Here is a 57671-nt window from a genome sequence, read left to right as displayed (position 1 = left end):
CGGCACGGCGAGTAGGTCAGGGGCGAGCCGTCTGCTTTGACTGCCAGGAACTCATACGAATCGCTGATCCAAGACTCCAGGGCGGGGCGGCCCAGCGGGGCGTCGGCCTCTTCCTGTCCGGGTGGCGGTTCATGCCGCTGACCGAATGGCAGCAGGCCAGGTCGTGGCACAGGCGTATAGCTGCTGGATCCCTGCGGAAAGACGTCAAGTTCCCGGCTGAAGTAGGCCCCGGCCAACACCAGCGTGATGATGAAGAGAAGGAATGCGATCGCCGCCAGGCTGCTATGCTTCAGGCCCGTGCGCCGGGGTGCAGTGTAAGGGCGGGGTGCACTGTAAGGGCGCGGCCATTGCGGAGTCTCATCAGGTTCCATTGAACCCCCTGCCACCGCGACTGCGCCCCGGGCGGTAAGTGCCGCCGTCGGCATTTAGAAGCAAGCTTAGGACCAGCCGGTCCGGCCGTCCACAGCAGTCGCACGTGTCCTAGGCGATGACCGAGCCGAAGGCGAGTCCGAGCAGGTAAGTGGCAGCCGCCGCACCAAGGCCAATAGCCAGCTGCCGGAGGCCGCGGCTCAGCGGGGACGTTCCGGAGAGCAGGCCGACGACGGCGCCAGTCGCCAGCAGCGCCAGGCCCACCAAGACACCTGCCACAACGAGCGCGGCAACGCCGGTCAGGCCGAAAATGAAGGGCAGGATCGGAATTACCGCACCGGAGGCGAAGAAGCAGAAACTTGAAAGCGCCGCGCCCATGGCCGTGCCGACGGTCTCGTGCTCGTCCCCGGCCTGCTCTTTCTCCGGATGGAGCGAGAGGCTGGGATCGCAGTCGCAGCTGTAGAGGCCCATGCGTTCGGCTGCCCGGTGCTCGGCGACGTCGCGCGTCATTCCCCGAGCCAGGTACACGAGCACCAGTTCGTTGTGATCGATGTCCAGTGAGGGCGCCGCGGACAACGTAGCCTGCGTGGGGCGGGTGGCGCTCAGGAGCTCCCGCTGGGACCGGACCGAGACGTACTCGCCGGCGCCCATGGAGAGCGCGCCGGCCAGCAGGCCCGCGATGCCACTGAGCAGGACCACAGGACTCGGGACACCTGTGGCGGCCATGCCCATGACGAGGGAAAGATTGCTGACTAGGCCGTCGTTTGCCCCGAAGACGGCGGCACGGAACGTGCCGGACAGACGGTTGCGGCCCCTCGTAGCCAATCCACGGACGACTTCCTCGTGGATCTGCTCATCCGCGGCCATAGCCGGCGTCGCGGCCGGGTCATTGGCGTAGGGAGAACGGCCTTCGGCACGCTGCGCCAAGGCGAGAACAAAGACCGAACCGAAATGCCGGGCCAGGAACCCCAGGAACTGGCTGCGGAGTGAAGCGGGGCGGGCCTTGCCGGCCTCATCCCCGAGGAGCCGAAGCCAATGTGCCTCGTGGCGCCCCTCGGCTTCGGCCAGTGCCAGCAGGATGTCCCGCTCTTCGCCGTCGCGACGCTGGGCCAGTTCCCGATAGACAGCCGCTTCGGCTCGTTCATCCGCTAGGTATTGGCGCCAACGCTTGATGTCAGTTGCAGAGGGGGACGGCCGGCCTGCACCCTGTGTGTTGTGGCCGGCAGGATGCGGGTCGGGGGAATCTGCGTGCGGAAATTCTGCGTGCTTTTGCACCGGTGCTCCTGGGCTGGTTTGGGCTGCTTGGCCCCATTGCAACGCCCACTGTACCGCGTATTTCCGCGGATTTTCGGCCGGTATTCCTCACTCAGGAGTTTCGGTAAACCTCAATCCAGTCCAGGATCTGGTCCTCGCTCAGGTCCAGGGCGTGGCGGGATCCGGGGGCGGCAGAGGGTCAGGTCCGGGACGCGGTGGCTCACCGGGATCTGGCACCGGGTGCGGCTCCGTCGGGTCCGGTGGCATGGGACCGGGCTCGGTTGGATCCGGGTGCGGCGGGAAGGGTTCCCCGGGGCCGGGCCGATCAGGACCCGGATGACTTGGGTCCGGATGAGTGGGATCGGGGAAAGGCCCGGGCTGGGGACCCGGCGGTTGCGGAGTCGGCTGCGGAGGGAAGGGCGGCCACGGTTCCGGCGGGACGGCCGGCTCCTTTGACGCGGGTTCTTGTTGGTGATTCATGGTCAGACCCCTTCCTTGCGTTTCCCATGCTCGTCCGGCCGAGGAAGCCAGTCAACCCCGGAGGCCAGACAAACCGGGGAGCTTTCAAACACGGAGAGCCAGCCAAGCGAACAGGTTCCGGTTTGCCTCTGGGAGACCTTGACCGGTATTGGGCACGGTGTTCAGATGGTGATAGGGGAGGGCGGCTCAGCGCCCACCACTTATGCGGATTGCACTGCAATCCGCCGGACGGAGGTTGCAGCATGGACGCCACCGATTCACCCAAAAAGCGCCCGGGACGATCCACCATCGAGGGGGATCCTGCCTACGACTATGCTGAGGACCAGGCAGTAGAGCAGGACTGGGACGAGGAGGACGACGTCCTGGATACCGAGGAGCGCGTTGTCCCGATTGACGACGAAGTCAACCGCGCGGCTGACGAATCCAGGGAGTCGTAAGCTTCCCACCCCCCAACTACGTCGCAGTTGTTGTCGCAAAAACCCGTATTAACGGCAACAACTGCCAGCTACTTGGGCGCCAACAGCGCGACGGCGGCGCTTCCCACGTGGGGAGGCACCGCCGTCGTACGTTAAGTCCTGCCGGTTCTGAGAAGTTGAACTCTCAGAGCGTTGCGGCGGGAACCTTCTCCTCGTCCTGCTGCGTCCCGGCAACGCGAGCAGTCCAGGCCTTCATGACGGCGGGATCCGTCCGTGGGCTGAGCAGTGAAACCGCGATGTACACCAACGCCGAGGCGATGAGGCCGTAGTAGATCGGCTCGTTGGCGTAGATTCCGTCCAGCGGTGCCTTGGCGTTGATCTCCAGGATGATCATGGTTCCGAGGGTGACCACGGAGCCCACTCCCATGGAGGCAGCTGCGGCAATTCCTGTTCCGCGCTTCCAGACGAGTCCTCCAATGATGGCAACGAGCAGGCCGCCCACCAGGATGTCGTAAGCGATGGTCAGGGCGGCGACGACGTCCTTCGTAGTGATCGCGATGATGATCGCCACTATCCCGAGGCCCAGAACCCAGTAGCGGTTCGCCTTCACATCGTGCTCAGGGTTGTCCGAGTCTGAGGTGTCCACCTTCTTGCCGAACCAGCTCGCGACAAACGGAGCGACGTCGGCCCGTGCCACAGTGGCGGCGGCGATGAGCGCGCCCGAAGCGGTGGACATCATCGCTGCGACGGCGGCCGCAAGAACGAGGCCGCCAATGCCGATGGGGAGCAGGTTCGTGGCGACCTCGGCATAGACGTCGTCCTTTGCCTTGATCTCGATATTGGCCAGGGCAACCTTCGCGGCCATGCCGATCAGGGCGCCCGCCAGGCCGTAGAGGATGCAGTAAACACCGGCGGTTGCTCCACCCCAGCGCGCAACCTTTGGAGTCTTTGCCGTGAAAACACGCTGCCAGATGTCCTGGCCGATGAGCAGGCCCAGGGTGTAAACGACGAAGTAGGTGATGATGGTCTGCGTGCCGATTCCATCGATCTGGAAGAAGCTGGCTTCAACGCGGCTGCGGATACCCTCCATGCCGCCTGCGGCGTTCAGCGCGAAGGGCAGCATGAGGAAGAAGATGCCCACGGTCTTGATGACGAACTGGACCTGGTCCGCCAGGGTGATGGACCACATGCCCCCGATGGTCGAATAGACCAGCACGATTGCGCCGCCAATAGCGATCGCAAGTGCCCTGTCCCAGCCAAAGAGGACCACGAAGATGGTGGCGTAGGCGCCGGTGGATGTGGCGCAAAGCATGAGGGTGTAGGCCAGCATGACGATGCCCGAAGTCTGCGTGGCATGGCTGCCATAGCGAAGGGTAAGCATCTGGGAGACCGTGTAGATCTTCAGTTTCTGGATGGTCCCGGCGAACAGCAGGCTCAGCAGGAGGACGCCGGCACCGATGGCCACCACGAGCCACATGCCGGAGATGCCGAACTTGTAGCCCAGGCCGACGCCGCCCACTGTCGAGGCGCCGCCGAGAACCACAGCAGCCATGGTTCCCGTGTAGAGGAACGGGCCGAGACGGCGGCCGGCCACGAGGTAATCGCTGTTGTTCTTCGTACGCGACTTACCCCACCAGCCAAAGGCGAGCATGGCCAGGAGGTAGACCACGACTATCGCAATGTTGAGGAAATTGGAATCCATGATTGGGGGCTCCTTGGAGCTGATGCGTGCAGGCCGGCCGGTCCGGCTGGAAGCGGGACATGGGGGATGCCGAAGCTGCACGGATGTTCTGGAGTGTTACTAGGGTTCGGGGCCAATGCTTGACGATCCGCGGTGGGGATCTGGACAAATTGCCTTGTAGACAACCTTTGTTGCACATAAGGTTATGTTGTGACTGGCGTAACAGTCAAGGTGCGTATAGGCTGCTTCGCCTTTTGAGGGCCGTGGCAGGCACCGATCCGGCTACTATGGCTCCAGTGAAGGGCCGGTGTTGGCCATGAAAGGTTCGTGAATGAAGGCTCTACCGGTTGAACCAAGCAATGTTCCAGTTGCCATTGGTTCCAGGATCCGCGCCGCGCGGCAGTCGCAGCGACTGACGATTGAACAGGTTGCGGAAGCCACGGGCCTGACCAAGGGCTTCCTGAGCCGGGTGGAGCGCGACCTGACATCGCCGTCGGTGGCCTCTTTGGTGACCCTGTGCCAGGTGCTTTCGGTGTCGGTGGGCGATCTGTTTGCTGCGCCTGAGACCCACCTGACGCGACGGGCAAGCGGTCCGCGTATCTCCCTGGGAGGCGAGGGCATAGTAGAGCGGCTCCTGACAGCCCGTTCCGAACGCCGCCTCCAAATCATCCAGGCCACCATTGAGCCGCGCGGTCGTGGCGAAAAAGAGCTTTACGCCGTGGATTGCGACGTCGATGTCCTCCACATCGTCAAGGGCAGGCTCACTTTGGTGCTCACCAATGAGGAGTATGAACTCGAAGAGGGGGACACCCTGTCCTTCCCCGGCAGGGAACCGCACACTTGGGTCAACCCGACGGACGAGTCCGCGGAAGTCCTCTGGATCCTGGTGCCAGCAGCCTCACGCTGACTTAGGGAGTGCCTGCGCAGCCGGAAATCAGCCCACGTGCACCCATGGCCGGCGGGTGACGTCCGGTTCGGCTTCCCGAAGGACTTCCCTGGTCACGGGCGCGATTTCGCCTTCCCCGAAGAACAGGAACTTGCTGAGGTTGGCGATCGGGTTTCCCTCCGTCCAGCGGAAGTAGATGTGGGGCATGAGGCCCGTTACGTCCCGGATGTGCAGCAGCACCGCCGCCAGTGTGTTGGGCACGTTGCTGCTGTGGACCTGCAGGATCTTGAAGCCGTGCCGCTCCTTGCCTTCTACCAACAACTCCTCTTCGAAGTCCGAGCTGTCTCCAACGATGATCTCGATGAACAGTGCGTCGCTGTCCGGCGGGAGGTGGTTGGCCTGCTCGGCGTGGGCGAGCTTCCCGCGGTAGCGGCTGGCGCTTAGGCGCTTGGGTTCGTGGGCAATGATGCGGATGGGGCCGTCTTCCCTTGCGGCCGTGAATTCCAGCGCCTTCTCGTCCATCTTGATGTGGGTGGCCCTCAGCTCAAAGGAGCGGCGTACGCGCGACGCGAAGCTGACAACCAGGATGCCGAGGATGAACATGGCCGCGATCCTGATGCCATCGGGACGCTCCACCACATTAGCCACGGTTGTGTAGACAAAAACGACGGCGACAGCACCGAAGGCGGCAGTCCGGATGCCCTGCTTCTTCCGGCGGGCCGAAAGCGTCACCGCAATGGACGCTGACGTCATGAGGACCAGCACGCCAGTGGCGTAGGCGCCGCCCTGGGCCTCGACGTCGGCTTCGAAGACAACAGTGACGAGGAACGCCACTGCCGTGAACAGGAGGACCAACGGACGAACCGCCCTGGTCCACGCAGGGGCCATTCCGAAGCGGGGGAGGTAGCGGGGGACGAGGTTCAGCAACCCGGCCATGGCTGAGGCGCCGGCGAACCACAGGATTGCAATGGTGCTGATGTCGTAGACGGTGCCGAAGCCGTCGCCCAAGTACTGATGGGCCAAAAAGGCCAGGGCGCGGCCGTTCGCCTTTCCCCCTGGCTGGAATTCGGCGGCAGGGATGAGGAAGGTTGTGATGAAGCTGGACGTGATGAGGAAGGCACTCATGATGAGGGCCGCCGTCGTCAGGAGTTTGTGGGCGCCGCGAATGCGGCCAGCGGGGGCGGCATCTGTATCCTCGGGGTCGCCCTTGATTTGCGGCATGACAGCAACGCCGGTTTCGAAGCCGGAGAGCCCCAGAGCCAGCTTGGGGAAAACCAGCAGGGCTATGCCGATCATGACCAGGGGGTTGCCGTGCTGCTGGTTCAGGGCGGACCACCAGTCGGTCACTACATGGGCTTCGGCGAAGACGTGCGCCAGGCCGACCAGGACCACGATGGCATTCAGGGCCAGGTACGCCGCCACGAGCATCACCGCTACGTTGATGGCTTCCTTGAAGCCGCGCAGAAACACAATCCCAAGTCCGGCTATCAGGGCCAGCGTAATGGCCACTTCCTGGCCGTGCATCCACTCGGGCGCAAAGGGGTTTTCGATGGCGTGGGCGCTGGCATCGGCTGCCGACAATGTGATGGTGATCATGAAGTCGGTGGCTGCAAAGCCCAGGAGCGCCAGCACAAAGAGCTTTCCACCCCAACGGGGGAGCAGTCGCTGGAGCATCGCGATGGACCCTTCGCCGCGCGGGCTTTCGGCGGCAACGCGCCGATATACGGGGAGCGCTCCGAGGAGGGTAACGGCCACGAGGACCACCGTCGCCAGCGGGGAGACCATGCCGGCGGCCAGCGCCGCGATCGCTGGTTGGTACCCAAGGGTAGAGAAATAGTCGACGCCGGTGAGGCACATGACCTTCCACCAAGGCTGAGGCGCGTGGCCGGCTTCCGGGGTTCCGCGGGGCCCCTGGCGTTTGCCCGAAGCCTGGGGCATGCCCTGCAACAGCCAGGAGTTGAGATTGCCTTTGGGCCTTCGACGGTCTGAGGGGTCGGCGGGCGGCCTGGTCAGCGTTGTCACGTGGTCCCTTTCGCGCAGCACGGTACTTGCCTCGAAGGAGCCTAAGTCCGGCACAGACGCCCTGATCCTGCTCTTAACGGAATCCTTACGCCGATTGTGAGCGGCGTCACTCGCCAGTGATGAGCGGTTGGTCATATTCCTGAATTGCTCCCGACTCGTATCCGACTTCCGCCGCCCGGCTTCTTCACGATGGCCTAACCCTGACGGAGCAGGAAAGAAACATGGCGTGGATAGCCTCGGCGTTGGGGGAACTCACAGGTCTCGCCTGTTCAACGCAGTCTCGCCGATCGCATCACTAGCCGTTCGCATCAATGGTGCACCAGCCGAGGAAGGCTCCCACATGAACTACCTATCAATCCCCGTACCAATGGACGTCGATCCGCTGGCCCTGGATCCCGGGGCTACCGCATGGATGCTGGCCGCGTCCGCCCTTGTCCTTCTGATGACTCCCGGCCTCGCCTTTTTCTATGGCGGGCTGGTCAGGATGAAGTCAGTACTCAACATCATGATGATGAGTTTTGGAGCGATGGGAACCGTCGCTGTTGTTTGGGCCCTTTGGGGCTATGGCCTGGCATTCGGGCCGGACACCCTGGGCGGCCTTGCTGGAGATCCCTTCGCAAACTTTGGACTCAGCGGCCTCAGCAGCGCCATCGGAGGGAAAGCCGCAGGCCTTCCCGACATGGTCTTCATCGGGTTCCAGGCCACGTTTGCCATCATTACCGTCGCCCTCATCTCCGGGGCTGTGGCAGAGCGCGTCCGTTTCGGACCGTGGCTGCTGTTTTCCGCCCTGTGGGTCACCCTGGTCTACTCGCCGGTGGCCCACTGGGTGTGGGGCGGGGGTCTTTTTGGTCCCGACGGCGTCATCGGCAGCCAGGTTTCGGCCCTTGACTTTGCCGGGGGCACAGTAGTCCACATGAATGCCGGCATGGCAGGCCTGGTCCTGGCCGTGATCCTCGGCAAGCGCCTTGGCTTCATGAAGGACCCCAACATCCGGCCGCACAACCTGCCCTTCGTTATGCTCGGTGCAGGGCTGCTCTGGTTTGGCTGGTTTGGCTTCAATGCCGGATCTGAACTGGCAGCCGACGCCACAGCCGGACTTGCCTGGACCAACACACTTTTGGCCACGAGTGCGGCGCTGCTGGGCTGGCTGCTCGTTGAGCGAATCAGGGACGGCAATGCCACCTCGCTGGGGGCGGCTTCCGGCGCTGTGGCCGGCCTTGTAGCCGTCACGCCTGCCTGCGGATTCGTGGACCCCATCGGTGCTATTGCCATTGGTGCCGTGGCTGGCTTCGTCTGTGCGCTCGCAGTGGCTTTGAAGTACAAAGTGGGCCTGGATGACTCCCTCGACGTTGTACCCGTGCACTTCGTCGGCGGCCTCTGGGGCACCCTGTCCCTCGGATTCTTTGCCGTCCCCTCGGCCAAGACCGCCGGCGGGCTCTTCTATGGAGGAGGCCTCACCCAGTTCTGGCCGCAGTTCCTGACCGCACTGATCGTCACAGCCTGGACTGCCGCAATGACTGCCCTCATCGGGTTCGCCATCCACAAAACCATGGGCATGCGCGTTTCTGAAGCCGATGAGACGGCCGGCATTGACGCGGCAGAACATGCCGAAACCGCCTACGAACTAGCCATGGTGGGAGGAACTTTCCGTCCCGGGGAGCCCCATGCCAAGGAGGCCGCGCAGCAGCAGGCAGGCGGCTCCGCCGTCGAGGACCCTGCCGTGGAGGTCTCTCAGCGGTAGTCTCCTCACCGCCTCGAACGAGGCACCAGCCGTTTGCAGAGGCCTGTCCCGCCGAATGGCGGGGCAGGCCTTACGCATTCCCGCCCCTTGGAGTGTCCTTCCCTGATAAGCGAGATTCGTAAACACTTGATTCATATAAGACAACTTTTGGTGTATGATGGGTGTCACACGAACTGATTAGATCTCGAAGGAGAGGCGTATTTTGGAAGAGCTGCGCATCGAGGCCAACGGCAACCTTGGCCCCATTGATTCATCCCGCATCCCGCGCTACGCCGGCGCCGCCACTTACGCCCGCCTGCCTCGCCTGGACCAGGTCACCAAAGCCGACGTGACCGTCGTCGGAGTTCCCTTTGACTCGGGCGTCTCCTATCGGCCCGGTGCCCGCTTCGGTGCCAACCACATCCGTGAGGCCAGCCGCTTGCTGCGCCCCTACAACCCCGCCTGGGATGTCAGCCCGTTTGAGAACATCCAGGTTGCCGACGCCGGAGACATGGCCGTCAACCCCTTCAACATCAACGAGGCAATCGAAACCGTCCAGCAGAATGCCCTCGACTTGACGGCCAGCGGCAGCAAGCTGGTCACCCTCGGCGGAGACCACACCATCGCGCTGCCCCTGCTCCGCGCCGCTGCACAGCGTGCCGGCGAGCCGGTCGCCATGCTCCACTTCGACGCGCACCTGGACACGTGGGACACCTACTTCGGTGCCGAATACACGCACGGCACCCCGTTCCGCCGCGCTGTTGAGGAGGGCATCCTGGACACCGAGGCCATCAGCCACGTGGGAACCCGCGGACCGCTTTACGGCAAGAAGGACCTCGACGACGACCATCGCTTCGGCTTTGGCATCGTCAGCTCGTCGGACGTCTATTATCAGGGCGTTGCCGAGGTAGTGGCTAAGATCCGGGATCGCATCGGCAACCGCCCGCTCTACATTTCTGTCGACATCGACGTACTCGACCCTGCCCATGCACCCGGAACAGGTACGCCCGAAGCCGGCGGCATCACCAGCCGCGAGCTGCTCGAAGTCATTCGTGGCTTCCGCGGCATGAACCTCGTCGGCGCCGACATCGTGGAAGTTGCCCCGGCCTATGACCACGCTGAAATCACTGGAGTTGCCGGCAGCCATGTGGCCTATGAACTGGTGACCCTGATGGCGGACAATGCGGTTGAGGGCAACCGTGTCGGCACTCCGAACGGCTATGCAGCCCAGGCCCTCGGCAATCGTGTGGTTGAGCTGGCGGAGACCATGGGGGGCGAGCGATGATCGATTTCGACCCGGGGACGGCGGCTGCTGCCGCAGGGGAAAGCGCAGGAACTGGCCAGCGAAACGGCGGGGACCTCGTCGTCGAGACCCTCGAAGCGCTGGGCGCGAAGACGGTCTTTGGCATTCCCGGCCAGCATGCCTTGGGGCTTTTCGACGCCATGGGCCGCGGCAATCTGCAGTTCGTTTCCTCGAGGGTGGAAAACAACTCCGCCTTTGCAGCCGACGGATACTCACGTGCCACTGGTGAAGTTGGCGTACTGTTCCTGTCCACTGGCCCGGGCGCGCTGACGTCCCTGGCCGGACTGCAAGAGGCCTATGCCACCGGTGTTCCCATGGTGGTAGTGGCCAGCCAGATACCGCTTGAGGGTCTCGGCGCGCGGCGCAAGGGTATGCTGCACCAGCTGGATGACCAGAAGGCCTCCGCGGCGAACGTCACCAAGAGCCAGCGGCTGATCCAGCACGCTTCCGGCATCCCGTCCGCGATCCAGGACGCGTGGACTGAGGCGATCTCCTCGCCGCAGGGCCCTGTGTGGATCGAAATTCCCCAAAACGTGCTGCTCGATCCCATCGTGGTGCCGCCTGTGGAGGACGCACTGGCCGAGGCAGCGGATAACCCGCCGCGCGTCGAGCTGGTTCGCGAGGCCGTGAAATGGCTTTCGGCGGCGGAACGTCCGGCAATCATTGCGGGCGGCGGAACGCGCCGTGGCCGGGCTGAGAAGTCGCTTTTGTCGATTGCGGAGCAGTTGCACGCCCCGGTGATTTGCACTCCTGGCGGCAACGGTGCATTTCCCTGGAGCCATGAGCTGAGCCTGCAGTCATGGATCGAGGACCGGTACATGACGGACCTGCTCGAAGACGCCGACGTCCTGGTGGTCATCGGTTCCTCGCTGGGCGAGGTCACCTCCAACTACTTCACCTTCGAGCCCCGGGGCAGGATCATCCAGATCGACGCCGAACCGCGCGTCCTGGAATCCAACCGGCCGGGCCTGGGTATCCGCGCCGATGCCGGGCAGGCGCTGGCCGCCCTCGACGAGGCGCTGCGACCGGCCATGGAGCAAGCCGAAACCAGGCCGAACTGGCACGGCAAGAACCCCGAAGAGCTGCTTCGCGAAACGTTGGCTAAGGTCCGGGCGCGGCTGGAATCCCAGGACCTGGCCAAGGAACTGAAATTCATGGCCGATATCCGTGAGGCCGTTCCGGCGGATATGCAGACCTTCTGGGACATGACCATTTCCGCCTATTGGGCCTGGAGCTGCTGGGACGCCCGCGACGGACAGTTCCATTCCGCACAGGGAGCCGGCGGTCTGGGCTTCGGCTTCCCGGCTGCCATTGGCGGCGCCGTCGGGCTCGAAACCATCGGCAAAGCCGGGGCGTCTGTGCGCGTGCTCGCCGTCTCCGGCGACGGTTCGGCAATGTACTCGATCTCGGAGCTTGCCACCGCCAAGCAGCACAACGTTCCCGTAACCTGGCTGATCGTGGACGACGGCGGTTATGGCATCCTGCGCGAGTACATGGTTGGCGCCTTTGGCAAGGCCACAGCAACCGAGCTCGCCCGCCCGGATTTCGTGAAGCTTGCAGAAGCCTTCGCTGTACCAGCCGTCAGGGTAGCCCCGGAAAACGTCGGGGACGCCCTCAGGGAGGGCTTCGCCGCTGACGGACCCAACGTCGTCGTCGTCGAAACCCTGCTCAAGATGTTCGGTCCAACTCACCTCGACCACTAAAGCAACGCGGGGTCAATTAGCGCCCATTCTTCGCCCAATCATGGACCGGAAGTAACCCCGTGTCGCTGTTCGGCTAAGCGCGAACCGGTTCCGGCCGGTTCGCGCTTTCGTGTTTAAGGGGCGCAGGCGGGAGGGAGTTCCTCCTCCCTAAGGATGATCTTCGCGGTCTCCACCGCAGAATGTTTCGCCGGGGCAACAGATTTCGTACAGTTGGGTGTCTAATCTTGTCAGCCCCGGCTGGTAGAACTCTTCCTAGTTACTTTCCCGCACCACTTCGCGCTCTCTTCCAAAGGATCCGTGGGCATGCTTGTCACCCTTATACGGCGCTATTCCAAACCATATCTGCCGCATATTCTGGCCGTACTCCTCTTCCAATTGGCGTCCACCATCGCCACGCTCTACCTGCCCAGCCTCAACGCAAAAATCATTGACGAAGGCGTATCCCACGGCGATACCGACTACATCTGGCGGACCGGTGCCCTCATGCTGGTCGTCGCAATCGGGCAGATTGCCACCGCCATCGCAGCCGTCTACTTCGGCGCCCGCACAGCCATGGCCATGGGCCGGGACCTTCGCCGCGACGTTTTCCGCAAGGTCAGCAGCTTCTCCGCCAAGGACGTCAACAGCTTCGGGGCTCCGACGCTGATAACGCGAGGCACCAACGACGTCCAACAGGTCCAGATGCTCATGCTCATGGGCCTGAACTTCATGGTGTCCACACCCATCATGTGCTTCGGTGGCATCGTCATGGCGCTTCAGGAGGACCTCAGCCTCTCGTGGCTTGTGTGGGTCTCCGTGCCGGTCCTGGTGGCGGTGGTCGGTTACCTCGTGGTCAGGCTCATGCCGCTCTTCCGCTCCATGCAGAAGAAGATCGACGCCATTAACGGGGTCCTGCGCGAGCAGATCATCGGCATCCGCGTGGTGCGCGCCTTTGTCCGTGAACCATACGAGGCCAGCCGCTTCGGGGACGCCAACCGCGACCTCACACAGGTGTCGGTGAAGATCGGCAACCTCTTCGTCCTCATGTTCCCGGCCATCGGCATGATCCTGCACCTGTCCACGGCCGCCGTGCTGTGGTTCGGCGGGCAGCGGGTGGACAGCGGTGAGATGCAGGTAGGCGCCCTGACGGCCTTCCTGCAATACCTGCTGCAGATCCTCATTGCCGTCATGATGGGAACGTTCATGGCTATGATGATTCCCCGCGCCTCGGTCTGCGCGGACCGCATCGGCGAGGTCCTCGACGTCGAACCTTCCATCCACGATCCTGAATCCCCGGTGAAGCCGGCGGAACGGAAAGGCCGCGTGGAGTTCCGCGACGTCACCTTCAAGTACCCGGGTGCCGAGGCACCAGTGCTGAGCAACGTTTCCTTCACCGCCGAACCCGGGCAGACGCTGGCCATCATTGGCTCCACGGGCGCGGGCAAGACCACGCTGGTGTCCCTGCTTCCGCGCCTTTATGACGTCGCCTCTGGCGAAGTGCTGCTCGACGGCGTCCCGGTCACCCAGTTGGATCGGGACGAGATTTCCAGCAGGGTGGCCACCGTCCCGCAAAAGCCCTACCTGTTCTCCGGCACCATCGAGCACAATCTCCGATTCGGCAAGACGGACGCCACGGAGGAGGAGCTCTGGGACGCCCTGGAAACGGCGCAGGCCAAGGACTTCGTGCAGGAAAAGGCATCCGGCCTGAATCGCCGGGTCGCGCAGGGCGGAACCAACGTCTCGGGTGGGCAGCGCCAGCGGCTCTGCATTGCGCGCGCACTGGTGACGCGGCCCAAGGTCTACCTGTTCGATGACTCCTTCTCGGCCCTGGACGTAGCCACCGATGCGCGGCTCCGCAAGGCCCTGAAAGACAAGACCCGCGACGCCACGGTGATCATCGTGGCACAGCGCGTTTCCACAATCGCGGATGCGGACCAGATCCTGGTCCTGGACAACGGCAGGATCGTGGATCGCGGCACCCATGATGAGCTGCTGGAAACCTCGCCCACCTACCAGGAGATCGTCGAGTCCCAGTTGAGCGTGGAGGAAGTGGCATGAGCGGGCAGAACAAGGCAGCGAAGAACCAGGCCGGGAAGAGCAAGAACGACGCTCAGGCAGTCCTTACTGAAGACGAGGCGGCTCTTGATGCCGACGCCGTCTTTGACGACGACGATTTCGTCGAGGAAGAGTACAAGCCCACCGAGGCCGATGGAGGCATGTTCGGCGACATGCCCGCAAAGAAGGCCAAAGCCTTCTTTCCCTCGGCCAAGCGACTCATGGGGCTCCTGAAACCCGAATCCGCCGGGGTGTTCCTGGTGATCGGACTTGTAGTGGTTTCAGTGGTCCTCAATGTCATCGCGCCTAAGATCCTCGGCGGAGCCATGGATGTGATCTTCGGCGGCGTCATGGGCAAGCAACTGCCTCCCGGCGTCTCCAAGGAGCAGTTCGCGGAGGGGCTGAGGCAGCAGGGCCAGGACAATTTCGCGGACATGGTCTCCAAGATGGAGCTCACCAACGGGATCAACTTCCCCAGGCTGACGTTCCTGATCTCGATCGTGCTCCTGATGTACTTCGTCGCCAACATCTTCCTGTGGGCCCAGGGCTACATCCTGAACCGGATCGTCATGAAGGTCATCAACAGGCTCCGCAACGACGTCCAGGCAAAGCTGAACAGGCTGCCGCTGAACTACTTCGACACCCGCCAGCGCGGCGACATCCTGTCACGGGTAACGAACGACGTCGACAACGTCCAGCAGGGCCTGCAGCAGGCGTTCGCGCAGCTGGTCAGCTCGGTACTGACGGTCCTGGGCATCATTGTGATGATGTTCATCGTTTCCTGGGAACTCGCGCTGATTGCCCTGATCGCCCTCCCGCTCTCCGGCATCCTGGCAGGCGTCATCGGCGCGCGCAGCCAGAAGCTCTTCGCAGCCCAATGGAAGAACACTGGTGCGCTCAACGGCCAGATCGAGGAGTCCTTCTCGGGCCATGACCTCGTCAAGGTCTTTGGCCGGGACGCCGACATGCTGATTCGCTTCGACGAACGCAACGAGGCCCTCTACAAGGCTTCCTTCGGTGCACAGTTCGTTTCCGGAGTGATCTTCCCGGCCATGAACTTCGTGTCCTACCTCAGTTACGTGGGCATCGCCGTCGTCGGTGGCCTCCGCGTGGCCTCCGGCTCGATGAGCCTGGGAGACGCCACCGCGTTCATCCAGTACTCGCGCGAATTCACCCAGCCGCTCGGCCAGATCGCCGGCATGGCCAACATGCTGCAGTCCGGAGTTGCCTCCGCTGAGCGCGTCTTCGAGTTCCTCGATGCCGACGAGGAAGTCAAGGAGACCGCCTCCAGCCATCTCCCGGCCAAGACTGACGGGCACGTGGAATTCGAGAAGGTGTACTTCAGCTACGTCCAGGACAAGCCCCTCATCGAGGATCTGTCCTTCAGCGCCGAACCGGGCCACACCGTTGCCATTGTCGGACCCACCGGTGCAGGCAAGACCACCCTGGTGAACCTCGTCATGCGCTTCTACGAGCTCAACTCCGGACGCATCACCCTGGACGGAGTGGACATCAAGGACCTCAGCCGCTCAGAGCTGCGGTCCAAGGTGGGCATGGTCCTTCAGGACGCCTGGCTGTTCGGCGGGACCATCTACGACAACATCAGGTACGGGAACCTGGATGCCACCGAGGAACAAATCATTGAGGCCGCCAAGGCAACCTATGTCGACCGCTTCGTCCGGGCCCTGCCGGATGGCTACCAGACCATCATCGACGAGGAAGGAAACAACGTCAGCGCCGGTGAAAAGCAGCTCATCACCATTGCCCGCGCCTTCGTATCGGATCCGTCCCTCCTCATCCTCGACGAGGCCACGAGCTCCGTGGACACCCGCACCGAGCTTCTCCTGCAGAAGGCCATGGCCGCGCTGCGGACGGATCGCACCAGCTTCGTGATCGCCCACCGCCTTTCCACCATCCGCGACGCCGATACCATCCTCGTGATGGAAAATGGCAGGATCGTGGAGCAAGGCAACCACAGCGAGCTGCTGGGTATCGAAGGCGCCTACTATCGCCTTTACAGGTCCCAGTTCGCCGGTGAAGATGCCGAAGAGGCCACGGTGGACGACTCGACGGTGGTGCACAGCTGAACAATCAAATGGAGCTCAACAATCAAACAGAGCTGAACAATCAGACACAGGGCAGCAACCAGTCACTGGCTCCCCGACGCATCGAAGTGCTCGTGCCCATGCGCTGGGGAGACATGGACGCCTACGGGCACATCAACAACGTGCAGATTGTTCGCATGCTTGAAGAGGCGCGCATCGCAGCTTTCGGCCCTCCCGGCGGTGCAGGGCTGCCGGGCCAGGAGCCCCCGGTGTCGCTTTTCAACGACGTCGCGCCCGGCACCATGGCGCTCGTTGTGGAACACAAGATCCGCTACGTCCGGACCCTGGATTACCGCAACATCCCGGCCATCGTGGAGATCTGGGTTGGCGCGGTAAAGGGAGCAAGTTTCGACCTTCACTACCTCATTAAGGACCCCGTGACCCGTGAGGACTGCGTCAAGGCCACCACCCACCTGGCCTTCGTGGACGAGGGCACGGGACGCGTCCTGAGACTGACTCCCGAGCAGCGGCAGCGGCTGGAGCCTTACACGGCCTGACAGCCACGACTAGAGTTGCCCCATGGACCTGGAAATCGCCGTCGTGGGCGCCCAAGGTGCTGGCGTCGCGGCTGATGAAGGGGCGGACCGCATCGAGCTATGCAATGCGCTGGAGTTGGGCGGCATCACCCCAAGCCAGGGACTCCTGGAAGCTGCCCTCGAAACAGTTGCCGGGCGGTTGGGAATCCACCCTTTGATCCGCTGCAGGCCTGGCGACTTTCTCTACTCCCCAACAGAATTGGACACCATGGCGCGGGAGATCCGCTACGTCCTTGGCAAAGGCGCCCGTGGCGTTGTCTTCGGGGCGCTCACCGGCGACGGCCGCATCGATATGGCGTCGACGCGGCAGCTTGCCGAGGCGGCCAGGGGAGCAGACGCCACGGTTGAACTCACGTTCCACCGGGCCATCGACCAGACCGCCGATCCTGTGGCCGCCGTCGAACGCCTCCTGGAACTCGGCTTCACGCGGGTGCTGAGCTCCGGAGGAGCCGCGACGGCGGGTGCTGGCCTGGCTACCCTGCAGCGGATGCATAAGCTGGCCTCCGGCGAGCTGCAGATTATGGCCGGTGGCGGCGTGACGCTCGACGACATCCCGGCCATGCGTGATTGCGGACTGGACGCGGTCCACTTGTCGGCGAAGAAGACAGTCTCCACCCTGTCCACTGGAGCGATCTCGCTTGGCACCTCCGACGACTCCGACCCCACCGCCTACATCGTCACCGACCGGAGGCTCGTGAGGGCCGCCCGGGCTGCAGCAGGACCATCCATCAACTGATTCGCGGAGGTCACCATGACCGACAGCTCAAGGATTGACACCACAGGGACCGACAGCACAAGCACACTGACCGTCACCACCGTGACCCTGGACATGGCTGACCTTGGCCCCGAAAGCCCCCTGCCGGTGGTCTCCGAGGAACTGGACCAGCCCTACAAGATCGGCGACGGCGTGCCGGAGGAACTTCGCGCGGCAGCCGATTACGGGCGGGTGCCCAACATATTTCCCTACCGGATGCAGGACGGCTACAGCAGGGAGCGGACGCCGCACGAGCTGACCGCCGTCGTCCTTGAAAACAGCAGCCTTCGGGCAGTGGTCCTGCCGGGGCTGGGCGGCAGGGTGTGGGAACTGGAAGACAAGCGGACCCACAAGCAGCTCCTGCACACCCACGGCACAGTGCAGTTCGCCAACATCGCCCTGCGGAAGGCCTGGTTCGCAGGTGGTCTTGAATGGAACATTGGCACCCGGGGGCATTCACCCACTACTTGCAGCCCACTCCACAGCGCCATCGTCCGAACGCCGGATGGCCGGCAGATCCTGCGCATGTGGGAGTTCGAACGGCTCAGGGAGGTCGTGTTCCAAGTGGACGTATGGCTCCCTGCCGGTTCGGACGTTCTCTTCGCGGCCGTACGGATCCGCAACCCCAACCCCGATGACGTGCCGATGTACTGGTGGAGCAATGCTGCCGTTCCGGAGAGGGAGGGCACGCGTGTGATTGCGCCTGCACTCGAGGCTTACGGCAGCGACTATTCCAACGACATCGCCAGGATCCGGCCTACAGAGCTCGACGGCGTGGACGCCACCTGGCTGGTCAATAACTCCCATGCCGCGGACTACTTCTTTGACATCGCCCCCGGCCAGCGGCATTGGATCGTGGCCGCGGATCACGACGGCGACGGTCTGGCCATGCTTTCCACGGACCGGCTGCGCGGGAAGAAGCTGTTCGTCTGGGGGCAGGGGCAAGGCGGGCAGCGCTGGCAGGAGTGGCTCAGCCCGGGCGCGGGGCCCTATGCGGAAATCCAGGCAGGGCTGGCCCAAACGCAGTTCGAGCATGTTCCCATGCCTGCAGGCGCCGACTGGAGCTGGGTGGAAGCCTACGGTAATGCCCAATTGGACCCGAACGCATCGCACTCGCCGGATTGGGACAAGGCAGTAGCGCATGCCAGCGCCCGGTTGCACGAACTGCTGCCTGAGGAAGCGCTGGAGGAGGCGCTCGCGGCCCACATGCAGGACACGGAGCTGCCCCCAAACGAACCGGTCCTGGAGGGCAGCGGCTGGGGCAGCCTGGAGGCCGTGCGACGCCATCATTCCCGTAGCGACTGGATTGACGAAACCGGGACGCCGTTTCCCGACGCCTTGGAGAATCCCGAAGTCCTGGAGAATCCGGGCGAGGAAGTGCCGTGGCTGCGGCTGCTTGGGGGCGAAGGCTTCGACGGTGCGGACAGCTTTGTGGCAGGCAGCGATTGGGAGGAGTTGCTGGCCGCAGACGGCGGCCCGGAGGCGCTGTTCCATCTAGCCACCATGCAGCATGCCCGCCAGGACTTTGATGCCGCCATTGTCGGGTACCGGGAGGTGCTGGACCCTGAGGGGCTCGCGGGCTCTTCGGTGCGTACCCAGGCGCTGGCCCATCGGGGGCTGGCGCTCGCCCTGCTCGCGGTCGCCGAGAAGCCAGCCGAGAAGCTCGCGCAGAACCCAAATCAGAAGCCAAACACCCGAGGGGAAACCGCCGCAGCCACGAACGCCCTGCAGGAGCTTGAAGCGGCCTGCCGGCTTGAGCCGGAAAGCCTTCCCCTCCTGGCCGAGGCCATGACGGTATGCATCCGCTGGAACGATCCTCACAGCGCCCTTGAGCTCGCTTCCAAAGCTCCGGAAGGTATCACGCAGGCCGGGCGTATCCGGTTCCTGTCGGCGCTGGCCCTGGCGGACACCGGACAGGCCGAAGCAGCAGCGGAAATCCTTCGCGAAGGAGTGGAAATTCCGGACCTCCGGGAAGGGGAGGACTCCATCGCGGAGCTCTGGCAGCGGGTATGTCCGGACGAGCCCGTGCCGGCCCGGTACCGGTTCAGCATGTGGTAGCCGGAGCGACACGATGCGGCAGTGGCAGCAACACGCGGTTGGGTGTGCGCTCTCAGATAAAGCAGGTAAGTTTGATTGGTGATTCCCTCCGTGAAACCCGCCATGATCCGCGCCCTTGGCATCTCCAAGGAGATCGAGGACGCCGCCTGGTTTGTCCTCGCCCCCGCGCTGCAGGGCAAGGCTTCGGCATTGGACGGACGCACTTCCACATGGACTGCCGACGCCGCGCGTGAATTCCTGGAACGGCTGGAGCGCGGTGTCGAGGACGCCAAGGCGCCCATGATGACCAACCTCCGGCAGAACCTGGAGGGCGCCTCCCGGGAAGCCAAGCTGCTCGCCGTCGAACTGCTGTTCCTGCAGTCCCTGCCGCTGGCCCACGAGGTCAAGTCGCTCAAGGTCAAGCGGGCTCGCGTGGCGGAGGCCGCTTCGTGGCTCGAACCGCCCCTGGAGCTTCCGGAGGAGCTCTACGAGGGCATGACGGATCACGGCATCATCAGGGACAGGACGGCCGAATTCAACTGGACCATCTGGGACCACCTCAAATGGCTCTGCCGTTTTGTCATCCACGTAGACGAGCAGCCGACGTCGGCCATCAACGATGCCCTCAGGGACCCGCTCGCGTTCCACGAACTGGCCGCCGGGACCCCGGAGGACCAGCCCGCCATTCGCCGGAGCATCGAATACCTCGCGTGGCCGAACTACTTCGAGCCCGTTGTGGCAGACGTGGAGCGGCGGGAAATCCGGGATGCGTTCGCGTCCCTGGTGGGCGGCGCCAATGGGGACTCGGAAGAGGAAGTCACCGCGGACATCCACCGGATCCGACTGCACCTGGATGAACAGGCCGGACAGCGGATCGACTGGTACTCCAGGCAGCTGGTCAGCCAATGGCGGAAAGTGGGAGACCCCGGCCGCCGCGCCTGGCTCCTGCGCACCCACCACGACAACACCGACCTGCTCGGCGCCTGGCAGGGCCAGGAGAAGGTGACGCTCGACGTCGAACATCTCCGCTCGCTCGACGCCGGCGTCACTGCCGGTGTGGTCCAGCACGCCGTGGATGAGGACTACAAGCACCTCGGCTATGTGGAGCGCGAAGACAACAAGACGGCTGTTTTTGCCTTCCTCTCGGTCATGAAACCGGGGGACCTTGTCCTGTTCCAGCACTCGGGCAGGGTGCGGGTCGGGGTGGTGCTGGGCGAACCCGAGCACAATGAAGACAACCGCCGGATGCGCCGCAAGGTCCGCTGGATCGACGAGAACCATGCCATCACTGACCTTCCCCGCCACGTCCAGCGGCAACTGTCCACTCCCGGCATCATCGTTGACGTGACCCGGGTGATCCAGGCCCTGCAGTCGCTGCTCCCGGCCGAAGCCGAAACCGACGGCGAGGAAGAGGCCGAGCCGACTGCCGTCGTCGAAGCCGTCCAGGAAGGCTTCCGCCCCCTGACTGAGGAATTCGCGGCGTCACTTCACATGGAGCTTGAGCCGCTGAAGGAGATCGCGGAGCTGCTGGAAGACAACCGGCAACTGGTCCTGTACGGGCCTCCCGGCACGGGGAAGACGTACCTCGCCAAGCATCTGGCCGCGGAGCTTGCCGGCGACAGCACGGATGAGCGGGTCAAGCTGGTGCAGTTCCACCCGTCCTACGCCTATGAGGACTTCTTTGAGGGCTACCGGCCGGACAAGACTGACGACGGACAGGTCTCCTTCAAACTGGTCGCGGGTCCGCTGCGGCGCCTGGCCGAGGAAGCCGCCAAACCGGAGAACGTGGCCAAGCCGTACTTCCTCATCATCGACGAGATGAACCGCGCCAACCTGGCCAAGGTGTTCGGCGAGCTGTACTTCCTGCTCGAGTACCGGGACGACCGGATCTACCTGCAGTACAGCCCGAATGAGCCGTTCAGCCTTCCGGACAACCTCTACATCATCGGCACCATGAACACGGCGGACCGCTCCATTGCCATGATGGACGCCGCCATCCGGCGCCGCTTCGCGTTCATAGAACTGCACCCGAAGACCGAACCCGTCCGCGGCTCGCTGCGCCGGTTCCTGGAAGCCCGCGGCCTGGACACGCTGAACGCCGACCTCCTGGATGCCCTCAACGACGCCATTGATGACTGGGACCGGGACCTGATGATCGGGCCGTCGTACTTCATGAAGAGCGCCGCCCAGACTCCAGCGGGGCTCCGCCGGATCTGGAAATACGAGCTCATGCCGCTGCTCGAAGAGCACTACCACGGGCAGCTGAACCGCGCCCAACTGGAAGAGCGCTTCGGCCTGGACCAACTGCTTGGGCGACTTGCCGCGCGTTGAGCAGGGGCGGCGCGGGATTGGCGGGCGCCCCGGCAGCGGTAAGCCTGGCGGTGTACCCGGCACCGGGCGCCCCATCAGCGGCGAGCCCCGTGCCGGCCAGCCTGGCGCCGGGGCCCACATCGTCCTGGATGAGCTGTCCGGGGGAGTAGTGGACAGGCTCGACGCCGACAGCGCCGCGTCAATCAACGCCAGCGGCCTGGCCAAGGCCTCGCCCATGGGCATGGGCCTCTACCGCATCGAACCCGTCGGAATGGTGGGCTCGATTCGAACGCCTACCGTCCAGCTTGAGATTCAGCCCAAGGGCCGCCTGGGGCTGAGCCGGCTCCTGTTCCTGCTCAGCTATGCCGGCGACCAGGGCTTCCGCGACGAAACCGTGGCCGCCGTCGAGCACCAGGACCTGTGGAGCGCCCTGGCGGATTCCCTGGCCCGCCTCGCCGAACGGGCGCTCAACCGTGGAGTCCTGCAGGGCTACCTCACGGTGGACGAGTCCCTGCGAACCGTCAAGGGCAGGATCCGTATCTCGGACCAGATCTCCCGCCGCCCGGGAATGCTAGTGCCGCTGGAAGTCTCCTACGACGAATTCACCGAGGACATCGCCGAGAACCGGATCCTTCGCGCAGCGCTGGAGCGAATGGCCCAGGTTCCCCGGGTCCGCCCCGACGTGCTGAGCCGCCTGCGGCAGCTGAAGGGAAAGCTCGATGCCGTCACTCGCCTGCACTCTGGGGCGTCACTGCCGCCGTGGCGGGCCAATCGGATGAACCTGCGCTACCACGCGGTCCTTCGCCTGGCCGAGGTGATCCTGCGGAACAGTTCCGCGGAGGCGGGCGACGGCGCACAGCGGACGGCGTCGTTCGTTGTGGACATGTCCCGGGTGTTCGAAGAATTCGTCGGGGTTGCCCTGAGGGAAGCCATGGCCGCCTATCCAGGGGAGATGCGCCTGCAGTATGGCGCCCTGCTCAATGAGGCAGTCCGCGACTCCGACAGGCTCACAATCCGCCCCGACGCAGTGCATTTCCTCGGCGGCCGCCCCGTGGTGGCTTACGACACGAAGTACAACGCGGCCACGGATGCCGGAGCGTCGCTCAACGCCGACCATTACGCGATGTTGGCCTCTTGCACGGCCCTCCAAGTTCCCACGGCCTGGCTCGTCTATGCCGGGTCCGGCGAGATGAAGCTGCGGCGCGTACTCAATACCGACATCGATATCGTCGAGTACCCCTTGGACCTGTCCCGGCCGCCCGCGGAGATCCTTGCAGCCGTCGCGGACCTTGCCGAGCAGTCGTGGGGCGAAGTGGTTCGCCAGGCGCTGCTGTAGCTCCGGCGTTTCACCTGCCTGCGGTTCACCTGCCTATTTCCGGGTCTCCCGCCGGTTTCCCGTTCCCCTCAGACGCGCTCAGGGCTAGCCTGAAATGGCAACCTTGCGGGCCGAAAAGGGCAATCGTGCCCGGCCGAAAAGGCAACCTTGAGTGATGGAGGCATCATGCGCGGGAGACGGAAAAACTGGCGGGATATGACCCGGGGGCAACGCATCGGAGTGGCCCTGACAGGGGCAGTGCAAATGGCGCTGCTGGCCGCGGCACAGCGAAGCATCTCCAGGACGCCTGACGCAATGATCCGCGGAAAGAAGGCGATGTGGCGGGCGGCCAGCTTCATCAACTTCTTCGGACCCCTGAGCTATTTCATTTTCGGCCGCCGTCGTGAAGCAGCTCTTCGCGGGTCGATCTTCATGGCGTTGGCCGCCGAGGTTCTGCTCGCCGAGGAACTGCGTGAGTCGGTCCTCGAGGGCTGACTGGTCACGCAACTGGCATTCCCACACCGTTAGGACGCCCCAGCCGTCGCGTTCGAGCCGCTCGCGCTGCAGGGCGTCCCGGGCTTTCGTGCGGTTCCGTTTGGCTTCCCAAAAATCCGCATTGGCTGTGGGCGCATACGCCGTCCCTGCAATCGTGGAAATGCCAGAAGCAACCGTTGACAAAGATGACCTTGCGCCTGCCGGCAAACACGAGGTCCGGCTGGCCGGGGAGTTTTCGACCACCTGCTGCGCCATGGAGCCTGTAGCGGTAACCCAGGGCATGGAGGAGTTTCCGAACCATCAGCTCAGGCTTGGTGTTCTTGCCCCTGATTTTGGACATGTTCAGGCTGCGTTGTTCCGGAGTCAGCTTGTCCCTGCTCTCAGCCATGACTCCAGTCTAGGCATCTGGTGATTGGGACCGCCGTCGGGCTGGTGATTGAGCCTGTCGAAATCCGGCTGCCTATGCGGGGACCCGGAACGTGAAAGTCGTCCCCTGTCCTGGAACGCTGATCAGGTCGATCTCCCCGCCATGGGCTTCCACGATGGCCTTGCTGATGGGCAGGCCAAGTCCGACGCCGGGAATCTTCAGGTTGCGGGCCTCGCCGGAGCGGAAGTACTTCGTGAAGACCTCTGCCTGGTCCTTCTCGTCCATGCCGATCCCGGTATCTTTCACCCGGCAGACTATGGCGCCATTTTCGGACTCCAGCGACACCTCGACGTGCCCGCCCTCGGGAGAGTATTTGATGGCGTTCGAGATGAGGTTGTCCAGGACCTGGGAAATCCTGGCCGCATCAACGTGGGCTTCGAGGCGCTGCGGTACGTTGACACGAAACTGTACTCCGGATTCATGGGCGCGGGGCTTCGCTGAGTCAACACTTGACCTGACCAATTCAGCAACGTCCACGGCTTGGGGCTGGACTGTCATGCTCCCGGTGCGCACCGACAGCAGGTCGGACACCAGGCTTAGCAGTCGTTCGGCGTTGCGGCGCACGATCACCATCTGGGAGGCGATCGAGGGCTGGAGCTCATCCGGTTCGCTCAGCATCATCTCCAGATAGCCAAGGATCGAGGTCAAGGGTGTCCGGAACTCATGGGAGACGTTGGAGACAAAATCGTCCTTTGCCGCCAGGGCAGTCACCAGGTCCGTAACGTCGCTAAAGACGATGACGGATCCTGCGAAGTTCCCGTCCGCGTCCCTCATGGCTCGCGCGCTGGTTGTAATGGCACGCTGCTCGGACCCTGAGCCGATCCAAACCAGGTAGTCCGTAAACTCCTGGCCAAGGACAGCGCGCTGGACTGGGCGCTTCTCTGCGGGAACTGGGGTAGTACGGTCAGCCGAGAACACCAGCAGTTCGCCCTCATTCAGCTCGTTATTGCCGCCTGAAGCAAGCTCGTGGTTCTTCCGCTGCTTCCGATTCATCATGACGTCATTGCCGTTGGCATCCACCGCCAGCACGCCCAGATGCACTGTTTCAAGGACGGTGTTCAGCAGCCGCTCCTGGTGTTGGCTGTTTTCGAGCGCTTGCTGTAAGGCAGCGTCCTTCTCTTCCAGGGCCCTTTGTTGTTCCTCAAGGTCGCGTTGCTGGCGGACCATGCTTAAAGTCAGGACACTGACTGAGATACCGATCCCCAGCATCATGACCGGGAGCAGGAAGGACCGGGTCAGTTCCTGGGGCGTGACAGTCCCGCGCAGGAACAACGGGATCCAGATAATGGCCAGCGGGCCCAGGAAGGACATGGCAATGGCTGCCCGGGGATAAAGGCCCGAGGCGCAAAACCAAATCACGGGAAAAACGGCGAGGAGGCTAATTCCTGTAAGACCCTCTTGGTCCCCTTCGCGCCCCAGCCCAATGGAGATCAGATCCAGTACAGGAATACTGAGGAAACTGGGAAAAGGAAGTTTCTCCCAGGGCACTAAATAACAGAGCAGAAGGGCAAGGCCCTGCAGGAGCAGGAACAAGACGAAGAAAGGATTTTCAAGGCTTTCCCTGAAAAACAAGACAACAATGATTGCTGCAATACAGGACGTGACGGTCAGCGGAAATTGGCTGAGGACCACCCTGTCCCGGAGCGTATATTCGTGGAACGCCCGTTTGAAGAAGAGCAACCGCCCGGAAGCGATATTCCATGCGATGGGAGGCTTCATAGCATGGGCGTCCGAGTCGAATTGATGTCAGGTCGCATACGAGCAGAATACCCTTCAGTGGATATACTGCTATCCAGTCTGTCTGCTGGAGGGGGCTGCAATGAATGAACCGCGCGTGGGACTAGTCATTGAGGACGACCACGATATCCGGGAGCTTGTGCGCGTGGTTCTTTCCCAAGCCGGGTTCGATGTTCATGTGGCCACGAGTGGCGCAGCCGGCGTTGAAGCTGCCCGCGAACTGCAGCCGCTGGTGATCACCTTGGACCTTGGACTTCCAGACATTGACGGTTTTGAAGTGGCCAGGCAGGTTCGTGAATTTTCTGAGGCCTACATTGTCATGCTGACGGCCAGGGCCGAGGAACTCGACACTCTTATGGGGCTGGAGTCAGGTGCAGATGACTATCTCACCAAACCCTTCCGTCCGAGGGAACTTCGTGCCCGAATCGCTGCAATGATGCGGCGGCCGCGGTTTACGGCAGAAGCGGCCGCTCGAGGTGCTGCTCCAGAGCCCCCCGTCGAGGAAGGCCAGTTCTTCCGTCACAACGGCCTCGAATTCAACCATCAGACCCGGACAGTCCTCGTGGATGGAAAGGAATTGCACCTGACACCCACGGAGTTCGACCTCCTCCTCTCGCTCCTCGAGGGCGGACGCGTGGTCCGCACCAAGGCCGATTTGGTGAGGCGGCTGCGCAACGAGCCGTACGACGTCGGCAGCTACACCAGCGAGTCCGACGAGCGCGCCATTGAAGTGCATATGGGAAACCTTCGCAAGAAGCTGGGCGACAATGCCCAGAATCCTCGCTGGGTTCAGACAGTACGCGGCGTGGGCTACCGCCTGGCCCCGGCTCAGTCAACAGGTCCCATCAAGTCCTAGCGGCCTCTTCAGGACCAAGCATTTTCGCTGTACGGCGACTGCAATGATCAATCCTGTCCATTATCTGGTCCCGGTCACAGAGCGCCGGCATTTTGAATTCCAGCTCCTCTTCGGAAAAGCCGTTTAGGGTGAATTCAAGTTCTTTGCAAACGGTTCCCAGGCAAATAGCGCCCACCATCCAGCTTGCCGTTTTGAGGCTGAGGACTGTGTCCAGGGCCGCTGTCCGGTCTGCCGCCATCAATGCGTTCCGAAGGCGTGAAGTGCGCAGCGGAAGCTGTGTCAGGTAATGCTCCACAAAGGTGGAGGAATATTCCGCGTCGGCACCCAGCTCATTTCGAAGTCGTTTGAGAACGCGAGCATCGACGATGGGGGGCCGTTCGGGATTGGAATGGCTCACTTCACCGCCCTTCGCCGCTGAGTTAGGCCTCCCCCGTCTCAACGATATTGCTGAATGGGCTGCACTATGGCGGATGCAGGAAAGATTGATCCAATCTTGAGCGCACGTGGCTCACTACCCTGAGAAAGCCACTGCAAGGTTCTTCTTGACCGCAAGAACACGAAGAACCTTATCGAGAGGTAACACCATGAAGAACGCCACCCTGATCAAAGGAGCGGGTGCAATTGCTGTGGGGGCCGGGCTGCTGCTCGGAGGCGGCGGCACACTCGCCTGGTGGAATGCGGCGGACTCCGCCGCTCCCGGCACAATTGTGGCAGGCGATCTGAACGTGGCCAAGGCAGGCGCCGGCGTGTGGACCGACCGTGCCGGAAATACCATCGACGTCGCCAGCTACAAAGTGGTTCCGGGCGACAAGCTGACGTTCACCCAGACCCTCACCGTAACCCTCACAGGCGACAAAATGGCCGCCGAACTCACAGCCACGGGCACGGGAGCCTCTAGCGGCTTCACCGCAGGCAACGTGGCGGTTACTACCCCTGTCCTCACTTCCGGCGGCACTGTCATCACCAACCCGCTGACTACGTCGAAGACCGTCACCGCCACCATCACCTTCGAGTTCAAGTCTTCCGCCACAGGCCGTGCGGACACCACCGCGAGCTATGACCTGGGCAACGTCGCCTTCACGCTCACCCAGATCCAACAGCCGGGCCTGGCCTGACACTCGGCTGGCAAGTTGCCGGGTCCGCTCGCTCATGCCGGCCCGGTGGTTGCCGGTCTGGCTCTTGCCGGGCCGGCAACATCCACTTTTATGAACGGCCATTTGACGCCGACGAACTTTCGGATCACGCGAAGGAGCACGACAACGGACATGGAGGGCACGATGTACTTCCACAGGAGCGTGAAGGCAGCGGGGCTTATTCTTGCCGCTGTTCTGCTCGGCCTCCTGGCCGTCCAGGGAACGTACGCCTTGTGGTCCTCCTCCGCTTCGGCCGCTCCAGGAACCGTTAATGGAGCAGACTTCATTGTGAATTTGCTTGGGTCGCCATCGGGGCAGTCGACCTCGATGACCATGGCTGATGGAAGCGCGGCATCCCTGGCCCTGACCACGTCAGGCAGTCCAGCGTCTGAGCTGACACCGAGTGCACCGATCTACGCCTCAGTTACGGCAAGCAACGACACCGACGCCGGAGGTACCTTCAACATCACACTGGCCGCAGGGGAACCGATTATTCGTAATGAAGTGGGGAGCAATCTCGCGCAGTTCATGAAGGTCAGCGCTGTGACTGCGAACTCTTCCGCAAGCTGCTCCTCAGCCAACAACTATCAGGAGCTGGGAGCCGCCGGTGTCACCACTGCTTCGATAGCCAAGGGGGCGTCGAAAGTAATCTGCTTCAAGGTGCACCTGATTTCCTCGACTCCCTCCACCATGGCCGGCCAATCGGCGAATGTTTTCGTTCCGCTGACTGCTACCCAAGTCTGCGGGGTGCCCAGTGGCTGCCCCTGAGCTCCTGGCGGCACCCGACGCCCAGGCCATGCCGGAGCCCTCGGCACTCTTTGAGGACATCAAACAGCGGACAAGGGACCTGAAGCCCGTAACCAGTCCGCGCCGCGGCGCGGCAGCCGCCGTCGGGAAGTGGATTGGCGTGGTCCTGCTGTCCTTGGCTGTGCTGGCGGTTTCGGTCCTGATCCTGGTCCCGCGGGTCACGGGTTCTCAGACCTTTTCAGTATTGACTAGCTCGATGGCGCCGAAGTTGGGGCCGGGAACCTTCCTGGTGATGGCACCGGCGTCGTTCCCTGACCTGAGGACGGGCGATGTAGTGACCTATCAGTTGGCGTCAGGCCGGCCTGATGTTGTCACGCACCGGATCGTCGGGTTCAGCGCTACCCAGCAGGGGGAGCGAACCCTCATTACCAAGGGCGACAACAACAGCGTGGTGGATCCAGCGCCTGTCCGTGAAGTCCAGGTCCGCGGACGCCTCTTCTATGCCGTTCCGTATGCGGGCTACCTCGCCAATGCTTTGGGCAACAGCGACCGAACGCTCTGGATGACAGTGGGCGCCATAGGACTCATCGGCTACGGACTCGGGAATGTCATCAAGGCAATCCGTCGCGGCTTAACAAGGCGACGTCGGAAACAGCATCCAGCGACGGGAGAGCAGCCATGAACAAACCCGCACGGCTTCCCGGGACAGCGCTGGCGATCGGCGCCTTCTGCCTCACCCTTTTACTCGGGCTCGGCACCGCCTCCGCGTTCGGGCTGTGGCAGCAATCCAGCGACGCCACGATAGCTGTCAAGGCTGGAACCTGGGTGCCCACCGTCTCCATCAGCTGCGCCAACGGTCACAGCCAGGGCAGTGTGGTGCTGACGATCACAACCTCCGAGGCCCCACAGTCGCTGACCATCAACGCCAAAAAGAACGGATCCTCCTACGGACCAGCTGAGACCGATCTTGGAGCGGCCAGCACCACGGTAACCGTTACGCCGCTGACCCCTTACATAGTGACCACAGGGACAGGGAACCGCACGGTCACCATTAGGGTTACGGGCGGTTTCGCCACGCCCACCGCGACTGCGGAATGGCCCAACATTAGGATCTTCAGCGCCGGCTCAAGAATCGCTTGCAGCTGAGCTTCGAGCGCACCTCCAGGGTTTAGCGCACCACCACAGTTCGGGGCGCCTGGAATGACAGCAGCCGCAACCATTCCGGCGTCAGCTCTGCGAGCCGAACGTCGGGCAGGCCTGCCGCTGTCTCCTGGAGGACGACGGCGGCCTCCAGCTCTGCGAGTTTGGCACCAAGGCAACGATGGATGCCGGATCCGAATGCCAGGCTGTAAGCGGTCGATCCACCTGCTGCCGAAAGGCCGTGGTTCCCGGTAAGTTCCAGCAGGATTTCGGCTCCTGCCGGGATCCGCTCGCCGTCGAGCACGGTGTCTGTGGCTGCAACCCGGCGCCAGGTAGGAACGGAGGATTCCGTTGCCAGGATGTGCCGCACTGCGGATCGCGCCGAGGCTGCGTCACCGGCCTCCTTCCACGTGACGGGGGCGAGCCCCTCGAGGGACCTGAACAGGGCAGTACTGATGAGTTGTGTGGTGGTTTCCTGGCCCGCGATCAGCAGGAAATATCCGAGCGAGCAGATCTCCGGGACGGTCAGTCCATGGCGGGCGAGGGCGGCAAAGAGGTTGCCGTTACGGGAAGCGCCGTGACGGGAAGCGCCTTCGGGGGATCCGCCGTCAGGAGTTGCGGAGAACTCCAGTACGAGTTCGCGCAGCCAGCCGTAAAACTCCGCCGCGCTGTGCGCCAGCTCGAGCTGCCGCTCCTTGTCAGGCCATCCCCAGAAGAGTTCCAACGAGTCCAGGCTCCACTGTTTCAACGCAGGAAGATCGCGCTCCGGCAGGCCCAGGAGCTCGAGCATGATTTGCGCGGGCGGATTGGCCGCCACCGCCTGCACGAGGTCGACGGTTCCGCCCGACTCAAGCCCTTCCCGGGCCTGTTCGACGGCGGCCCGGGCCAGTTCGCGGATACGAGGTTCGATGCCGGCCACCGTTGCCGGGGTAAAGAATCCGGCGACAACCTTTCGGACACCCGCATGGGAATCGGTGCAGTTGCTGGCCAGCACGGGAGGCAGGGCGAACCGCGCCTTCTGCAGCACTCGAAGCGATGCTCCGGTCAGGGGCGTGGCGGCAACCAAGGCGTTGGCCGGTACGAAATCGCCGGGACGGTGCAGGACGTCGCGCACAGCCGCAGGATCGCGCACCACGACATAGTTAGCCGTCTGTTCGGCGCTCAGCCCGACCATAGGGGAGCCGGGTGCGAAGCTCGTGATTGTACTGATCATTCCGGAAGTCCTTTCAGCCAGGAGCCGGCCGTTTCACGGAAAACGTGGGGCTGTAGTCCGGCGGCGTTCTCGGGGAGGGAACCCAGCAGCGGCGGGCCACTGGCTTTCAGCGCTTGGGATTCCAGCACTGCATGATTGCTGGCTTCGGCGGGACCGGGCTCGTCCGGCCAGGAACCCAGCACGAGTCCCAGCACGCTCAAGTCACGCGCCCCCAAGGCCTCAAGTGTCAGGGCAGTATGATTCAGGGTTCCCAGTCCCGCCCGGGCGACCGTCACGAAGGCGGCGTCGCGGCCAAGGAGCGAGGCAAGCGAGGCCAGCGTCCCGCCGTCGGAATTCAGGGCGACCAGGAGACCGCCCGCTCCTTCTACCAGTACGTGATCATGCCCCGCGGCAAGTTCGCGGATTCGCACGGAATGGTTGGCGATCGGCGGGAGGTTTGTCCCTTGCAAGGCGGCCGCAGCCACCGGGGCAAGGGGAGCTTCGAGCACCATCCCCGCCTCGGCGTGGAGCTCGCCGGCCAGGCGCCGCACTTCTTCGACGTCCGAATCTCCGCCAGCCGCGCCGCTCTGGCACGGCTTATAGACCGCAACGGAACGTCCCCTGCCCTGAAGTGTGACGGCAAGGGCCGCCGTCGTCACTGTTTTTCCGACGCCGGTGTCGGTCCCGGTGACGAAAATGACGGGTGGCAAACTCATAAGTGGTCCTCCAGGATGCGGCGCAGCACGTTGCAGCTGTGGTCGATTTCTGCGGTCGTGAGGGTGGCCCGTGCGGTCAGCCGGAGCCTGGACACTCCGTCCGGTACCGACGGCGGCCGGAAGCACCCGACGCGAACGCCCGCCGAGTGTGCCGCCTGGCTCGCTGAAAGGGCGGCTTCGGCAGACGGCAGCGGGACGGATTGCACGGCGCCTGCAGCGGGCTGGAGTCCGAGCGCCGCGGTGAGGGCCACAGCATTGGCCCGCACCGCCGTCGGACGCCATGGTTCGTCACAGATGATTCGCAGCGCGGCCAGGGCGGCTGCTGCCGAAGTGGGTGCGAGGCCGGTGTCGAATATGAAGCTGCGCGACCGGTTGATGAGGTGCTCGCGCAAGAGGCCCGATCCCATCACGGCTCCGCCCTGGGCGCCCAGGGACTTGGACAGGGTTGCCGTGAGCACCACGTTCGGATGGCCCGCCAGGGGGGTGCCTGCCACTGACCCATGCCCCGTATGCGCCCCTGTCCCTGCGACTCCGAGGCTGTGCGCCTCGTCAATCAGGAGCACGGCGTCATGGTGTTCCGCGACGGCCAGCAGGGAGTTGAGCGGGGCCGCGTCGCCCAGCACGCTGTAGACGGATTCGACGGCGATCAGCGCCCGCGGTTCCTGCCTCCCTGTGAGCAGGTGGCTAAGCCGGTCGACGTCGTTGTGCGGGAAGGTTTCCACCCGGGAGCGGCTGAGCCGGAAGCCGTCCACCAGGGAGGCATGGCAGTGCTCGTCCGCCACCAAGAGGGTTCCAGGGCCGCCCAATGCGGTGATGACGCCCAAGTTGGCCAGATATCCGGAGGAATAGACGAGGGCTGATTCCATGCAGGTCAGCCGTGCCAATTCATGTTCGAGTTCGAGGTGAAGTTCCGTAGTTCCGGCCACCAGCCGGGACGACGTTGCCCCCGTGCCCCAGAGTCGGGCGGCATCGGCTGCAGCTTCGGCCAGGCGCGGGTCCGTGGCGAGGCCCAGGTAGTCATTGCTGGCGAGGTCGACGGCGGGGACGGCGGCTGCTGCAGGGCCGACGGCGGCAGATCGCGCGAGTGGCGTCCTAACCAACCCGCGGCGCTCCCGCACGACGGCCTGCTGTTCCAGCCAGCGGATCATGGAAGTGCTCATGCGGAACCTGCGCGATCATGAACCTCGGCGACGGCAGCCACCATTCCCTCGGCAATGAGGGCAGTCTCGGAGGCTGTGCTGATGTACGGAGGCATTGCGTACACAAGATTCCGGAAAGGGCGCACCCAAACGCCATGCCGGATCGCGGCCTGGGTTACGGCGGGTACGTCGACGGCGTCCCGCAACTCGAGGACACCCACGGCGCCGATTGTGCGGACCTCCTTGACGGCGTCGAGCGCTGCAGCGGGCGTGAGGCCCTTGGCCAAGCCCGTTTCGATCCTGGCTACGTCCTCCCGCCAGGCGCCGCCGTCGAGGATTTTCAGGCTCGCATTGGCCACAGCGCAAGCCAGCGGATTCGCCATGAAGGTGGGGCCATGGAGCAGCGCACCGGCCGGGCCGGAGGAGACCGCGCGTGCCACCTCGCCCGTGCACAGCATGGCCGCGAGCGTCAGGTAACCGCCGGTCAGGGCCTTTCCCACGCACAGGATGTCCGGCACAATTCCCGCATGCTGGGCGGCGAAGAGCTCGCCGGTGCGGCCAAAGCCGGTGGCGATTTCGTCGAGGATCAGGAGCAGCCCGTGCTCGTTGGCGATGTCTCGAAGGATCCGGAGGCATTCGGCTGGGTAGATGAACATCCCTCCGGCGCCCTGGAGGATGGGCTCCGCGATAATCCCGGCGAGCTCGTCCCCGTGCGCCGAGGCAAGGCGAGCGACGTCGTCCTTCCAGCGGGCGATGTCCTCCGGGTTCGCCATGCCCGCGGAAGGCGGACGCGGCGCGAACACGTTGGACGCGAGGAGTCCAGGGAAGGCTGAGTGCATGCCGTCAACGGGATCGCAGACCCCCATCGCGGCGGCCGTGTCGCCGTGATAGCCGCCGCGAATACTCAGGAAGCGCTGCCGCCGGGGCCTGCCGGAGGCCGTCTGGAACTGGACCGCGAGCTTAAGGGCGACCTCCACCGAGACCGATCCGGAGTCGGCGAGGAAAACCCGCTCGAGGCGCGGCTGCCCAGGTTCCGACGGAGCCAGTGCCAGCAGCAGCTCCGCGAGCTCGACGGCGGGCTCGTGCGTGAGTCCGCCAAACATCACATGGCTGAATTGTGCGAGCTGCCTCTTCGCCGCGGCATCAAGGAGCGGATTGCGGTAGCCATGGATGACCGACCACCATGACGACATCGCATCTACAACCTCGTGCCGCTGGCCCGCTTCATCCCGCAGCTGCAGTCGAATCCCTTGGGCGTCCCCCACCTGCCACAAGGGCAGCGAGTCCGACGCCGGCGCGTAGGGGTGCCAGAGGACGGACCGGTCGCGCTGGATGAGGCTCTGTTGGATGGGGCTCGGTTGGATGGGGCTCACGATGCGCTCGCCTTCACGATTGCCCCATGGCGCGAACATTCCGCCTTCCAGCCCAGCGGAGTGACCTGGACTTTCATCCGACGCCGGCACAGCCCGCAGTAGCGCGGCGGCTCAAGCGCCAGGCTCTGCTGGCAGCTACGGTGAGCATCCGACGTCGGACCCTCACCGCCGCAGTGCCCGCAAAAGCCGGCGTCGACGGTGGTTGAGCTTGGGCCCACGACCGCCGGGTTCCCTGGCCGAGCTTGCGAGGTTAGGGAGCGGTTGGGGAGCGAAACCCTGTTCACAGCGTCTTCTGGAGTTCCTTGATGGGCATGTTCAGTTCCACCAAAAGGTTCAGGTCCGACGTCGCGGGCCGACCCAGTGTGGTGAGGTAGTTGCCAACGATGACGGCGTTGATACCGCCGAGCAACCCCTCGCGCGTTCCCATGTCCCCGAGGGTCAGTTCGCGGCCGCCGGCGTAGCGCAGGACCGTGCGGGGCATGGCGAGCCGGAAGGCGACGATGGCCCGGAGCGCGTCTTTGCCGTCCATGATGCCTTGGTTTTCCAAGGGAGTGCCGGGTCGCGGGTTCAGGAAGTTCAGCGGAACTTCGTGCGGTTCCAATGCGGCCAGCTGCACGGCGAGTTCGGCGCGCTGCTCCAAGGTTTCACCCATGCCGATCAAGGCTCCGCAGCACAGCTCCATGCCGGCGGCCTTGACCATATTGCAGGTGTCCAGGCGCTCTTCGTAGCTGTGAGTGGTGACAACCTCGGAGAAGTAGCTGCGCGCTGTTTCGAGGTTGTGGTTGTAGCGGTGGACCCCCCACTCCTTGAGCTGATCAACCTGGCGCTGGCTCAGCATGCCCAGCGAGCAGGCGATGTTGATGTCCACTTCTTCATTGATTCGGTCGATTGCGAACTTGATCTGGTTCATGAGCTTGATGTCCGGGCCCCGGACTGCTGCGACGATGCAGAATTCGGTGGCGCCCGTGGCAGCCGTTTCCTTGGCGGCTTTGACCAGCTCGGGGATGTCGAGCCAGACGCCGCGAACCGGCGAGTCGAACAGGCCGGACTGGCTGCAGAAGTGGCAGTCCTCGGGACAACCGCCTGTCTTGATGGAGATGATGCCTTCCACTTCGACGTCCTCGCCGCAGTGCTTGAGCCGCACTTCGTGGGCTAGCTGCAGGGCGGAGGGAAGGGCGTCATCGGGAAGGCGGAGAATCTCCAGCAGCTGGGCCTCGTTGAGTCCTTCACCGTTTTGGAGGACCTGCTCCCGGGCGGCTTCCAGGATGGGGTGGCTTGTGGCCTTTGGTGGGTGCGCCTGAATCGTCATCGATGCTCCTCTGCACTGCATATTTGGTTTCTCCAGTGGTTCATCCCCGACGGTAATGCGCCGGGAAGGCGCCGATTTTGTGAGATGCCTACAACGCGGAGTGCTCGGGTTTGGTTTTGCTTTCGTTGGAGAAGTTACGCGGCGGAAACAGCGGCGGAACTCGGGCGACAAGTGTGCTGGATAGCGTCGGCCGGGTACCCGCGAAGGAGAGCCTGGAGGACTACACCCTCCGGTTCGCTCCGCGGTCCTACCGTAAGTGGAGTGCGGGTGTCGTTGCGACAAGCGCCTTGGGCGGCATTGCCTATCTTGCTGATTTTTCGATTGGTGCGAATATCGGTATCGCTTACGGGACCATGAATGCCGTGTTCGGGATCCTCGTGGCGGCCGTCGTTATCTTCGCCACCGGATTTCCGCTGGCCTACTATGCGGCCCGCTACAACATTGACCTCGATCTCATCACTCGGGGCTCCGGCTTCGGCTACTACGGTTCGATGGTCACCAATGTCATCTTCGCGACCTTCACGTTCATTTTCTTCGCGCTGGAGGGCTCAATCATGGCGCAGGGCCTCGAGCTGGGTTTGGGTATTCCGCAATGGCTGGGCTATGCGGCGTCTACCGTAATCATCATTCCGCTGGTTATTTATGGCATGAAGACATTGGCCACGTTGCAGGTGTGGACCACGCCGCTCTGGCTGCTCCTGATGGTGGTGCCGCTGGGATACCTGCTGGTCTCGCACCCGGAGAGCATCGATTCCTTCTTCGCCTACCAGGGGAAATCCGGCGTGGAGGGGACCAACCTGGCCTCCGTCATGCTTGCTGCCGGGGTGTGCCTGTCGCTCATGGCGCAGATTGCCGAGCAGATCGACTACCTTCGCTTCATGCCGCCGCGGACGGCCGAGAATAAGGGGGCTTGGTGGCGTGCAGTGATTCTGGCGGGTCCAGGCTGGGTGATCTTTGGGGCGATCAAACAGATTGTCGGCCTGTTTATTGCCATTTACCTGATCGCGACGCTCGATCCGGCCGCTTCCGTCCACGCCAATGAGCCGGTCCACCAGTTCCTGGGCGTCTACCAGGAGATGATGCCGGCGTGGCTCGCGATGACCCTGGCCGTAGTACTGGTGGTCATTTCACAGATCAAGATCAACGTCACCAATGCCTACTCGGGTTCGCTCGCCTGGACCAACAGCTTCACCCGCATCACCAAGACGTATCCCGGGCGCATGGTGTTTGTTGTGGTCAACCTGGTCATTGCGCTGGTTTTGATGGAAGCGAACATGTTCGAATTCCTCAGTACCGTTCTTGGCTTCTACGCCAACTGCGCGATGGCCTGGGTTGTCACGGTGGCGTCCGACATCGCTATCAATAAGTACCTCCTGAAGATTTCGCCGAAAGTCCCGGAATTCCGCCGCGGCATGCTGTACGCCGTCAACCCCGTCGGCTTTGTCTCGATGCTTGTCTCCGCAGGCGTTTCCATCGCCGTGTTCTTCGGGGCCCTTGGTCCCGCGGTCCAGCCTTATTCGCCGATCTTCGCCGTGGCGCTGGCCTTGGTCCTGCCGCCTGTCCTGGCGCTGCTCACTCGCGGGCGGTTCTACCTACGGCGCAGCGACGACGGCATCGAATTGCCCATGTTCGACGCCGACGGGAACCCCAGCGACAGCAAACTCCTGTGCCACGTGACGGGTTTCGAGTTCGAGCGACCGGACATGCTTCGCTCGGCTCAGGACGGGCCCGACGGCGAGCCGCAGTACATCTCGTCGCTCGCCCTGTCGACGGACAAGACGGGGGAGTTGGTGCTGCCGGCGCAGAACTATGGTTCAGTGCGCTGAAATAATCTTCAGAAATGGGGTCTATTCCCCGGAAATGGGGGTCTGTGGAGTTTTCTGTAGGCCCCCACTTTCTTGTTCGTGGTAATTGCCGCGTTTCTGTTTTATGAGTGGGCAGCATTTGGCGGGTGAGTCCTTGACTTTGGTCTGGGGAATTTGGGTGGTAGAACCGGTTTGGTAGGGGGCTGTGGATAACTCTGAGCATGGAGTTGCAACCTCGACTACCCTTTGAGGATCTCGTCTTGACCAACTATCGGGGGATAAGCTGCCCATGACTTTTCGTTTGTTGTCTTCTGGCCCCTTGCGCGTTGGTCTGGTCTCCGGGCTTGCGGTGGTCGGGCTGGTATTGAGTGGGTGCGCTGGCAGCGACCCCCAACGTGGGGGCACACCGAGTGCGAGTGTTTCTGAAACCTCCAGCGCTACGCCCACACCGACGCCTACACCCAGTTCCGTCTACAAACCGGCCGACGCAAAAGGCAGGGCAGAGAATGTGCCGGTGCCGGTGTTGCCGGAGGAGGCGAAGTCGGAGACGAAGGAAGGGCTGCAGGCGTTCGCGAGGTATTGGTACTCGACGCTTAGCTATGCATACGAGACAGGCGACATGGCCCCGATGCAATCAATTTCCAGTTCGACGTGTGCCAGCTGCACAAAAATAAAGGCGGAAGTCGAGGAATGGAATAGAGAAGGTCGATGGATGGCGGGCGGCAAAATGGTCGTTCAAGCTGTCGAATCAAACTTTACGGAGACAGCTCCGTCTGAATACCAAGTGATTGTTCAGGCCTATCAGGAAACGATTGATTTTTATCTTCCCGGTGGGAACCTGAAGGGATCACTGCCACGTCAGCCTGCAATCGGAGACATTATGATTGCGGTTCACAACGGCTCAGTTTGGCAGGCTAATAGGATTGAACACTTGGTCAACCAATGAGAGCCCCAATTCGGGTAATGGCTCTCCTCTTCGCCCTTGGTCTCACCGTGGAGTCTTCTATTTTCGCAGTTGGAGCCCATGCGGACGAGACACCGAATATCGGCTCAGGGTGGAGCGGGGGCGGAGCCACGATCGAGGGATGGACGCAGCTTCCTGGAAGCGGGGTTTGGACGGACCTTGCGATTGGCGGGGTCGAAGACCCCTATCGGTATCAGTACAAACACGTTTGTCGTCAAGATCCAATACAAGATGGGTCGAATTGTGCCCATCAGGACCTTCCGTGCACGGATGGTCCTGATGGTCGGACTGTCAACTGGTACAGATCCCTAAAGTTGCTTTCGAATCCAGCATGGGATTTTTTCGCTGGCCCTTCGTGTGTTTACAGCGAAGAACCTGTCAATGTTCTTGACCAAATTGCGGCCCGGATCCTTAACGACTTCCGTCAGCTCCCCATCATCCCTGGTCGAGTCGTAGGGCAGCCCAGCCCCCACACCCTATTGGGCGCAGAAACCAACTTCTTCGCCGAAGCAACGGAACAACAATTTGACGTCACGATCCTGACGCAGAGAGTGCACATCGTAGCCACGCCTGTCGCATACACCTGGAGTTACGGGGACGGGGTCGCCATCGGACCCCAAGGCTCAGCCGGCGGTTCCTTGCCTGAGGACCGCTGGGGTGAGAAGACCAGAACCAGCCACGTGTACACCCAAACCGGTGATTTCAACGTTGTCCTGACAACTCATTTCCGAGGAACATACTCGGTGAACGGAGGGCCGCCACTGCCGATTCCGGGTCAGGGAGAGTTCTCATCGGCACCCCTGACCACTAGCGTGTGGCGTTCGATCACGAGGCATTACGCGGACAACTGCCTTGAAAATCCCCAAGGCGATGGCTGCCCAGGAGCGAACTAGTCCATGAGCACCAGCCAGATGGCATCCAGCTAGTGGGTACGCTCCGCTCGTCGGCTGCTCGGAGTCAGGATCATGTGCTCCAGTTTCGGCAGGGCTTCCTGGAGCCGGTGTTCGGCATCCTGCAGGATCTGCTCCGCCGCGGACAATCCGACGTCGGACACAACTAGCGTCGCCGCTCCCTGGAGGCGGTGCCCGACCCACCTCAACTGCAGCCGCGAAACGGCCAGCACGCCCGGCGTTTTCTCCAGGGCTTTGTGGGCCTGAGTGAGAAGTTCCGGCTCGATGCCGTCCATCAAACGACGCCCGATGCTGCGGATGGTCCCCCACAAGAGGACAAAAATGGCCACCGAGATGAGCAGCCCGACGATCGGGTCAGCCAGGGGGAAGCCGAGCATGACGCCACCGGCGCCGAGGACGACGGCCAGCGAGGTGAATCCGTCCATTCGTGCATGAACACCATCGGCCACCATCGCTGCCGAACCAATGCGACGACCAACCTTGATGCGGTAGATCGCCACGGCTTCATTACCGGCAAAGCCGATCACTCCGGCAGCCATAACCCACCCCAGGTTCTGCAGTGCCTGCGGGTGGATCAAGCGGTCAACTGACTGCCAGCCTGCGACGACCGCCGAGAGCGCGACGACGGCGACAATGAAGAGTCCTGCCAAGTCCTCCGCCCTGCCGAAACCGTAGGTGTAGCGGCGGGTAGCGGCCCGTCTGCCCAGGATGAATGCGATCCATAAAGGAACAGCGGTCAGGGCATCAGAAAAGTTGTGGATTGTGTCCGCCAACAAAGCTACGGAGCCGCTGACCATTACGACCAGGCATTGCAGCACAGTCGTTCCCATCAGTATGAAGAGGCTGATCTTCAGGGCGCGAATACCCTCAGTGCTTGCCTCCATCGCATCGTCGATGGAGTCTGCCGCGTCATGGGTATGCGGAACGAACAGCTCCATGAGCCAGCCTCTCAACCCAGAGGCATGCTGGTAGGAGCCGTGGTCGTGATCGTGGTGATCATGATCGCCGTCGTGATCGTGGTCATCATGCGTGTGGTGCCCGACCGTCGGGTGGCTGTTGGTATTCTGCCGCTCGTTCATGAGGCCGCCGTGCCCCTGCGGTGGTGGGAGGGCTGTCCGCCGAGGGCGTGTTCCGCCTGGAAAATAGCGTCTGCCACGAGCTGGCGAGCATGCTCGTTTTCCAACCTATACAGGACCTTTGTACCGTCCTGCCGGGTCGAAACCATCCGTGCCAGGCGCATCTTCGCCAAGTGCTGTGAAACCGCCGCTGGCGATTTCCCGACTACATCGGCGAGGGCACCCACCGCCATTTCACCGCCACGTAGGGCCAGGATAATTCGAACTCGTGTTGCATCGGCAAGCATGGCGAAGACCTCGACAGCGAGTTCCACATATTGGCTGTCGACATCCAACGAGCATGATCGCTTATATGCATTCATGCGCAGATTCTTTCACAAGTCTGGAATTCCTGCTTCCTACTTGTGATCCCTCTCTCAACCGGAATAGTTGCACACGCGCTGCAGTTGCCAAGCATGAATCCATTCCGCTTTGAAAGGTATGCGCATGCTGTTTTCCCCTTTGGCTCTCGGTGAGCTCGAACTGCCCAACCGCCTGGTAATGGCGCCCCTCACCCGCGTGCGCTCCGGCAAGGAAGGTGTGCCCGGCCCCCTGGTCGTGGAGCATTACCGTCAGCGGGCCTCCTTGGGCCTGATCGTCAGCGAGGGCATCTACCCGGCGCCGGCAGGACGTTCCTACCCGGGCCAGCCCGGACTCGTTACACCTGAACAGGTCGAAGGCTGGTCCAAGGTGACTGCCGCCGTCCGCGCTGAGGGCGGCCGGATGTTTGCCCAGATCATGCATGGCGGACGCGTGTCCCATCCGGACATTACTGGGGGACACGAGATCGTTGCTCCCAGTGCCGTCGCAATTGATGGAGAAGTCCACACTGAAATCGGCAAGAGGGCCTATCCGGTGCCGCGGGAGCTGGGCAGTGATGAGCTTCCCGCTGTTATCCAGGAAATTGTCGCGGCATCTCAGAATGCGATTGAGGCAGGATTCGACGGCGTTGAGCTGCACTCGGCCAACGGTTACCTTCTAAACGAATTCCTCGCGCCCAATGCGAACATTCGCACGGACAGCTACGGTGGTTCGCCCGAAAACCGAGCCCGCTTCGTCATCGAAACCGTCAATGCAGTTGTGGCCGCCTTGGGTGCCAACCGGGTCGGCATCCGCATCTCGCCCGAGCACAACGTCCAGGGCATCGCCGAAACCGACGCGGCCGACGTCCGCGCCACCTACGAGGTACTGGTGGACTCCATCGCCCCGCTCAACCTCGCCTACCTCAGCATCCTTCATCACGAACCGGCTGGTGAACTGGTGCAGAACCTGCGCGAGCGGTTCCGGGGTACCTTCCTCGTCAACACCGGCTTCGGCGTGATCACGTCCAGGGATGAGGCCTTTGCCCTCGTCGCTGACGGACACGCCGATGCCGTCGTCGTCGGCCGTCCTGCCATCGCCAACCCGGACCTGGCTCGCCGCTGGCGTGAAGGGTTGCCTCTCAACGAGCCCGACGCGAGCACGTTCTACGGCCAGGGCGCGAAGGGTTACACGGACTACCCGTTCTACGAAGAAACCCTGAGCTAACGAACCCCATCTAGGTCGCAGTTGTTGTCGTTATCGGCTCCGATGACGACAACAACTGCTAGCCAGTTTGGGACATCAGCGAGCGATGCAGGCCTCGCCCTAGCTTCCGATCAGCCTGGATTCGCTTGAGGTTCGAGCGTTCTGGCACAGCCCCACGAACCCGCCCAGATGTTCCAGCCCTTCAGGGTGAGTGGGGAGGTAGTTGGTCAGCTCCGGTGACCGAACGATGACGGCCCGCCACTGTCCACGCGACACCGCCACATTCACGCGGTTGCGTGATAGCAGGAATTCCATGCCGCGGGGGACCTCCCGCGCTGCGGAAGCAGCCATGGACACAATAACGATCGGGGCTTCCTGGCCTTGGAACTTGTCCACCGTGCCCACCCTGACGCGGCCAAACCCCGCTTGCCTCAGCTCGCGTTGGATGAGCTGGACCTGGGCGTTGTAGGCCGCGACTACCAGGATGTCCGCCGCGTCGAGGGGCCGCGGTACTGGGGATTCCTTGGGATCCAGCCACGGAAGTCCGAGGTGCGTCTGGACCTGCCGAACCACCTCTGCGGCTTCTTCGACTGATTGCGTGGAGTTTCCGCTGTGGGAAACGTAGACACATTCGACTCCCGCCGGTGCTCCCTCCAGTTGGCGCGTCGTCGCAATAGGGGCGGAGTGCAGGCGGCCGTCGTAGGACAGATCGGAGACGGCTTCGCAGAGGTCCGGGTGCATCCGCCAGGACGTTGCCAGGAAGTAGCCAAGCTCCGGCGGGAGGGTGTGATGCCCATCCGCCAGCCATCCGAGCGCGGATTCGTCAACCGGCTCCGGATGGGTTCCCTGGGTGACCTGCGGAAGTTGCTGCGGGTCGCCGAGCAGCAGCAGCCTCTTAGTGGAGCGGCTTACGGCAAGTGTGTTAGCCAGCGAGAACTGGCCCGCCTCATCTATGACCAGCAGGTCGAACGTGCCGGGAGGAATAGATCGGCCGGTCATCGTCCAGGCGGTTCCGCCGATGAGGCCACCGCCGGACGATCCCAGCAGCCGGTCGACGTCTTCCTTGGCGCAGGAAGTCCAGGGCAGGGGATCCTCGTGCTTCACTTCCTTGGCAACCAGGGCCGGGTCGAGGCCCGCTTTTTCCACGGCGGCGCACAGGAAGTGTTCAATGACGGCGTGCGACTGGGCCACCACGCCCACTTTCCAGCCGCGTTCCACCAGCCTCGCAATGACCTGTGAGCCAACGTAGGTCTTCCCGGTTCCGGGCGGGCCCTGCACTGCGAGGTAGGAGTGGTCAAGGTCCATGACGGCGGCAGTTATCGCGTCCTGGTAGGCGCTCGGTCCGGACTCGACTCGCGGGAGCCCGGCAAGGCTGCGTAGCCGGGGCGGCCGGCGTCGCAGGAGGTCCAGGCCGGGATAATCCGGCCAGGACGGCAGCGTTTCCCGGACCTTGACCGCGAGCTCCGCGAGGGCTGCCTTTAGCGCGTCTGTCGCGACCGGGGCGTCAGGAGTCAAGGCCATGGGCAGCTGGGTAAACGGTGAAGCGTTCCGGGGCAATCGTTCGGAAACAAGCAGGATGTCAGTCACGCTGTCATGCACGGCGGCGCCCCCGCCAGCGCTGATCGCGGCAGCGCTGATCTCGTCGGCAGTGTCGCCGATACTTAGGATTTCAGTCCCGGAACCCCCCGACCTGCCCAAGGCACTGACCTGTTTTCCGTCCATGGCCTCCGGCAGGGGAGGAGCGTACATGCGGAAGTATGTCTTCCCTGGGGCGAAACCCGAGCCGTCGGCCGCCCTGCCGAAGAGGCGAAGGGTCCGGGTCGGGTTGCTGCGAGGAGTGGGCTTCGCCCAGTCCCGGACCACTTCGCCGAGTTCCACGATGAAGCAGTCCCTAGCGTGCTCCCATTCGGAAACGGGTTTGTCCAAGCGGTCGAAGTGCCCCCACCAGAACTGTTTGTCCTCGCGGCGGTGATAGCCCACGGCAGCTGCCACCATGGACACCGCCCGTCCGTCAGGCCGGGCACGCTCCTCCAGGGAGAGCCCCTCCACATAGTCCAGCAGGGCGGTCTCTTCAGGCGCGGCCTCGTACTTCTCCGGCTCCGTTTCCGGATGCTCGGGCCTGGCCTGCCCCACTTCCCCGGGCTCGATGGAACGTTCGGCTGCGAGCTTCAGCAGCCAGTTGCGCAGTTCCAGGGTGGAGAGGCAGTCGTACTCGTTGTAGTCGGAAATCCCGGCAAGGATGGCCGCCGCGTCGTCGGTCTTTCCGGAGTCCCGGGCAGAGCAGTAGTTGGCGTAGGCCACGACCGAAGCGCCAGCGTCCTTCACGTCCCCTGACCGCAGGTGCTCGCCCATGTACAGGGGTTCGAGTTTCTTGATGCTGTAGGAGTTTTCCGAGATGCGGATGCTGTGCCGGACGGTGTCATAAAGATCCACGAGCACCCCGTCGCGCAGCAGGTTGTCCACTGCCACCTCCCCGACTGTATGCAGCACGGAGAGGTTGCGGAGAGCCGTCTTTTCGTACGCCGCGTAGTGGTAGATGTGCATGTTCGGGAACTTGCGCCGCCGCTCGGCTACGTAGTCGAGGAAGTCGATGAAGGCCTGGCGTTCCTCCTTCCGGTCATGCGCCCAGAACGGTTTGAACACCGGCTTCTCATCCTTGCTCAGAGGATTCTCGACCACACCGAACAGGTACTCCAGGCCCCAGCGTCCCGTCACGGGGTCCTGCCACAAGGGATCTCCCTCGAAATCGAAGAAGATGTCTCCCGCATCCGGCCGGGGGAGCCTGGCCAGGGAATTGGATTCCAGGATGCGGTAAGCAAGAGTCTTCCGCTCGCCGGCCTTGTCCGTGTAGCTCACGCTTCCGTCCGGAACTCCGACGCCCGTTTGCAGCCGGGCCTGTTCGCGTAGTCGCCGCAGCACAGAATCGCCGGCATCGGGCAGATCTGCGAGGGCATCGATAGTGGTGATCCCGTCCTCGATGAGTTTCTTGCGCCGCGAGAGCCTCATGCCAGCCACCATCAGAAGATCCCGGTTCAGGGTGACTTGCTCTTTGCAGTAGTCGCACCGACCACAGGCTGTAATTCCCGGCGCACCCCAGCGGACGGGTTCTGAGCCGGAGCGGTGTGCCTGTGTGAGGTCGAGGAAGCGGCTGCGGCGTTCGCGGAAGACCGGGAGGACGTCGGCCAGCCGATGGTCGCTATGGACGTACTCGAAACCCGCTTGGCTTCCCTCAGGACCATCTTGCCGCGGTAGCGTCGCTCCCAAAACCAGCGTCAATTGAGGTGCCGGCTGGATCCCGGCCTTCAGGAGCTGGTCCGCGTAGGCTGCGAGCTGCAACAGGGCTGTGACCTTGGCGTGCCGGGCCAGCTTCGTGTCGTACACCGCGTAGACCCGCTCAGACTGCTTAACCAGGAAGTCCGAGCGGCCGTGGAACTGTCCGTCAAAGAACGCCGCCTGGAACACCACATCGGCCCCGGATTCCAGCGCAGCCAGGGACTCCGCATGCTTGGCGATGAGGGAAGCCCGGCTGGTTGCGTCTCCCGGAAGGACCTCGTAAACGCCTTTGCCGGCAGCCGGATCCCACCAGCCAAAGTCGGCCACGAACCGGTCCAGGACCCTGTGCTCGTGGACATCGCCCAATGTGGCCGTGCGCTGGAGCATCTCGTCCTCGGGGAACTCCGCCTTGGGCAAGCGGCCCAGTTTCTCGTCGAGTTTGCGAAGCAACTGGTACTCACACTGGGCGGCAATCACGAGGTCGCTGGCGGAATACACCAGGTCCTGCGGCTGCCCTGGAACTTCCGCATCGAGAAAGAACATTGTGCCCCCAAAGGACGGTTGAGCTATTGGGGAAAAGCTATCAGGGGCCACTGACAAAATAAGCTGGCCAACCCCGGCCCGCGGGGTATTCTGGCCCCACAACCTTAACGGCTACGTCCCTAATGCCCCAGGCCCGGGAGGCACCGCGAATGACAGAAACCGTAGACCACTCCTTCGAAGCCGCCTTTCATGCCGCACAGCAGAGCCTGCGAGAGGGCGGCATTCCCATTGGAGCCGCCCTCGCGAGGGGCGGCGAGGTTATCGCGAGCGGCCACAATGAGCGGGTCCAGCACGGAGATCCCATCGCCCATGGGGAGATGGCGGCCCTGCGGGCAGCGGGTCGCCAGAAGACCTACCGGGACATCACCCTGTACACAACCCTTGCTCCCTGCGCCATGTGCAGCGGCACCATTCTGCAGTTCAAGATTCCCCGCGTCGTCGTGGGGGAGGACGTGACGTTTCCGGGCGAACTGGAGTTTCTGCGCTCACGCGGCGTGGACGTCGTCGTACTTAATGACCGGCGCTGCATAGACATGATGACGGAATTCCAGCGCGACCACCCCGAACTTTGGGCGGAAGATATCGCGGAACAGTAGGCCCTGAGGCGGCCCTTCCGGGGCCTAGCCAGAGCATTTGTCCCGGCGTAGGCTGGCACCATCGGCGCAGAGCCGAAGGCCCCTGTGTCGGTACCCCAATCGATAAAGGAGGACTGATGAGCGTAGTACGTGAATTCATGACCACCAACGCCCAGTGCGTCAAGGAAGATCAGACACTGCAGGATGCTGCTGTGATGATGCGTGACCTTGACTGTGGGTCGCTGCCCATTTGCGGCAACGACGGAAAACTGCATGGCTTCATCACCGACCGCGACATCGTACTTAAGTGCATTGCCGAAGGCCGTGAAGCCAGGGATATGAGGGCCAGCGAACTGGCACAAGGTACACCCCATTGGATCGATGCTGACGCAAATGTTGACGAAGCCATCGAAATGATGGAGAGGTACCAGATCAGGCGCCTGCCTGTCATCAGTGACCACAAGCTGGTGGGCATCATCAGCCAGGGCGACATTGCGCGGAACTACTCGGAGACGCGTGTTGGCGAACTGGTAGAACACATTTCTGCCAAGAAACCGATGCAGCACAGCTAGCCAATCGGTTTATCCCACCAAGCGCCGCGGAGCTGGCTCCGAGGCGCTTGTCTTTGTCCGGCCCTTTGAACGCCAGCGCCGTACCTAGCCTTGAACGCCAGCGCCGTCCTACAGGAACGCCTCCCGTCCCGTACCCTCGCGCAGCACCAGCTCACCGTTTTCGATCGAGACCAGGAGGCTCTTCGGCTTTCCGTGCAGCTTCATGCTCGCGCTGAGTTTGCGGCTGGGAACCTCGACGCCGATCGTCGCGCCTTTCGCAGGCAGCTCCACAGAGACTTCCTCTGCCATGCCGAGCAGCATGCGGGTGGTCACGTCCCTGTCCCGCCGGGCCTCCTTGCCGTTCACTGTGAGGGCGACCTCATCGGCGTCGAAACCCTCCTGGAGAATGACGAGCAGTTCCTGCATCATGCGCCCCTTAATTCAGCGGAAGGCCGGCTTGGGTGAGCAGAAGCCGACGGCGGGTTCCCTCCCACTACAGCACCGGGGGCAGGGGTTGTCGAGATGGAGGGCGTATGCGGCGATCCCTCCATGCTTAGGGCACAATGTCATGCGTGAACCAACAGACGCCCCGCCCGTCCACAGCCGCATCAGCCTCGTCCTCAGCCATAAACCCTGAGTCCTCGATCCACGCGGCGATCGCCCAGGAATTGGGCGTCAAGCCCTGGCAGGTCAAGGCGGCTGTTGAACTGCTCGACGGCGGGTCAACCGTCCCGTTCATCGCCCGGTATCGCAAGGAAGTCACGGGGACGCTCGATGACACCCAGCTGCGTGAACTCGAGGAGCGGCTGCGGTACCTGCGGGAGCTGGAAGACCGCCGTCGGACGGTTTTGGAGGCGATTGCCGCGCAGGGGCAGCTGACCCCGGAGCTTGAGGCCGCTGTCCTGGGCGCCGATACCAAAGCCCGGCTCGAGGACATTTACCTGCCGTTCAAATCCAAGCGACGGACCAAGGCCCAGATCGCCCGGGAAGCCGGGCTCGAGCCGCTCGCAGATGCACTGCTTGCCAATCCGCAGCTGGACCCCGAACGGGAGGCCGCCAAATACCTCAACCCGGAGCATTCAATCGAGGACGCAACCGCCGCGCTCGCCTGGGCCCGTGCCATCCTTGTGGAGCGAGTCGCCCTGGACGCCGATCTAGCCGAGACGCTGCGTGAGCGGCTGTGGACCCAGGGGCGGATGGTTTCCCGGGTCAAGAAGGGCATGGAAACCGAGGGGCAGAAGTTCAAGGACTACTTCGAGTTCTCGCAGGCGCCGTCAGGCATGCCCAGTCACCGGGTCCTGGCCCTGTTGCGGGGCGAGAAGGACGGCGTGCTGGAGCTGGACCTCGCCGAGGCGGAGCCTGCCGACGACGACGCCCTCGCCGCCGCCCGCGCCCGGTACGAAGCAGCCGTGGCGCAGGCTTTGGGAGTAGCGGGTGGCCTCGGGGTTGCGGACCGCAGGCCGGCAGATACCTGGCTGTATCAGACGGCACAGATCGCCTGGCGCGGGCGGATCCTGGACCGACTCACCAGCGACTTGCGCGGACGAATGTTCGCCGACGCCGAGGACGAGGCCGTCCGCGTCTTTGCGGCGAACCTCCGGGACGTGCTGCTCGCAGCGCCTGCGGGAAACCGGGCGACCCTGGGCCTGGACCCGGGGCTGCGAACAGGCGTCAAGGTCGCCGTGGTGGACGGAACCGGTAAAGTGGTGGCAACGGACACCGTTTACCCGCATGCCCCCGCCAGGAAATGGGACGAAGCCTTGGCGACCCTCGGGCGCCTGGCGCGTCAGCACGCCGTCGAACTCGTGGCCATCGGCAACGGCACCGCCTCGCGGGAGACCGACAAGCTTGCCGGGGAACTGATCAAGTCCCTCAAGGCGGCGGGCGGGCCGTCCCTGCAGAAGCTCGTGGTTTCCGAAGCCGGCGCGTCTGTATATTCCGCTTCGGCCCTGGCCGCCGCGGAACTGCCCGGCATGGACGTCTCGCTGCGGGGAGCGGTGTCCATCGCCCGGCGGCTGCAGGATCCCCTGGCCGAACTGGTGAAGATCGAGCCGAAGTCAATCGGCGTCGGGCAGTACCAGCATGACGTCACCGCTTCCAAGCTGGACCGCAGCCTGGACGCCGTGGTCGAGGACTGCGTCAACGCCGTGGGCGTGGACGTCAACACCGCCTCGCCGGCGCTGCTTAGCCGCGTGGCCGGCGTCGGGCCGCTGCTCAGCGAGAACATCGTGGCGTTCCGGAATGAGAATGGACCCTTTGCCAAGCGGGCCGAATTGAAGAAGGTGCCGCGGCTGGGGGCCAAGGCGTTCGAACAGTGCGCCGGCTTCCTGCGGATTACCGGGGGAGCGGAGCCATTGGATGCGTCCAGCGTGCACCCCGAGGCTTATTCGGTGGCGCGGAAGATCCTTTCCGCCGCCGCGGGAGGGTCGACGTCGGCCTTGAATCCCCAGGACTTCGTGGACGGAACGTTCGGGCTTCCGACCGTCCGGGACATCATGTCCGAGCTGGAGAAGCCGGGCCGCGACCCGCGGCCTGCGTTCAAGGCGGCCTCCTTCTCAGAGGGCATCGAGAAGATCTCTGACCTCAAGCTCGGCATGATCCTGGAAGGTACTGTCACCAACGTTGCCGCGTTCGGCGCGTTCGTCGACGTCGGCGTGCACCAGGACGGGCTGGTCCACGTCTCTGCCATGTCCAACCGCTTCGTCTCGGATCCGCGGGAAATCGTGAAGTCCGGTCAGGTGGTCCGGGTGAAGGTGATTGAGGCTGATCCGGAGCGCAAACGCATTTCCCTGACGTTGAGGCTCGACGACGAAGCCGGCGTCGGTGGCGGTACGGGTGGGGCTCGGGGTGCTGGGGGCCGGGCTCCGGGCGGTGCTGGTGGTGGTCAGGCTGGTGCTGGTCAGCGCGACGGCCGCGACCGCGGAGAGCGCCGCGACCGAGGCGGCAACGATCGGTCCGGCGGTAAGCAAGCCGCCCGGAAACCTGCGCCCGCTCCCGCGGACACCGCCATGGCTGAGGCGCTGCGGAAGGCCGGCCTCGGGAAGTAAGTGCAACGCGAGGTCACTTAGCGCCCATTAGAAGGCCCAACATGGGCCCTAACTGACCCCGTGTTGCATTAAGGGCCGGGGTTTCGATCGTGACGGCTTTCTGCAAGGGTGGTGCCATGTCTTATTTCCTTGAGTACACGATCCCCGCAGCTCCCGGCGACGCTGAATTCGAGTTCCCCTATGATGAGATCCGTGTTGGCGAAACGATCCCATTGACCGAGACAAACGCCCCGCGAGTGCATACGCCTGAACTTTCCGCACGCACGCGCATTGAAGGTGCCACGGTGCCCGAGGCCAAGCGGGAAGCCGAGGAGCTCATCCTGCACAGCCGCGCGGATGCCGGCTCGCTGTACTACGACCCCTCCAACTCGCTAAACGCCGGGGTTGGAGCGTTGGTATCGATCTTTACGGAGGGCAAGGGCTGGGCGGACGTGCCGGTTTCTTCCTGAAGCGGTTCGCCCTGAGTGACCTTCCGGTCGAACGGCTCTAACGCCAGGATGTCGGTTAAGGATGCCGCTGCCCTTTGCCGGCGAGGATCGCCCGGTAGCCCGTTCTGAAATCCGGATAGTCGAACTCGAAGCCCGTGGATTGCAGCAGCGCGTTGCTGCAGCGTTTGTCGCCGCCGCGGGCCACGGGCACTGGTCCTACCGGAGGCTCGGGATAGCCCATCTCGGCCGCCAGGAATTTCAGGACCTCGCCCAGGTCCACGGGCTCGTCGTCCACCCCGATGTAGGTGCCCTCCGGCTCGTCGGCCATAGTGGTGAGGCGGACGATCGCAGCGGCGGCATCGTCACGGTGAATGCGGTTCGTGAAGCGAGGTTCTTCCGGAATCATGGCGGTTCCCTGCTTCACCTGGTCGATCAGCCGCTTGCGCCCAGGCCCATAGATCCCGGCCAGTCGGAGGGCGATCGTGGTCGTCGTCGAATGCTCATACCGGCTCCGGAGAAGTTCTTCGGCCTCGAGGAGGATGCGTCCCGAGAACGACGGCGGTTCAGTAGGTGTCCGCTCGTCCACCACACCGCCGTCGGCATTTCCGTAGACGGCGGTGGAGCTGACGAACAGTACCCGCCGCGGCGTCACTCCCTCGCGCTCCAGCGCATCGAGCACATTGCGGAGGCCATCCACATAGGCGCTCCGGTAGGCGGCCTCGGTTGCCTCACTCGCGGCGACGGCGACGACGACGATCGCCACCTCGGGCGGTACCGGCGGCAGTTCCCGCGTGAGATCCGCAGCAACGCCGTCGATAGCCGATGGCAGTTTCTCCGGGGTACGCCGCCAGCCAATGACCCGATGTCCTGCGGTGGCAAAGCGGAGTCCCGCCTCGGTTCCAAGGTCGCCGCAGCCGGCGATGAGCACAGTCATGCTGCCAGTCTGCCAGTTGAGACTTAGGGTGCGGGAATCGGCTTGGGTGGCGGGAACAACCGGCTAGGGTGCGGGAACGGGAAAGAACAGCCGAGGGTCCTGGAGGAGGGCGGGGTAGGTAAACGCGGAACGATCGAGGATTTCGTCGAGCCGCCAGCGATAGCTTGGTGCGGAGTCGCCGTCCTGAATCCTCCCCACGGCGAACCGTCGGCCGCCTTCCAAGGGGATGGCGACGTCGTCGCCCGGCTGCATCGCAATGAAGGCGTCGAGTTGGCGGCGGTATTTAGGGGAGGCTGCGAGGCGCGGCTGTGGCAGCGAGATGGTTTGCAGGGAATTGTCCGGGAGGGAATCATCCGGGTCGGCGATATCCGCCCGCAGGATCCAGAGCCTTGGCTCGGGCGGGTCTTCCGGGAGGAGGACATGTTCCGGCTCCGGCCACACATACTCCAGGTTTGCAGGTGTTCCGGGGAAGAGATCCTTGTAGAAGTCGGGTGATTTGCTGATGAGCCTGGAGCGATGCCTCAGGTGGAAATCGGGATCACCCAGCCACGGCGGGACCGGCACCTGGTCTGGGTCTCGGGCCCCGACGTCGGGAGCGAACTCCAGGATGTTGGCTCGAGTGGAATCGGAACCCCCACGCTGAACCCATTCATCCACCATGGCAAGTCCATAGCGGGTCAGGGCGGGGACGTAGCCCATCCACATTCGAGTCGCAGGGTGGGACCGCCAACCGTAGTCCGGGATGACCAATGCCCGCAGGATCTGCAGCGTCTCGACTCGCTGCTTGCCCAGTCTGCTGGGGTCGAGCGCGGCCGCGCTTTGGCGAAAGTCGGCGTACGGGAGGAACGTCTGCACCCACCCAGTCTTAGGGGTTGAGGGAGAAGGACCAAGTTGAAAGGGGCCTTGGTTCTCAATTGCCGGACAGGCAAATGACCGCATAGTGAGACAGTGGAGACGTGGGGTTTGCGCAACCACTAAGGTAGCCGAACACCTTTCGTGTCATCCGGTCTGGTTCGAGGGTCAAAGGCGCCCCTCGTCCCGGGTCTGATGTACCAGCCTAATACCGGAGTTATCCCATGTCCAAGATCCATCTGCCCAAAATGTCCGTTCCGCATGGCCTGCTGCCCAAGTACGGCAGGATGCTAGGCCCCGAGGCAAACGGCATCCTGGTCCTGGACGAATTCACCCTGGACCCTGCTGCGGCAAAGGCAGAACAACATGGAATCAAGGCGGCATTGGCATCCGCTGCCCTGACAATGCGCCGGCTTGTGGCACTTCGGCTGTTCATCGCAATCGTTGCCATCGCCAATCTGCCGATGTTCCTGCTGAACAGTGGCTGGTTCGTCTATGTGATCTCGCTGGCAGTCGTGATCGGCGTCCACGTCTCCGTCTCATGGCTGAACCGGCACGAGATCCGGGTCAAGGAACGCTGGCTGAAGGAACTCATGCGGCACCGGGACCACAGCGTAAACTACCGGCGCCTGCGCGACAGCGTGAAGTTCGTCATCGATGCCCCTGCCCGCATCAATGAGCACCTCTACCTCGAACTCCTTCATGCCAAGCGAGTCGCCCTGCACATCGCCGTCGGAACCGTCGCCATCCTTGACGACAGCGACGAGTCCGCCTGGAAGGTGCGCATCGTCCGCGAGATCCCGGCCGCCGCTTAGATTTCCGCCGCCTAGATTTCCGCACCGATTTGGACAGCCGCCCCGGGGATTCGCGGGGCGGCTGTCCGTTTTCGTAGCGGATATCCGCTTGTACGGTTGAGCAATGGAGACTTTTGGCGAGACCACAACACCGGCCGCACTTCCCGTGGCCGAATTGCACCTGCATATTGAGGGAACGCTGCAGCCGGAGCTGATTTTCGAGCTGGCCGAGCGGAACGGCCTCGAGCTGCCCTACACGGATATCGACGAGCTGCGCACAAAGTACCAATTCACGGACCTTCAGTCGTTCCTTGACCTCTACTACGACAATATGGCGGTGCTTCGGACGGAGCAGGATTTCGCCGATATGACCCGGGCCTACCTCAAACGAGCGGCCGACGGCGGTGTACGGCACGTTGAGGTCATGATGGACCCGCAGGCCCACGTGCAGCGCGGGATCGCACTGGAAACGTGCGTCAACGGTGTCGCCTCGGCACTTTCGACGTCGGTGGAGGAGTTCGGCGTATCGACCCTCCTGATTGCCGCGTTCCTGCGCGACCTTCCCGAGGATGACGCCCTCGAGGTCCTGGAGCAGCTCCTTGCGATGAACGCGCCGATTGCCGGGATCGGTCTCGACTCAGCAGAGGTGGGCAATCCGCCGTCGAAATTTGAGCGTTTGTTCCGCCGGGCGAAGGAAGCAGGACTGCACCGGATCGCCCACGCAGGCGAGGAGGGACCGGCGTCGTACATCTCGGATTCACTCGACCTTTTGGACGTGGAGAGGATCGACCACGGCATCCGCTGCATGGAGGACGAGACGCTGGTGAAGCGGCTCGTCGCCGAACAGGTACCGCTGACTGTCTGCCCTCTTTCCAACGTCCGCTTGCGTGCCGTAAACACTTTGGCCGACCATCCGCTGCCTGCCATGCTGGCCGCAGGGCTCAACGTCAGTGTGAACTCGGACGATCCCGCGTACTTTGGCGGGTATGTGGACGAGAACTTCCGTGAGCTGATCGCGGTCCACGAGCTGACAGTGGGGGACAGGGCGTTGCTGGCCGCGAACTCGATCCGCTCTTCGTTCCTGGAGGACGACCGCAAGGAGAAACTGCTGGCAGAGGTGCATCGCTGGGAGATCGCGGCGGAGTAGCGGTAAGGCAACAGTCGGAGCGGCGCAGAAGCACGGGAAGGCAACAAGAAACAGGCTGTAAGCGAGATCCCACAATCGGTTCTGGCTCCCGGTTTCGTAACAGTCGGTCATGACACATGCTGTTTACCTATTGCACTCACAAAAATTTACAGAAACTTGGCAGACTTCACTTGAAATACTCGCCCTTGAAGGAGACTCATGGCCAAGAGCACCGCTGAAAAGACGAACATCCGGTTGAAAGCAGTTTTGGACGTTCTGGCGGAGGGGGTATGGTCCGGCGAATCGCTCAACGCCGGAGAAGTGCTGGCTGGTGCAATCCAGCGAGTCCCCTTCGACGCCCAGGAAGGTGAGCTGCTCAGCGGGGGTATTCCTCGCGGGCACAAGGGCCTGACGACGGCTACGTCCAAGCTGGTCAAGGCCGGCTGGCTGGTTAAGGGCCGCTCGGGCTGGACCATCACCGACGACGGACTCCGCGCCACCGTGGCGTTCGAGGACCCGGATGACTTCGCGACCGCCCTGAAGGAAGGAACTCCCGTTCCTGCTGACATGCCGGTGCCCCAGGCCCCGGCGAAGAAGCCCGCCGCGAAGCGTGCGGCAGCCGCCAAGGCCACCGCGCCCAAGACCACGGCGAAGGCCGCGGCAAAGCCGGCCACGAAGACCTCGAAGGCTTCGAAGGTGGCCGATAAGGCCGCCGAAATTATCGAGGACGCCGTGGAGCCGATCGTCAAGGCAGTCCGCGGCAAGAAGGCACCAGCCAAGACTGCTGCGAAAAGTGCGGGCGCTGAGGCAGCGGCAGCGGAGACAGCTGAGACGCCGGAAACTTCTGCAAACCACCTGGACCAGCCGGGCGCCGTCGCGATTGCAGGCGACTTCAACAAGATCCTCGGAGCTCCCGAGGACTGGGCGCCGCAGTACGACGAAGCCCAGATGACGTTCGACCCCAAGGCACAGGAGTGGACCTTGAGCGCTGATCTGCCTGCGGGTTTCTACACCTACAAGATCGCGCTGAACCGCTCGTGGGATGAAAACTACGGAGCCTTCGGCGTGTTTGGCGGCGCCAACCATGAGCTCCACCACTCCGGCGGCCAGGTGACCTTCACCTACAGCCACGCCACGAAGGACATCGTCCTCTCGTAGGGAAATCGCGGAGTCCGCTCCGGCAAGCAACGCGGGGTCACTTCGCGCCCATCCGAAGCATCGGAATGGGCGCGAAGTGACCCCGCGTTGTGGCTGCGGCAGTTGCGGTCAGTTTTGCGACGTCAGGAACTTTTCCCGGTCTTCGAAGACCTCGTCGCCCGGGCCAGTGAAGGCGCGGGAGCGTTGCCTTGCCTCCAGGGAACCCGTGAACAGTTGAGCCTCCTGGGGGTCGACATTTTCCAGCCCGTCGCGCGCCGCTGTGTCGTGCGCCCCGCCGTTGTGCATCGCAGACACCGACTCGTAGCGCAGATGCGGGAGCGCCTCGGGGTGCTGCTGCAGGAACATAACCATGGCCTCGCGGATGAGGCAGCGGAGGTCGAAGAGCGAGGCGCTGTCTGCAGCGCTGAGCAGGATGCGGACGCGGACAAAGCCGTTGGTGGCGTCCGTGACCTGCAGTATGCCGACCCGTTCGTCCCACAATTCCGTGGAGGCGAGCAGCGTCCGCAGTTCCGAACGCATGGCTTCGATGGGGGCACGCCAGTCGAGGTCGAACTCCACCGTGCCCATCACTGCGGACTGCCGGCGGGTCCAGTTTTCGAACGGCGTGGTGGTGAAGTACGTGGAGGGCAGGATAAGCCTCCGGTCATCCCAGATGTGCACCACCACATAGGTCAATGTGATCTCCTCAATCCGCCCCCATTCCTTCTGCACCACCACCACGTCGTCTACGCGGATGGCATCCGTGAAGGCCAGCTGTACTCCTGCGAAGACGTTCACCAGGGAGGTCTGGGCGGCCAGGCCAGCCACGATCGAGATCAGGCCGGCCTATGCCAGCAGACCGGTTCCAAGTGCCTGCACCGCGGGGAAGGTCAGCAGAGCGCTGCCCAGGGCGAGCACCACAATCAGCGCTACGCCGATGCGGCGGGCCAGGATGACCTGTGTCCTCAAGCGCCGGGCGCGGCGGTTGTCGGCCACGTCGACGCTGTAGCGGGAGAGGACCAGCGACTCGATGATCAGCAGCACCGCCACCGCCAGCCACGCGAAGGAGCCAATCAAGGCGATGAGCAAGGCGTGGTCGTTGCCTTGCCGCCATCCGGCGTCGTCCGTTGTTAGTACCAGGGCGATGCGAACGCCAATCAGGCACAGCGTAATTTGCAATGGAATTCGGGCCACCTTCGTGACCTCGTGAAGGGCTGGAAGCTTCTTATTGAGCCGCACAACTACCTTGCGCACAAGCCAGGCGAGGACCAGCCCGACTGCAATAGCGGCGGCGATGGCAAGTAACGGAAATGCTGTGTTCAGGAACTCAGGCATAACTTAAGCCCTATCAAGTGAAGGGCCTTTGAGTCGAAATCGACTCGCGTTCCGTGATGCGCTGCAACATTTAGATATCGATTGGATTTATTCCTTTTCCGGGAGTCAATCCGAAGTCCAGAATTAGGGAATTACCCGCGGTCTCATGAAAACCCAGGAGATACTTATGTACCGCTCTGCCTCTACCGCCGTCGCCGCTTCTGGCGCCTTGTGCCTGGCTCTTTTGCTTGGGGCATGTGGACAGCCAGCCACCCCAGGCGCAGGTTCCACAACAACTGCTACAAGCACGACGACGGCGTCCCCCACCGCGAGTGAATCGCCGACGTCGACCACCAAGCCGGCGACGACCTCCGCCCCTGCGACAACGGCGCCAACAACGGCCGGCTGGACGAAGTACACCACGACGGACGGCGAATTCACGTTCGAGTATCCGTCCGCCTGGACTATCACGGACCCTGCGGGTGAATTAGCGGAAGGCGGCGGCGTGTTCCTGACCGTCTCGAACGAGAATGGCAAGCAGATGGCTACGCTGCGGAGCAACATGTCGGTAGGCTCCACTTGCACCGAGAGGTACCCCTACGGAGTGTTGGACATCGAGCCGCTGCCGGCATTGGCGCAGGGCGGGAAGACGCCAAAGTTCATCTTTGAGTCCCGGATGGATCCCTCGGCAACTGACCCCGCGAAGATGAACCCTATGGCCTACGGCATTATCTCCGGTCCAGAACCGAGCGGACCTGACGCCTGCCCGATCTTCCACTTCTTCACCTGGCCGCCAAATGCCGCAATGTTCTCTGGCGTCTACGATCCCTTTGACACGACTGGTGGCGGCGCGCCAAATCCGGGTGTGGACAACTCCCATGCCTACATGGAGACCCAGGAGTACAAGGACGTCAAGAGGATGATCACGTCGCTGAAGCCGACGTCTTAGGTTCCTGCTGCTTAGAGATCGCGGTTGAGAGCGAGCCCCGGTGGTCAAGGCCACCGGGGCTCGTTCTTGCCTGCTGGTGGTCGAGCCTTCTGGTGGTCGAGCCTGTCGAGACCCGGCCTGCCCCGTTACATTGGGACCATGGCTGATTGGGAATCGCGCGACGGCGACGTGCGCCTGACTGCGCGCGTAGAGGGCATGGTCCAGGGTGTCGGCTTCCGTTATAGGACCGCCATGAAGGCGAATCAGCTCGCCCTGACGGGAACCGTCAAGAACAACGACGACGGTTCGGTCGCCGTCGTCGCGGAAGGGCCACGCAACGCCGTCGAGCAGCTACGGGACTGGCTGAAATCCTCCCGGGCGCCAGGAGCGGTTGCGCGGGTTGAGGAATCAACGTCTGCAGCCACCGGAGAGTTCAAGTACTTCGACATCGTGGGCTGAGGCTGCGATTCGATTCCCCTCGCCCAAGTAACTCGCAATTGTTGTCGCTAAAACGGGGTGGAGTCATATGGTCGTAGCAACGCTCTGAATTGATGGAGTGTTCTATGGTCAAGTCTTATCCACTGAGCGCACGCACCGAGTTTGTGGACTTGGTGTGTGCCGGGATGTCGGTTCTCCAAGCCTCCCGGCGTGTCGGAGCGGTGCATCAGACCGGGAGAAA

49 protein-coding genes and 1 pseudogene (1 of these 50 running past the window's edge) are annotated in these 57671 nt (G+C 63.2%); 31 read left to right on the top strand and 19 right to left on the bottom strand.

Features of this window, described 5'->3' with window-relative positions; genetic code table 11:
* Together J7E82_RS17560 and J7E82_RS17555 are read right to left on the bottom strand one after the other, a co-directional pair.
* Positions 1-371: the 5' end (the start) of a matrixin family metalloprotease gene (locus J7E82_RS17560; RefSeq protein WP_214864921.1), read on the bottom strand. It extends 535 nt beyond the left edge of the window; the window shows 371 of its 906 coding nt (coding positions 1-371); its start codon is at positions 369-371; its stop codon lies off the left edge, out of view.
* A 109-nt stretch (positions 372-480) separates the two neighbouring features.
* Positions 481-1644, bottom strand: a complete 1164-nt coding sequence (locus J7E82_RS17555) for a VIT1/CCC1 transporter family protein (RefSeq protein WP_214864919.1) — start codon at positions 1642-1644, stop codon at positions 481-483.
* A 701-nt stretch (positions 1645-2345) separates the two neighbouring features.
* Between J7E82_RS17555 and J7E82_RS17550 the strand changes: the two genes are divergently transcribed.
* Entirely contained in the window at positions 2346-2540 is a 195-nt protein-coding gene (locus tag J7E82_RS17550; protein WP_214864917.1) for a hypothetical protein, read from the top strand.
* Between the two features lie 163 nt (positions 2541-2703).
* Here J7E82_RS17550 and J7E82_RS17545 read toward each other — a convergent pair whose 3' ends face one another.
* Positions 2704-4221: a sodium:solute symporter gene (locus J7E82_RS17545; protein ID WP_214864915.1), complete on the bottom strand. Its 1518-nt coding sequence runs from the start codon at positions 4219-4221 to the stop codon at positions 2704-2706.
* Positions 4222-4531: 310 nt separating this feature from the next.
* Here J7E82_RS17545 and J7E82_RS17540 point away from each other — a divergent pair, with 310 nt between their 5' ends.
* Positions 4532-5107 carry a helix-turn-helix domain-containing protein gene (locus tag J7E82_RS17540; protein ID WP_214864913.1) on the top strand — a complete coding sequence of 192 codons (576 nt, stop codon included), beginning with the start codon at positions 4532-4534 and terminating at the stop codon, positions 5105-5107.
* 27 nt (positions 5108-5134) lie between these two features.
* Here the strand turns inward: J7E82_RS17540 and J7E82_RS17535 are convergent, their stop codons facing one another.
* On the bottom strand, positions 5135-7108 hold the full coding sequence (locus J7E82_RS17535; RefSeq protein ID WP_214864948.1) for an amino acid transporter: 1974 nt from the start codon (positions 7106-7108) through the stop codon (positions 5135-5137).
* A gap of 340 nt (positions 7109-7448) precedes the next feature.
* On the opposite strand from J7E82_RS17535, the gene J7E82_RS17530 reads away from it, so the two are divergent.
* From J7E82_RS17530 to J7E82_RS17480, 11 genes are all read left to right on the top strand, one after another.
* Positions 7449-8849 (top strand): ammonium transporter, encoded by a 1401-nt coding sequence (locus J7E82_RS17530; RefSeq protein WP_214864911.1) that lies wholly within the window; start codon positions 7449-7451, stop codon positions 8847-8849.
* A 202-nt stretch (positions 8850-9051) separates the two neighbouring features.
* Complete coding sequence (speB, locus tag J7E82_RS17525; RefSeq protein WP_214864909.1) at positions 9052-10113, top strand: agmatinase; 1062 nt, start codon at positions 9052-9054, stop codon at positions 10111-10113.
* On the top strand, positions 10110-11834 hold the full coding sequence (locus J7E82_RS17520; protein ID WP_214864907.1) for a thiamine pyrophosphate-binding protein: 1725 nt from the start codon (positions 10110-10112) through the stop codon (positions 11832-11834). Before speB ends, J7E82_RS17520 begins: the two co-directional genes overlap by 4 nt.
* A gap of 303 nt (positions 11835-12137) precedes the next feature.
* Positions 12138-13871, top strand: coding sequence for an ABC transporter ATP-binding protein (locus tag J7E82_RS17515; RefSeq protein ID WP_214864906.1), 1734 nt, complete (start codon positions 12138-12140; stop codon positions 13869-13871).
* Positions 13868-15955, top strand: a complete 2088-nt coding sequence (locus J7E82_RS17510) for an ABC transporter ATP-binding protein (RefSeq protein WP_285289756.1) — start codon at positions 13868-13870, stop codon at positions 15953-15955. The genes J7E82_RS17515 and J7E82_RS17510 overlap by 4 nt, the downstream gene beginning before the upstream one ends.
* A 98-nt stretch (positions 15956-16053) precedes the next feature.
* Positions 16054-16470, top strand: coding sequence for a thioesterase family protein (locus J7E82_RS17505; RefSeq protein ID WP_214864944.1), 417 nt, complete (start codon positions 16054-16056; stop codon positions 16468-16470).
* A 22-nt stretch (positions 16471-16492) separates the two neighbouring features.
* Complete coding sequence (locus tag J7E82_RS17500; protein ID WP_214864904.1) at positions 16493-17245, top strand: copper homeostasis protein CutC; 753 nt, start codon at positions 16493-16495, stop codon at positions 17243-17245.
* 15 nt (positions 17246-17260) lie between these two features.
* The gene (locus J7E82_RS17495) at positions 17261-19321 is read left to right on the top strand and encodes a DUF5107 domain-containing protein (protein WP_251042068.1); all 2061 of its coding nucleotides are present in this window, start codon (positions 17261-17263) and stop codon (positions 19319-19321) included.
* 102 nt (positions 19322-19423) lie between these two features.
* A complete protein-coding gene (locus J7E82_RS17490; RefSeq protein ID WP_214864940.1) occupies positions 19424-21631 on the top strand; it encodes an McrB family protein in 2208 nt (735 codons plus the stop codon).
* Between the two features lie 124 nt (positions 21632-21755).
* Positions 21756-22946, top strand: a complete 1191-nt coding sequence (locus J7E82_RS17485; RefSeq protein ID WP_214864938.1) for an McrC family protein — start codon at positions 21756-21758, stop codon at positions 22944-22946.
* Between the two features lie 165 nt (positions 22947-23111).
* A complete protein-coding gene (locus J7E82_RS17480; protein WP_251042067.1) occupies positions 23112-23420 on the top strand; it encodes a hypothetical protein in 309 nt (102 codons plus the stop codon).
* Here J7E82_RS17480 and J7E82_RS17475 read toward each other — a convergent pair.
* A pseudogene (locus J7E82_RS17475) lies at positions 23388-23808 on the bottom strand (very short patch repair endonuclease); the annotation flags it as partial. The gene J7E82_RS17480 and the pseudogene J7E82_RS17475 sit on opposite strands and share 33 nt — an antisense overlap.
* A gap of 72 nt (positions 23809-23880) precedes the next feature.
* A complete protein-coding gene (locus tag J7E82_RS17470; protein WP_214864902.1) occupies positions 23881-25566 on the bottom strand; it encodes a cell wall metabolism sensor histidine kinase WalK in 1686 nt (561 codons plus the stop codon).
* A 100-nt stretch (positions 25567-25666) separates the two neighbouring features.
* On the opposite strand from J7E82_RS17470, the gene J7E82_RS17465 reads away from it, so the two are divergent.
* From J7E82_RS17465 to J7E82_RS17445, 5 genes are all read left to right on the top strand, one after another.
* The gene (locus J7E82_RS17465; RefSeq protein WP_214864900.1) at positions 25667-26440 is read left to right on the top strand and encodes a response regulator transcription factor; all 774 of its coding nucleotides are present in this window, start codon (positions 25667-25669) and stop codon (positions 26438-26440) included.
* Positions 26441-27024: 584 nt separating this feature from the next.
* On the top strand, positions 27025-27555 hold the full coding sequence (locus tag J7E82_RS17460; protein WP_214864898.1) for an alternate-type signal peptide domain-containing protein: 531 nt from the start codon (positions 27025-27027) through the stop codon (positions 27553-27555).
* Between the two features lie 150 nt (positions 27556-27705).
* Positions 27706-28341 (top strand): SipW-dependent-type signal peptide-containing protein, encoded by a 636-nt coding sequence (locus J7E82_RS17455; protein ID WP_251042066.1) that lies wholly within the window; start codon positions 27706-27708, stop codon positions 28339-28341.
* Positions 28328-29002: a signal peptidase I gene (locus tag J7E82_RS17450; RefSeq protein ID WP_308113932.1), complete on the top strand. Its 675-nt coding sequence runs from the start codon at positions 28328-28330 to the stop codon at positions 29000-29002. Before J7E82_RS17455 ends, J7E82_RS17450 begins: the two co-directional genes overlap by 14 nt.
* Positions 28999-29466, top strand: coding sequence for a hypothetical protein (locus J7E82_RS17445; protein WP_214864896.1), 468 nt, complete (start codon positions 28999-29001; stop codon positions 29464-29466). The genes J7E82_RS17450 and J7E82_RS17445 overlap by 4 nt, the downstream gene beginning before the upstream one ends.
* A gap of 22 nt (positions 29467-29488) precedes the next feature.
* Here J7E82_RS17445 and J7E82_RS17440 read toward each other — a convergent pair whose 3' ends face one another.
* From J7E82_RS17440 to J7E82_RS17425, 4 genes are read right to left on the bottom strand one after another with little or no spacing between them, the layout of a single operon-like run.
* Entirely contained in the window at positions 29489-30673 is a 1185-nt protein-coding gene (locus J7E82_RS17440; protein ID WP_308113931.1) for a cytochrome P450, read from the bottom strand.
* Positions 30670-31368 carry a dethiobiotin synthase gene (gene bioD, locus J7E82_RS17435; RefSeq protein ID WP_214864894.1) on the bottom strand — a complete coding sequence of 233 codons (699 nt, stop codon included), beginning with the start codon at positions 31366-31368 and terminating at the stop codon, positions 30670-30672. Before bioD ends, J7E82_RS17440 begins: the two co-directional genes overlap by 4 nt.
* On the bottom strand, positions 31365-32516 hold the full coding sequence (locus J7E82_RS17430) for an 8-amino-7-oxononanoate synthase (RefSeq protein ID WP_214864929.1): 1152 nt from the start codon (positions 32514-32516) through the stop codon (positions 31365-31367). The genes bioD and J7E82_RS17430 overlap by 4 nt, the downstream gene beginning before the upstream one ends.
* Before the next feature lie 8 nt (positions 32517-32524).
* On the bottom strand, positions 32525-33880 hold the full coding sequence (locus J7E82_RS17425) for an adenosylmethionine--8-amino-7-oxononanoate transaminase (RefSeq protein WP_308113929.1): 1356 nt from the start codon (positions 33878-33880) through the stop codon (positions 32525-32527).
* 26 nt (positions 33881-33906) lie between these two features.
* On the opposite strand from J7E82_RS17425, the gene J7E82_RS17420 reads away from it, so the two are divergent.
* The gene (locus J7E82_RS17420; protein WP_214864892.1) at positions 33907-34086 is read left to right on the top strand and encodes a hypothetical protein; all 180 of its coding nucleotides are present in this window, start codon (positions 33907-33909) and stop codon (positions 34084-34086) included.
* Positions 34087-34160: 74 nt separating this feature from the next.
* Here J7E82_RS17420 and bioB read toward each other — a convergent pair whose 3' ends face one another.
* The gene (gene bioB, locus J7E82_RS17415) at positions 34161-35189 is read right to left on the bottom strand and encodes a biotin synthase BioB (protein WP_214864891.1); all 1029 of its coding nucleotides are present in this window, start codon (positions 35187-35189) and stop codon (positions 34161-34163) included.
* A 173-nt stretch (positions 35190-35362) separates the two neighbouring features.
* Between bioB and J7E82_RS17410 the strand changes: the two genes are divergently transcribed.
* On the top strand, positions 35363-37015 hold the full coding sequence (locus tag J7E82_RS17410) for a hypothetical protein (protein WP_308113928.1): 1653 nt from the start codon (positions 35363-35365) through the stop codon (positions 37013-37015).
* A 268-nt stretch (positions 37016-37283) separates the two neighbouring features.
* Positions 37284-37940, top strand: a complete 657-nt coding sequence (locus tag J7E82_RS17405; RefSeq protein WP_214864890.1) for a DUF6318 family protein — start codon at positions 37284-37286, stop codon at positions 37938-37940.
* 940 nt (positions 37941-38880) lie between these two features.
* On the opposite strand, the gene J7E82_RS17400 is transcribed toward J7E82_RS17405, so the two are convergent.
* Both J7E82_RS17400 and J7E82_RS17395 read right to left on the bottom strand, forming a co-directional pair.
* Positions 38881-39948, bottom strand: coding sequence for a cation diffusion facilitator family transporter (locus J7E82_RS17400; RefSeq protein ID WP_214864889.1), 1068 nt, complete (start codon positions 39946-39948; stop codon positions 38881-38883).
* Entirely contained in the window at positions 39945-40307 is a 363-nt protein-coding gene (locus tag J7E82_RS17395; RefSeq protein ID WP_214864888.1) for a metalloregulator ArsR/SmtB family transcription factor, read from the bottom strand. Before J7E82_RS17395 ends, J7E82_RS17400 begins: the two co-directional genes overlap by 4 nt.
* A gap of 124 nt (positions 40308-40431) precedes the next feature.
* On the opposite strand from J7E82_RS17395, the gene J7E82_RS17390 reads away from it, so the two are divergent.
* The gene (locus J7E82_RS17390; protein ID WP_214864887.1) at positions 40432-41511 is read left to right on the top strand and encodes an alkene reductase; all 1080 of its coding nucleotides are present in this window, start codon (positions 40432-40434) and stop codon (positions 41509-41511) included.
* Between the two features lie 99 nt (positions 41512-41610).
* Here J7E82_RS17390 and J7E82_RS17385 read toward each other — a convergent pair whose 3' ends face one another.
* Positions 41611-45306 (bottom strand): TM0106 family RecB-like putative nuclease, encoded by a 3696-nt coding sequence (locus J7E82_RS17385; RefSeq protein WP_214864886.1) that lies wholly within the window; start codon positions 45304-45306, stop codon positions 41611-41613.
* A 149-nt stretch (positions 45307-45455) separates the two neighbouring features.
* Between J7E82_RS17385 and J7E82_RS17380 the strand changes: the two genes are divergently transcribed.
* Both J7E82_RS17380 and J7E82_RS17375 read left to right on the top strand, forming a co-directional pair.
* Positions 45456-45902 carry a nucleoside deaminase gene (locus J7E82_RS17380; RefSeq protein WP_214864885.1) on the top strand — a complete coding sequence of 149 codons (447 nt, stop codon included), beginning with the start codon at positions 45456-45458 and terminating at the stop codon, positions 45900-45902.
* Between the two features lie 116 nt (positions 45903-46018).
* Positions 46019-46453 carry a CBS domain-containing protein gene (locus tag J7E82_RS17375; protein ID WP_214864884.1) on the top strand — a complete coding sequence of 145 codons (435 nt, stop codon included), beginning with the start codon at positions 46019-46021 and terminating at the stop codon, positions 46451-46453.
* A gap of 108 nt (positions 46454-46561) precedes the next feature.
* Here the strand turns inward: J7E82_RS17375 and J7E82_RS17370 are convergent, their stop codons facing one another.
* Positions 46562-46858: a hypothetical protein gene (locus J7E82_RS17370; protein ID WP_214864927.1), complete on the bottom strand. Its 297-nt coding sequence runs from the start codon at positions 46856-46858 to the stop codon at positions 46562-46564.
* Between the two features lie 200 nt (positions 46859-47058).
* Here J7E82_RS17370 and J7E82_RS17365 point away from each other — a divergent pair, with 200 nt between their 5' ends.
* Positions 47059-49479: a Tex family protein gene (locus J7E82_RS17365; RefSeq protein WP_308113935.1), complete on the top strand. Its 2421-nt coding sequence runs from the start codon at positions 47059-47061 to the stop codon at positions 49477-49479.
* Positions 49480-49595: 116 nt separating this feature from the next.
* A complete protein-coding gene (locus J7E82_RS17360) occupies positions 49596-49928 on the top strand; it encodes a hypothetical protein (protein ID WP_214864882.1) in 333 nt (110 codons plus the stop codon).
* A gap of 55 nt (positions 49929-49983) precedes the next feature.
* Here J7E82_RS17360 and J7E82_RS17355 read toward each other — a convergent pair whose 3' ends face one another.
* Positions 49984-50841, bottom strand: a complete 858-nt coding sequence (locus J7E82_RS17355) for an SDR family oxidoreductase (protein WP_214864881.1) — start codon at positions 50839-50841, stop codon at positions 49984-49986.
* 63 nt (positions 50842-50904) lie between these two features.
* A complete protein-coding gene (locus tag J7E82_RS17350) occupies positions 50905-51696 on the bottom strand; it encodes an MSMEG_6728 family protein (protein ID WP_214864880.1) in 792 nt (263 codons plus the stop codon).
* A 221-nt stretch (positions 51697-51917) separates the two neighbouring features.
* Between J7E82_RS17350 and J7E82_RS17345 the strand changes: the two genes are divergently transcribed.
* From J7E82_RS17345 to J7E82_RS17335, 3 genes are all read left to right on the top strand, one after another.
* Complete coding sequence (locus tag J7E82_RS17345) at positions 51918-52508, top strand: hypothetical protein (RefSeq protein ID WP_251042064.1); 591 nt, start codon at positions 51918-51920, stop codon at positions 52506-52508.
* 103 nt (positions 52509-52611) lie between these two features.
* Complete coding sequence (locus J7E82_RS17340) at positions 52612-53634, top strand: adenosine deaminase (protein ID WP_214864879.1); 1023 nt, start codon at positions 52612-52614, stop codon at positions 53632-53634.
* A gap of 198 nt (positions 53635-53832) precedes the next feature.
* Entirely contained in the window at positions 53833-54771 is a 939-nt protein-coding gene (locus tag J7E82_RS17335) for a glycosidase (RefSeq protein WP_214864877.1), read from the top strand.
* Positions 54772-54879: 108 nt separating this feature from the next.
* On the opposite strand, the gene J7E82_RS20850 is transcribed toward J7E82_RS17335, so the two are convergent.
* Both J7E82_RS20850 and J7E82_RS20845 read right to left on the bottom strand, forming a co-directional pair.
* A complete protein-coding gene (locus tag J7E82_RS20850; protein ID WP_374223636.1) occupies positions 54880-55578 on the bottom strand; it encodes a mechanosensitive ion channel family protein in 699 nt (232 codons plus the stop codon).
* Positions 55579-55596: 18 nt separating this feature from the next.
* On the bottom strand, positions 55597-56085 hold the full coding sequence (locus J7E82_RS20845; RefSeq protein ID WP_251042063.1) for a hypothetical protein: 489 nt from the start codon (positions 56083-56085) through the stop codon (positions 55597-55599).
* Positions 56086-56230: 145 nt separating this feature from the next.
* Here J7E82_RS20845 and J7E82_RS17325 point away from each other — a divergent pair, with 145 nt between their 5' ends.
* Positions 56231-57013: a hypothetical protein gene (locus J7E82_RS17325; protein WP_251042062.1), complete on the top strand. Its 783-nt coding sequence runs from the start codon at positions 56231-56233 to the stop codon at positions 57011-57013.
* 138 nt (positions 57014-57151) lie between these two features.
* Positions 57152-57451, top strand: a complete 300-nt coding sequence (locus J7E82_RS17320; RefSeq protein ID WP_214864875.1) for an acylphosphatase — start codon at positions 57152-57154, stop codon at positions 57449-57451.
* The last annotated feature ends 220 nt before the right edge of the window (positions 57452-57671 follow it).

Source organism: Arthrobacter sp. ISL-30 (genome assembly GCF_018613855.1).
Taxonomy (GTDB): Bacteria; Actinomycetota; Actinomycetes; order Actinomycetales; family Micrococcaceae; genus Arthrobacter.
This window is presented reverse-complemented; position numbering and strand designations above follow the sequence as displayed.

Excerpts from the sequence above, each read along its gene's own strand:
- J7E82_RS17550 (WP_214864917.1), top strand. The coding sequence starts at position 2,346 with ATGGACGCCACCGATTCACCCAAAAAGCGCCCGGGACGATCCACCATC.
- J7E82_RS17545 (WP_214864915.1), bottom strand. The coding sequence starts at position 4,221 with ATGGATTCCAATTTCCTCAACATTGCGATAGTCGTGGTCTACCTCCTG.
- J7E82_RS17540 (WP_214864913.1), top strand. The coding sequence starts at position 4,532 with ATGAAGGCTCTACCGGTTGAACCAAGCAATGTTCCAGTTGCCATTGGT.
- J7E82_RS17530 (WP_214864911.1), top strand. The coding sequence starts at position 7,449 with ATGAACTACCTATCAATCCCCGTACCAATGGACGTCGATCCGCTGGCC.
- J7E82_RS17520 (WP_214864907.1), top strand. The coding sequence starts at position 10,110 with ATGATCGATTTCGACCCGGGGACGGCGGCTGCTGCCGCAGGGGAAAGC.
- J7E82_RS17515 (WP_214864906.1), top strand. The coding sequence starts at position 12,138 with ATGCTTGTCACCCTTATACGGCGCTATTCCAAACCATATCTGCCGCAT.
- J7E82_RS17510 (WP_285289756.1), top strand. The coding sequence starts at position 13,868 with ATGAGCGGGCAGAACAAGGCAGCGAAGAACCAGGCCGGGAAGAGCAAG.
- J7E82_RS17505 (WP_214864944.1), top strand. The coding sequence starts at position 16,054 with ATGCGCTGGGGAGACATGGACGCCTACGGGCACATCAACAACGTGCAG.
- J7E82_RS17500 (WP_214864904.1), top strand. The coding sequence starts at position 16,493 with ATGGACCTGGAAATCGCCGTCGTGGGCGCCCAAGGTGCTGGCGTCGCG.
- J7E82_RS17495 (WP_251042068.1), top strand. The coding sequence starts at position 17,261 with ATGACCGACAGCTCAAGGATTGACACCACAGGGACCGACAGCACAAGC.
- J7E82_RS17490 (WP_214864940.1), top strand. The coding sequence starts at position 19,424 with ATGATCCGCGCCCTTGGCATCTCCAAGGAGATCGAGGACGCCGCCTGG.
- J7E82_RS17480 (WP_251042067.1), top strand. The coding sequence starts at position 23,112 with ATGCGCGGGAGACGGAAAAACTGGCGGGATATGACCCGGGGGCAACGC.
- J7E82_RS17470 (WP_214864902.1), bottom strand. The coding sequence starts at position 25,566 with ATGAAGCCTCCCATCGCATGGAATATCGCTTCCGGGCGGTTGCTCTTC.
- J7E82_RS17465 (WP_214864900.1), top strand. The coding sequence starts at position 25,667 with ATGAATGAACCGCGCGTGGGACTAGTCATTGAGGACGACCACGATATC.
- J7E82_RS17460 (WP_214864898.1), top strand. The coding sequence starts at position 27,025 with ATGAAGAACGCCACCCTGATCAAAGGAGCGGGTGCAATTGCTGTGGGG.
- J7E82_RS17455 (WP_251042066.1), top strand. The coding sequence starts at position 27,706 with ATGGAGGGCACGATGTACTTCCACAGGAGCGTGAAGGCAGCGGGGCTT.
- J7E82_RS17445 (WP_214864896.1), top strand. The coding sequence starts at position 28,999 with ATGAACAAACCCGCACGGCTTCCCGGGACAGCGCTGGCGATCGGCGCC.
- J7E82_RS17440 (WP_308113931.1), bottom strand. The coding sequence starts at position 30,673 with ATGATCAGTACAATCACGAGCTTCGCACCCGGCTCCCCTATGGTCGGG.
- bioD (WP_214864894.1), bottom strand. The coding sequence starts at position 31,368 with ATGAGTTTGCCACCCGTCATTTTCGTCACCGGGACCGACACCGGCGTC.
- J7E82_RS17430 (WP_214864929.1), bottom strand. The coding sequence starts at position 32,516 with ATGATCCGCTGGCTGGAACAGCAGGCCGTCGTGCGGGAGCGCCGCGGG.
- J7E82_RS17420 (WP_214864892.1), top strand. The coding sequence starts at position 33,907 with ATGGCGCGAACATTCCGCCTTCCAGCCCAGCGGAGTGACCTGGACTTT.
- bioB (WP_214864891.1), bottom strand. The coding sequence starts at position 35,189 with ATGACGATTCAGGCGCACCCACCAAAGGCCACAAGCCACCCCATCCTG.
- J7E82_RS17405 (WP_214864890.1), top strand. The coding sequence starts at position 37,284 with ATGACTTTTCGTTTGTTGTCTTCTGGCCCCTTGCGCGTTGGTCTGGTC.
- J7E82_RS17400 (WP_214864889.1), bottom strand. The coding sequence starts at position 39,948 with ATGAACGAGCGGCAGAATACCAACAGCCACCCGACGGTCGGGCACCAC.
- J7E82_RS17395 (WP_214864888.1), bottom strand. The coding sequence starts at position 40,307 with ATGAATGCATATAAGCGATCATGCTCGTTGGATGTCGACAGCCAATAT.
- J7E82_RS17390 (WP_214864887.1), top strand. The coding sequence starts at position 40,432 with ATGCTGTTTTCCCCTTTGGCTCTCGGTGAGCTCGAACTGCCCAACCGC.
- J7E82_RS17385 (WP_214864886.1), bottom strand. The coding sequence starts at position 45,306 with ATGTTCTTTCTCGATGCGGAAGTTCCAGGGCAGCCGCAGGACCTGGTG.
- J7E82_RS17380 (WP_214864885.1), top strand. The coding sequence starts at position 45,456 with ATGACAGAAACCGTAGACCACTCCTTCGAAGCCGCCTTTCATGCCGCA.
- J7E82_RS17375 (WP_214864884.1), top strand. The coding sequence starts at position 46,019 with ATGAGCGTAGTACGTGAATTCATGACCACCAACGCCCAGTGCGTCAAG.
- J7E82_RS17370 (WP_214864927.1), bottom strand. The coding sequence starts at position 46,858 with ATGCAGGAACTGCTCGTCATTCTCCAGGAGGGTTTCGACGCCGATGAG.
- J7E82_RS17360 (WP_214864882.1), top strand. The coding sequence starts at position 49,596 with ATGTCTTATTTCCTTGAGTACACGATCCCCGCAGCTCCCGGCGACGCT.
- J7E82_RS17355 (WP_214864881.1), bottom strand. The coding sequence starts at position 50,841 with ATGACTGTGCTCATCGCCGGCTGCGGCGACCTTGGAACCGAGGCGGGA.
- J7E82_RS17345 (WP_251042064.1), top strand. The coding sequence starts at position 51,918 with ATGTCCAAGATCCATCTGCCCAAAATGTCCGTTCCGCATGGCCTGCTG.
- J7E82_RS17340 (WP_214864879.1), top strand. The coding sequence starts at position 52,612 with ATGGAGACTTTTGGCGAGACCACAACACCGGCCGCACTTCCCGTGGCC.
- J7E82_RS17335 (WP_214864877.1), top strand. The coding sequence starts at position 53,833 with ATGGCCAAGAGCACCGCTGAAAAGACGAACATCCGGTTGAAAGCAGTT.
- J7E82_RS20845 (WP_251042063.1), bottom strand. The coding sequence starts at position 56,085 with ATGCCTGAGTTCCTGAACACAGCATTTCCGTTACTTGCCATCGCCGCC.
- J7E82_RS17325 (WP_251042062.1), top strand. The coding sequence starts at position 56,231 with ATGAAAACCCAGGAGATACTTATGTACCGCTCTGCCTCTACCGCCGTC.
- J7E82_RS17320 (WP_214864875.1), top strand. The coding sequence starts at position 57,152 with ATGGCTGATTGGGAATCGCGCGACGGCGACGTGCGCCTGACTGCGCGC.